Origin of the sequence: Bowmanella sp. JS7-9 (genome assembly GCF_004329715.1) — a bacterium.
Lineage (GTDB): Bacteria > Pseudomonadota > Gammaproteobacteria > Enterobacterales > Alteromonadaceae > Pseudobowmanella > Pseudobowmanella zhangzhouensis.
The window spans coordinates 230,126-287,796 of record NZ_JXSY01000002.1 but is presented as its reverse complement, the minus strand read 5'-3'; the positions used below and the strand labels follow the sequence as shown (position 1 = coordinate 287,796).

Here is a 57,671-nt window from a genome sequence, read left to right as displayed (position 1 = left end):
TGATAATGTGTTGCCAGCAACTGATTAAGCTGGGTAAAGGCGGTTACACGCTCCCTCTCATTACTGATACATTGCCAGCAAAATCGGTGACAATTGTTTTTCAGTACGTCGTATTCGCTGTAGGTGAACACCTTACTCAGCGCAATCGAGGCTGCGCGCTGATTTTCAATGGCGTTACCGGCCGCATCGCATAATACAAATATCCTTTCACCACTGCGGTTAGCCAAAAAACGTGACGGTGATACGGCGCGCACCAAGCCATTTCCTTTTAGTTCGATGATCTGGCCGTCCACCCAGATCCCAGTGTGGTCAAATACGCCATAGATCCCGCAGCACACTACGGCACCGTCGGTCGGGCTGACTTGCATAACCGATTCGCCAGGATAATGAATTACCTGCGAACCCTTTGGAGAGCGTCGCTCTTTATCTGCGATAGCCAGCGCGGCTAAGCCGGCGCCGAGCCAAATAAGGGGTGCTGCCATACTGCCTCCTGTTTGCCCCAGTGTGGCGTAATATTGACCACTTCGAAAGTCAGTGTTTGTAAGTAATTGTGAGCAATTTCCAATGCTTAGCCGCCAACCTCATGGCATACTGATGAACAAAATTAGTCCAACGTCATTGCGGCCGGCATTTCACCATTAATGTACCGCAGACAACCAGGGAGTAGCGCCATGCAATCTCAGTGGCAGGAAAGATTCCAGACTCAGGCCAGCAATCGGGAACGGGATCATCGTAACCCTTTCCAGCGTGACAAAGCGCGAGTGTTACACTCCGCCGCATTTCGCCGCCTGCAGGCAAAAACGCAGGTGCATGGCGTCGGTATGAGTGATTTCCACCGCACTCGCCTGACCCACTCGCTGGAAGCATCGCAAATTGGTCAGGGCATCGCGGCCCAATTGGCTATCAAGCAACCTGAACTGGCTGCACAATTGCACCTGGACGATACCCTTATCGAAACCCTGTGTTTGGCCCACGACATTGGCCATCCGCCGTTTGGCCATGGCGGGGAAATTGCCCTGCACTACATGATGCGTGAACACGGTGGCTTCGAAGGCAATGGCCAGACGTTTCGTATTGTGACGCGTCTGGAGCCTTACACGCCGGCAAATGGCATGAATCTTTGCCGTCGCACCGTATTGGGGTTAGTCAAGTATCCGGCGTTTATCAATCAGATGCTGGCGCCGGAACAACGCCGCAGTGTTGCCGATTTTCGCCAGCTTAAAGCCAGTGAATGGTATCCACCCAAAGGCCTGTTTGATTGCGACAAAGAAATGTACGACTGGGTAACGGCGCCACTGTCTGATTCCGATAAATCGCGTCTGGCTGAGCTGACTGCTGGTAAATATGGTCTGCGCACCTGCTACAAATCGCTGGATTGTTCGATTATGGAACTGGCTGATGATATCGCCTATGGCATCCATGACTTAGAAGACGCGATCACTATGGGGATTGTGCAGGCACACCACTTCGAGTCAATGCAGGCTGACCTAAAAGCCATGCAAGGCAGTTGGTTCGCTAATCACGCTGACAAACTGGCCGAACAATTATTCAGTCCACATCATTACAGCCGCAAAGATGCGATAGGCGCGCTGGTAAACCAACTTGTTACCTCTATTGAACTGCGCGCCCACAGTGAGCCGTTTGATAACCCTTTGCTCACTTACAATGCGGTGATGGATCCGGAAGCCAAAGCCGCACTGGATATGTTTAAAGGGTTTGTATACGAGCACGTAATCAATCAACCCTCTAAACAGCGTCATGAATACAAAGGCCAACAAATAATTATGCAATTGTTTGAAGCCTTTAGCTCAGATCCAGAGCGATTGTTGCCGGCTAATACGGCAGTTCGCTGGCAACGCGCTGACGGCGAGCATGCTAAAGCGCGGGTTATCAGTGATTATCTGTCAGGCATGACAGATGACTATGCAACGCGGATGTTTGCCAATCTCTTTTTACCCGGCACGCTGCATAACCATCATTCCTGAGATTGGGCCGGGTTAAGAATGATGAAACGCTCGGGATCAACCACAAAACCAGCTTGCTGGTAAGCTTTAAGGATTCTGCCCTGCTCACGCAGGGCTGCCAGACCGATTTGGATTGCATCAAATGCCGCATTACCATCAGGGTGATGTTTACTTATCACAAAATGGCGGCTGTCGTTTAACAGCACCACGACTCCAGGTACGGGTTGTAAACGAATATTTTCCAATTCATATATTTCGTGTCCGGAGCGATACAATGGCATCAGCATAAAATCTACCCAACCATTGCTAACCATCCGGGCCATACTGATCCATTCATCCTCACGCAGTACCTTGCTTAATCCAAGAGACTGGATGGTGCGCCAATCAGTGCGCCACAGGGGCGTCGAAATCGCCGAAAATTGTTGCAACTGCGCCAGGTTGTTGACCTTGAGGATGGCCTGATTCTGCATCCCGGTATAAATACCAGCAACATACTCGCCACGCCGGATCACCGAGTCAGATATATATACATCCTGCTGCAATTCCTCGGCATCAGCGAGCCAATAAGAGTCAAAACTAATCAGCAACTTACCTTGTTGCAGCAAACGCGTATTACGAAAATTTACTTTACCTGCGTGATATTGATAATCCCTTTTAAAGCCACCTATCGCCATTGCCTGCTGTGCAATGATCATATCGACAACATCTCGTCTTATGGTGCGACCACTGAACTCCCTGATATCCAGCACATCGCGGTTAGCGACAAAGGCCAGATAATCCTCAAGTACATCATCACGTATATACAGCTCCACAGCATTTTGGGCCACGGCAGCCTGTGACCACACCATAGCAGTACCGACCATCAAGACATTTATCCATCTGATCAGCCGAAGAGGTAAACGCCTGTCGTCAAAACCACTGCACATGAACATAAGGGACATCCAACACCACTGTATGATTAATTGTTTAAACAATGCAGAGAAAATACCAACACAGTTTATAAAAATTGCATAAAAAAAATACTTGCATGTTTTTTTATACAGTACTACTGTATACCCACACTGTATAAATGAACAGGTAATTTATGGCTACCGTTGAACGTCTTGAACAAGGCTTTGCAGAACACAAATTGATGACTATCGATATGGATCGTCAGCAGGCGTTAGCGCCATTGCTAGCTCAATTTCAGCAACAACGTCGCTGGTTGTATGTGTTGAGCGATAATTTGCAGGTTACGCACCCCCTGAACCATTGCATCATGATGCGTAAGCCTGGTCAGGATCTGTTACACGCCTGGTTAAAGAAGTTAATCAAGTGCGGTCAGGCAGGCTGTATCGTGGTACAGGATATGAATCTGCCGGAAAGTGATTACCGGGTCTTAAAAATGCTTTGCCTGCTATATAAGGTCACGGTAATTAATCTTCGCCATTCAGGGGATGCTAATTTAGTATACGGTCCCTGGTAATCTTAATGGCGTAAGGCATGCAATGTCCTTGTCGAAGCGGTCAGTTGTATTCCACCTGTTGTGGCCGCTTTATTCAACAATCTGAAATTCCCTCCTGCCCACAGTCCCTGATGCGTTCCCGATACACTGCGTTTGCATTGGCGGATGGCCAGTATTTGTTTCATAGCTGGCATGAAAGCACACGCCCTGACTTAGGCAGTTTAGATTTGACTGATGATCCTCAGCATTGGATAGGGTTGCAGATCCTCGGGCACAAACTATCGGACGAACAACACGGCGAAGTGGAATTTATCGCTTATTCCTGTGTGGGTGGGGCATTATATCAATTACGTGAACGTTCCGATTTTCTTTGTGAACAAGGCAAATGGTATTACGTGAGCGGTGATATTCACCCGCAAAGCGGCAAAATTAAAAACGCAGCAAACCTGCCCTGCCCCTGTTTGTCAGGTAAAAAATTCAAAAAATGCTGTGCGCGTCTGGATTAATTAAGCCGCCTGATGGAGTGCATCCAACACGTTAAGTAATTGCCGTGGGTCTTCATGCACAGCCTGTCGCCCAGTACCTGCTTGTAACCGCTGTTGCGTGTATAGCGCACAATTTGACACCACCTCGGCACTGAGATGTTTCGGATCATTTTTAACAGCTAGCGGCTGCGGATGCATGGCCTGCCATAATCTGGCACTGTCGATAAGGCCTTGTTGAATCAGGCTTGTCAGCGTAGCAGATGATACCCAGTCGTCTGCTGTGGCCGCGAGGTGGCTGGCCGGGTAGTCACTTACCGGTTTACTGACGTGGTGGTCGGTTGGCGCAGAAAAGACATACGGCTGCGCACTGGCATCCGGGTTTTGCATCGCCATATACAACGCAAATAATGCCGCGCCATCCGACTGGCTCAGTGCCGCGGCAACCGTTCCATTGAATTCCGGATGAAGTTCGAGGCCTTTTATGGGCAGCATGGGCAGATGAAACTTTCAGCAGACAAGGTTAATTGTATTCATCGGCATAAAATGTCGAAAGTTGAATACCTTAACGTGCTTGCGTTTGTTCCCGTTTTCTACAAGTATGAGAGGCAAAGACAACCTGCCGGAAGTAAATCACGTTGACTGATAATTCCCTGACCTATCACGATAAAAATATTCTGGTCGTTGAAGATCATGACGGCAACCTGATGTTACTGCGTAATGCGCTCAGCAAATTAGGCGCACAGCATGTGTCAGTGTGCCGACATGCCGCCGATGCTGCCGAGTTGTGTCGTCAGCAACAATTTGATTTTCTTATCAGCGACGTCAATTTGGGCAACCACGAGCAAAATGGCTTGCAGCTTGTGGAACAACTGCGTGCCACCAATGCCCTGCCATTAGCCTCTGTGTGTTTATTGATTAGCGGTCAAATGCAGCGCCCTGCACTGATGGGCAAAGCCGAATTACAACCCGATGATTACCTGTTGAAGCCTTTTAATCATGAAAATCTGCATCAGCGTCTGCAAAAAGCCAGCCTAAAACGACGGACATTGCTGCCTATCTATCAGCAACTGGAAGCGGGCAATATCAAAGGCGCGATCAATGCCTGTAAAACAGAATTATCCAAAACCAGCCGCTATCGGCAGTTTTGCTCATTGGTAATCACCGAACTGCTGTGGCGCAATGGCGACTTTAAGTCTGCGGCCAGTTTGTTAAATCAACTGATGAATGACACCCAGTTACCCTGGGTCGTCATTGCCATGGCGCGCACCCAACTGTATCTGCGCCAGTTTAACGAAGCATCAGAATTAGCCAGACGCATGCTGGAAAACCGCATGGTGGCTGACGATGCCCATGAAGTGCTGGCACAGTGTCTGTTGCGCACTGAAAAATTGCAGGAAGCCTGTGACGAGGTAAAAGAAGCGATCCGCATCGCCCCTCACTCCATTGAACGGCACTACCTGGGCTGCGAGATTGCTCAGGCAAATGGCGATTATGATTTTGCCAAGCAATGTTGTCTGTCGATCCTTGAACAAACCCGATTCTCGATTCATCGCAGCGTCAGCCATTTGTGCAACTATGTAAGAAGTCTGTTGGAGCAGGCTGCCAATACCAGCTCAGAGCAGGAAAAGCGTCAATTACAGAATCAGGCAGTCGATACTCTGCAACGGGAGGCATCGTCCGCATTGGTTAAGCAGGCCAAAGAGTTCGACTTTGATGCATATCGTTCACTGATTGCTGCGCGCGTCGAATTATTGCAGGGTAAGATGCAAAGCGCCCGTCAGGCGATGGCTGATGCCAATCAATATTTGGCTCGCCATGCACAGTTTCCTCTCGAATTGGCGGCGGACAGTGCTTATATGCTCAATGAGTTAGGGGATTACGAGCAGTTACATGCGCTAATGCAGGAACTGGATGCGCGTCAATATACGCCTAACCCGGTCACAGCCCACGCACTTGAGCAGATCAGGCATCAATCCGAAGGATCCATGCAGCAATATATGCTGCTGTTGGCTGATGCCGAAAACCACTTCATTCAGGGTAAGTTTCAACTTGCCTATGACACCCTTAAACGCGCCAAACGTTTAAGTCCCGGTAACCCGAACTTACTGTTAAAGCTGCTGCAATACGCGATTAAGTTACAGGGATTTTTTACCACGCCGGACGCGGATATTAGTGCCGATTGCCGCGATACGGTGCAGCAATTAAGGCGGATGTCGTTGGATGAAAAACAAAGCAAAGCACTGGCAATTTTGATCGCACAAGCGGAGCAATATTTACGATGAAAAATATCACCAAAACAGTTGGATGCGGGATAGTTGCGGTTTTATCGGGGTGTAGCAGTAAGCCACAGGATTGTGAACAATTGCTCGACGTATTATCACAGCAGCGGGAGTGTCAGATGCTGATTTACCAGATTCAGCATAATCAAAATCCACAGCAAGTCACCGAGGCCCGCCGCCGCTTCGATCAGGCCTGTACCGAGTTTCGCTATTACCGGGATGAATATGAAACCATCTGCCCCGGACATGATATGAAGATCGATGAGATGAAACAGCCAGATAACTCAGGTGACGGAGCGAACTAACCTGCCTTGCTGATAGTCCATTAACGCCTGACGGATTTCAGCCTCGCTGTTCATCACAAACGGGCCATATTGCACAATCGGCTCCTCAATCGGTCTTGCCGCGACGATGATGCAGGCACTGTCTGACTTCAATGCGATTTTCAGGGTATTGCCGGTATCCAGCACTGCCAGTTCGCCTTTTTGTAAAATCTTACCGGCCAACTCTGCCTGACCTTCAAAACAGTACACAAAAGCATTCAACATAGCCGGCAGCGGCATCGCCAGCGTCGCCGCGCCGACACTGCGCACATCTAAGAACAGTGGCTCCACCGCAACATTTTTTACCGGCCCGGCTACGCCCTCGAATTCACCGGCCAATACTTTGACCTGAAGTTCGCCTTTTTCCAGTACCGGCACATCTTCAGGCGCGATGTCCTGATAACCGGGTGAGGACATTTTTTCACTGGCGGGCAGATTCACCCAAAGCTGAAATCCACGTAACAGTCCCTCAGTCTGGCGCGGCATCTCCGAATGAATAATGCCACTACCGGCATTCATCCATTGAATCCCACCGCTTTCAATCAGGCCTTCATTACCCGCAGAGTCCGCATGGGCCATTTTACCCTGCAGCATATAGGTCACGGTCTGAAAGCCACGGTGAGGGTGATTCGGAAAACCAGCCAGATAATCGTCAGGTTGATCGGAGCCAAACTCATCCAACATCAAAAATGGATCCAGATTTCGTAACGCGGGTTGACCGATGATACGTTTAAGACTAACGCCCGCTCCGTCACTGGTTTGAATCCCGCTTACTTTTTGTTTAATTGCCCGATAATGCATGTGCCGCTCCGTTGCCCGATCAACTGCATGCAGTCTAACGAAAAATCCTCTTCGTTGGATCAGATTTTGACAACCTCGACGAACGCAGCAGCCATGATATACTTCGCGCCCGAAATTGAGGTAACAAGAATGCAGTTTGAACAACGCTTCGGCGGCACACAGCGTCTATATGGCAAACAGGCCACTACAGCCTTTGCAAAGGCGCATGTGGCAGTGATCGGTATAGGTGGTGTCGGTAGTTGGGTGGCAGAGGCACTGGCGCGTACCGCCATCGGCCAGATTACCCTGATTGATTTGGATGACATTTGCGTCACCAATACCAATCGGCAGATCCATGCGATGCACAGCACGGTTGGACAAGACAAAACCGAGGCGATGGCTGCCAGAATTGCTTTGATCAATCCGGATTGCCATGTGAACTGTATCGAGGATTTTGTCACGCCGGATAATGTCGCCTCGCACCTTTCTGTCAGTCAGGGGTTTGATTATGTGGTTGACGCAACAGACAGCATCAGCGCCAAAATTGCGATTATTCTGCACTGCAAACGTCACAAGATCCCCTTGATTACCATCGGCGGAGCCGGCGGACAAAAAGATCCTACACAAATTCAGGTCGCCGATCTGACCAAAACTATTCAGGATCCTCTGGCGGCAAAATTACGCAATCGCCTGCGTCAGCAACATGGGTTTAGTAAAAATCCCGCGCGTAAATTCGGAATTGATTGTGTGTTTTCAACCGAACAACTGACTTATCCGGCCGCTGATGGCGAAACCTGTAGTAGCAAAGCCGGACTCAGTGGCAGTACTAAGCTGGATTGCAACAGTGGGTTTGGCGCGGCGGTGGTGGTTACTGCCACTTTCGGTTTTGTCGCTGTTGCCCGCGTTCTGGAAAAGCTCCAGCGCCGCGCCTCAGCTCAGCCCGGATAAGGTTTTCAGGCGTTCGATAACGGCGCGCAGACCATTTTGTCGGCTTTGTGACAGAAAGTGTGCCACCCCGAGTTCATGCAGATAGGCATCGACGTCAAATTCATTGATCGCCTCGCGGGGCTGCTGTTGCAGGGGCAGTAAAATCACCATCAGCAAGCCCCGAATGATCTTGCTCGGCGAGTCAGCCTGAAACTGCCAACGGCCGCTGCGCTCTGCCGCCAGCAGGTATACCGGACTTTCACACCCTTCTATCAGGCTGTCAGGGCTTTGTTGCTCTGTGGGGATCTTGGGCAACTGCTTACCGAGTAACATAATCTGCCGGTATTTATTCTCCCACCCCTTGGCGCTGCGCAGTTCATCTAACTCTGGCAACTGTGCAGTGGGTAGCGCCATATCGTCGTCTTCGATAGTCAACGCCCTGTCCAGCGCACTGAAAAAGCGTTCAACGTCCTGACGGTTGTTATACGCAGCGACTGACAAGCGCACCAATCCATCGCTGTGTAACGCATCGTGCAGCACCATGGCGCAGTGTTTACCCGTCCTGACACAAATATTTTGCGCATCCAGCGCCAACGCCAGATCCTGCGGATGTAACTGAGCAGATTTGAACAATATCAGCGGCACACCGTCGGTATCTTCCCCTACCAGCTCAATGCCTGCTCGCGCACTTAATCCCTGACGCAAATCACGATAAATTTGCTGTTCATGGGCAAATATCGCGTCTGTTAAATTATCTCTGCACCAGGCAATCGCCGCGCCCAGGCCCAATACCGCACTGATATTCGGCGTGCCGGCCTCATATTTTAGTGGCATCGGTTGAAATTCACTGTGGGACTTAGCAACCTGCTGAACCATCTCACCGCCGCTGCGATATACAGCAGCATCGTCCAATAATCCCTCGCGAGCATACAACACGCCCACCCCGGTCGGTCCATACAACTTATGCCCACTGAACAGATAGGCGTCACAATCCATGGCCTGCACATCAACCTGACAATGGGCAATCGCCTGCGCGCCATCGACAATGCATAGCGCCCCCACTGCATGGATCTTTGCCACCAGCGTCTTTATCGGCGCATAGGCTCCCAACGTATTGGATGCATGGGCAAAACACACCAGTCGCGTGCGTTGGCTTAACAGCGAGTCCAGCTGTTGCCACTGAATAGCACCATGCTTATCAACCGGGATCCAGCGGAGCACCAATCCCAGCTTGTGTGCCAGTTGTTGCCAGGGAACCAAATTGGCGTGGTGTTCCGCTTCAGTCAGGATAATCTCATCACCCGCTTTGAGCCTGCTCGACAGCGCCTGTGCGAGTAAATTAAACCCGTCGGTGGTACCGTAGGTAAACACGATTTGACGCGCTGACGGCGCATTGATGTATGTCGCGACATCCGAGCGCACTTGTTCAAAACGATCGGTTAACTGACTCGCCAGGCGATAACCTGAACGATGCACATTGACCTTTGCGCGGATGTAATAGTCAGTGATCGCATCCACGACCGTCTGCGGCACCTGTGCGGTGGCTGCACTGTCAAAATACACCAGTTCGGGATGCTGGCGGAAAAACGGAAACTGAGTACGTAAATGAGACATAGTGGCGAAACAAAGCTTAACTGGGGTAGATCTTGCCATGTAAGCTATACAGGTTACAGCGCTTAATGTGCTGACCGACAGATAAATAGCCGTTAAAAGCGAATCCTAGTGACGTTACTACATTAATAGATGCCTGATTGTCCCGATCAATCATCGCCAGTAAATGCGGCTGCTGTAGGCGATTAATTGCGTAGTCGACAACCGCGCCGACCGCCTCGCTGGCCAACCCCATACCGCGCCATTCAGGCAGTAACGCATAACCCACATCCGGATAGCTCAGGTAAGGCCGCTGTAGTAATCCGGCCAGGCCGAGAACCTCGTCGCTCGCCTTATCCACCAACGCCCACAATCCAAAGCCATATTCTGCGTAGGACGCTTGCGGCCCGCTGTGAATATAGGCCAATGCATCCGCCTCGCAGGTAAAACCTTTATCACCAATAAACTGGATGCAGACCGGATCAGTGAACAGACGAAAAATGGCCGCGGCATCCTGATCACGCACATCGCGAACCTGCATACGCTCAGTCGTAAAATGCAACATAACTTTAATTTCCTGTTTCTGAGTCCGCTGCCAGGCGATCTGACAAACCCGAGGTGCGGGCACATTGCTGTTCAAGACACATACCCAGCGGCGCCTTAGCAGCGAATAAACTAAAACGCTGTTTAGCGCGCGTAACGCCTGTGTACAACATTTCACGGTTTAAGCCCTTAAACAGGGTTTGTTCATCGGCGCCCGGCAACACCATCAACACGTGGTCAAACTCTGACCCCTGACTTTTATGCACTGTCATCGCGTACAGACTTTCCACCGCCGGAATACGGCCAGGCAAAATACCTCTTAACTGATTGCCGGCATCCATAAACCACACTTTCAACAGGCCCTGATCTGTCGCATCTGGCCAGACAATACCGATATCACCGTTATACACGCCCACACTATGGTCATTTTGTGTCACCATTAACGCGCGCCCGGGGTAAAATCCATCAGTCCGGCCAATTAATCCCTGTTGCATCAGGCGCTGTTCAATCGCCTGGTTCAGTGCCTCCGTACCAAACCGGCCACGTCGTGTCGCGCACAGTAACTGGTTGGCAGACAAGACGCGAAATGCCCGGCAAATATCATCCTGCGCTAACGCATCAAAATAGCCTTGTAACGACGTACAGCATTGGCTGACCAGTTGTTCTGTTGTGGGGTTAGAATCCCAGCTCAATTGCTGTGGAAAATCCTCAAAACAGGCCAGGCTGGCGGGTAAATCCTGTGCCAGTACCTGACGGGCAAGACGCCCTACTCCGCCAGCTGCATCGAACCGGTGACTTTTCTGCAGGACCACCAGATTATTCTGAATGCGGGACAGTGTGCCGAAAGCGGGTAATTCAACCGCACAAATTGCTGATATCTGCGCAGCAAAATCCGCGTTAAAGCGGGTTTCTCCCTCGCTAAAGGCGCACAAATCGGCCAGTACTGAGCCTACTTCGACGGACGCTAATTGCTGCTGATCACCGAGTAAAATAACCTGTGCCTCGGCAGGCAACGCTTCAAACAACTTACTCATCAGTGGCAAGTCCACCATCGATGCTTCATCAACCACCAGCAGGTCGATATTCAGTGGGTTGTCGCTGTGGTGATTAAAACCAGTCCGACCCGGTATGGAGCCCAGCAAGCGGTGAATCGTGGTAGTTTTTGCATGCAGACCCGCGCGAAAATCTGCTGGCAATTTTTCCAGCGCCCCTGCAATGGACTCACTCAGGCGCGCCGCCGCTTTGCCGGTGGGTGCGGCCAGCGCAATATTCAGTGGCCGATTAACCGTGCCCGCCAACCGGCTAAGTAACGCCAGCAGGCGGGTAACCGTGGTCGTTTTGCCTGTACCGGGGCCACCGGTGATAATACTGAATTTATTTAACGCGGCACTGGCCACCGCGATTTTCTGCCAATCCAGTTCAACAGATGGCGCAAATAATTCATCCAATAATGGCTTAATTTGCTCTGCTGACCAGCCGGTTACCTGACCGGCACGTATACGAATCGCGTTACTCAACGACTGCTCATACTGCCAGTAACGGCGTAAATACAGACGGCCGTTATCCAATACCAGTGGCCTGGTCTGTGCTGGCAGACCAATCCAGTGGCTCTGTTCACAAATCCTGTCTGGCATCTGACTGAAGCTGAATAGCGGCGCAAACGGCTGGCCAATTTCCTGCAAAATCACGCAGGTTTGCTGGCGACTGACCTGATGGCTAACCCAGGCTGCCAAAAGCCCGGCATCCAATGATTCTCCGGCTTCCAGAAAATTACGTGCCAGTGCAGAATCCAAAGACGAAATCACGCCCTGCTCCAGCAGCGTTGCTATGATGGGGTGCTGAACTAACATGTCACCGCCTTACCACTGAATAAATGGTCCAGGCTTTCTATCAGCGCGTACGGCGGTTTGAAATGTACGATACCCTGCCCCTCTTGCGCCGGATGCATCCCGCGGATAAACAGATACAACGCACCACCATGGTGAGTCTGGTAATCATAATCGGCGAGATGCAAACGCAAATGGCGATGCAAAGCCACGCAGTACAACACCGCCTGCAGATAATAATCATGAGATTGCATTGCCTGATGGCAATGGCCTGCATCATAGTCCTCAAAACGCTCGCCAAGATGATTAGACTTATAATCCGCCACGTAATAACGTCCCTGATAGCAAAATGTCAGGTCAATAAACCCCTTTAACATGCCCTGTAATTGCTCAAACTGATATTGCGGAAAGGTAAGTTCCGTGTTGTCACGTAAACACTGATTAAATTGCCGCGCGGAAACACCTTTGAGTGGAATATGGAACTCCATTTCAGCCAGATAATCTGCCGCAGATAAGTGCTGAAGTGCGCAGCCAACGCCCAATGGTGTCGCCAGCACCTCAGCCAGCCACTGCGCCACGCCGGTTTGCTCGGTAATACCGAAAAACGTCGCCTGTTCAGCCACTACCGAGTCCAGTTGTTGAGGCTGATTAAACGGACAATGTTCAAATACCGCATGTAAAAATGATCCGGCCTGCGCCCCTTTGACAAAACGAAAGCGGGTAAGCTCACTTTGTGCAATCGCCGCTGGCAGATGCGATTGGGTTTGCCCTTCGTCCCACCCCGGCTGATCACCATGTAAGTCGGCATGGCTCGTTTGTCGCGCCAATGCAGAATAGCTGGTTAACATCCAACGGCGCTTTATTGGCGCGCTTAAGGTGGCACAGCGATAGGTTTGCTGCTGCGCTTGCGGCGGTACAAATACATCAGGAGGTTGTGGGATCGTGATGACGTCAATTTGTGCCGGGCATTGTTGATGCCAGGCAGCCAGTGCCTGACTTAGTCGGCTGGCCTGACTGGTATCGCCAATCAATTGTTCCATCTGCAACAAATAGCCAATTGCCGTGTCTTGCAGGCCACTTTGTTTACCACTGATTGCCATGTCCACCAGACCGATACACAGCAGATGCTCCGCACGGGTCAGACCGACATACAGCAAACGAATATCTTCTGCGAGGCGCTCCTGATCAGCCTGCACTTTGGCTTTTTCATCACTTGCGTCCTTATACACCAACTGCGTGTCCTGGTGATGTAGCCCATCTCTGGCTTTTTTAACCCGGGTTACGAAGGGCATAAACACCAATGGATATTGCAGACCTTTACTGCGGTGTATTGTCACGATTTGCACCAGATTCGCATCGCTTTCCAGCCGCAGTTGCTGTATTTCGTTATCAGGTTCGGGGTGATGAATTGCATCCAGCAGGTATTGCACTAATTGGTGCATCCCATGCAGTTGCTGAGACTTTTCCTGTAACAGTTCAGCAAGATGACGAAAATCGGTAATTACCCGCTCTGGCTGGGGATCAAAGCGAATAATCCGGCTATATAAGCCCAGCGCCTGCTCAATGTGCATCAGGGCATGCATAATCCCGTGGGATGCCCACAAGTGGTTCGCGTGCCAAAACGTATCGGCCATTCGCTGCCACGCCAGATCATTTAGAAGCAGGCCATCCAGTTCCTCTGCGCTATATCCCAGCCAGGGACTGGCCACCGCAGAACGTAAAAAGTAATCATTACCCGGCTCCAACAGCGCCTGAATCAACAGCAACATCTGCTCGGCGCTGACCGATGCAAACACGCTGTTTCGCCCCATAAATACGCTGCTGATATTCACGTCGGTTAGCGCCTTGCGAATACTGGCAGCCTCCGTGCGATCGCGAACCAGAACGCAGCAATCACCCGCCTGCAGTGCCCGACCGTCTATGAGTGCCTCTCCCTGCTGCCCCCAGTTTAACCAGCGCGCAATCCGCAAGGCACACTCCCTCGCCATTAACTCCCGCGCAGTGCCTTCTGGCTGGGTTTCAGCCTCATCGGCCAGCAAGACTTCCAGTGCAGTATCGGCATTTATCGGTGCCTGCCAGCGTGGCGTTTTACCGGCCTCGGCAGGCTGAAATGGGATCTGCTGTTGCATAAAACTGTTGTGACGCAGCGCAAACAACCCATTTACCACCTCTACAACCTGACGCCGCGAGCGATAGTTAGTTCCCAGAGTAAATTGGCGCTCGACCGGCACTAACTGCTTTACATGCAGATAGGTGAAAATATCCGCGCCACGGAATGCATAAATCGCCTGTTTGGGATCGCCGATCATAATTAACCCACCCGCATCCCGGTAAATCTGATTAAAAATCCCAAATTGCTGTGGATCGGTGTCCTGAAACTCATCAATCAGCGCCACAGGATATTGTTGCAATAATGCCGCACACAAGGCGGGATTTGCCTGAACCGCAGCATACACCTTAGCTAGCAAATCATCACTGGACTGCACCTGACGCACTTCCTTTTCCGCGGCGAGGCGCTGCTTTATGACCGCAACAGCCTGCTGCAAAATACCGTAGTACGCTTCCTGCTGGTACCGCTGCAAGGTACGATTCGCCGCTTCAAAACAGCCAAGACTAAAATCCTCAGGCAGCGTTGAACTTTTGGTTGTTGCCCCCGCCAACTTGTCATCGTTCAGGTTTTCAAATGCATTGATAAGCCAGGGGTCTTGCCACCGTCGCGCCTCCAATAGGGAGCTCAGTGTCGCAATATTTTCCGCCTTGCCGAGCCAACGGCCTTTGTGTAATCCGGCCTTTAATAACGTGCCCGCCATATCCATGTTTTGCCAACGCATAGCGGCCTGCAACATCGCGTCGGTATAGTCCTGCTCCGCCTCACTTAATCCGCCGGGCATTGCGGGGTAATCGATCAGCGCGGCACGGCTTAGAATCAGCCGCACTTCGCGCATTAATTTATCCAGCGAGCCCCAGACCTTACTCACCTGTTCAAATTGCCCTGCGGGTAAGGTCACGATGTGACAACGCCAGAAATCCTCGATGGCGCGCTGCAACAACGGCGTTTCGTCCAGAATCAAACTCAATCCAAAGCCGCTGTTGCTATCAAAGGCATACTCACTGAGTATCCGTTGACACAACCCGTGAATGGTAAAAATTGCCGCGTCATCCATACAGCGCAGCGCCAGATAAAGTCGGCGTATATCTGTGTCAATGTCTTCACTGGCGCTGATCAGTGCCTGAATAAAGTCATCATCTGACTCACCCAGTAAAAACGCCTGATGGGCGCTATAAATGCGCGCCCGAATACGTTGTCGCAGCTCAGCGGTGGCGGCATTGGTAAAAGTTACTAAAAGAATCTGTTCGGTAGTTAGTGGATCGCAGCCACGGCCAAGTAGCAGACGCAAATACAGGTTGGCAATGGTATAGGTTTTACCGGTACCGGCACTGGCTTCAATCAGTGACATGCCATTAAGCGGCAATTGATAACTGTTTAAGATCTGCATCAGTTACCCTCCATATTCGCCAGCACGGGTTGTAAAATTACCTCGGCATTAGTCACAAAGACGTCAAACTGGGTAGATAAATCCGGACAAATGCGACGATTATTGATGTCCTGTCCTTCTCCCCCGGATGCTTTGTCGGACGGCTCCCTGCTGTATTCAGCAATGCAACTCTCACGATCTCCTCTGCGCAAATACAGCTCAGCCGTATCCGGAAAAAACAGCAGCGGTTGACGTTGCGCATCCTGATAAAGTGTCAGTAAGTCAGCCAGATGTTGCTGCGCCTGGTCGGCGCTTAAACGGCGCAGTGTGACGGTATAAATCGGTTTATTGCCGTTTTTGGGGCGACACACCAGTCGAGCCTCTGAGAGTAACGCGTTACTCGCACAAAGAGCCAGCCATTCGACCCACAAGCCAAGTATATAGCGGGTTTTATACCTACCACTGTGCCAGTGCAGCAACACATTACCATAGACTCGATTGACCACCCCAGTCAGCTTCATTGGCTGAGTATTCACCGCGATATTATAGCGTTGTGGACGCTGTCCATTGACCCAATCTCGGATAGTGGTGGCCATATCACGACATTGTTGCCAAAGAGTATCGAACGTCACTCTGGCCCCGCTTCCTGTACTCAAATTTCCGCTGGCACGTAACAACTCAAACGTCTTATCTATGTCATCATCGCCACTGACATAGCGGCTGATGATGGCATCACGTAACTGGTATTTTTCCAATCCATCCAGATCAAATGGCTCAGTTTCTTTCAGCGCATCCCGTGACTGGGTAAAACGCACCATCCAACGCTGGCGTAAAAAATATCGCGCAGGCCGGGTTATAAAATCAATCAACTGGGCAAGGTCAATCTCACTCACCGGCTCAATCTGCGGCAAAGGTGACATACAAAAAGCATTGTCCTGCTGCCGCGGAACATCCAACAACTGTAAATAGCGGCTTTGAAAAGACTGCGGACGCTGAGCCTGAAAATACGCTGGATTAAACGGCTGTAGCGGGTGGCGGGTGTGCAAATGAGCCAACAGGTTTTGTTCCGTTGTCTTTGCTGCAAGTCCCAACTGGCCTTCAAGCGCGAAGGTTTGTAAACAATATTCCAGTAATTCACTTACCAGCGAGGAAGGATTCAACTCACTGTTATCACGCTGATGATTACCCACATAGCTGATATATAAACCCTGTCGTGCTGACAGCAGCGCCTCTAAGAACAGATATCTATCATCCACCCGCCTGTTACGATCACCTTTGCGGGCCGGCGATTTGGCCACAAGATCAAAGCCGATTGGCCGGGTTTGACGCGGATAGGCCTGATCATTCATGCCCAACAAACACACCTGCTTAAATGGCACACTGCGCATCGGCATCAGCGTACAGAAATTTACCGCGCCGGCTAAAAAGCGCTGGCCGACCCCTTTCGACTGCAGCTGTTCAGTCAGCGCACTGGCAAACACAAACTGCGATATATCGACACTGGCGTTTTCTGATTGCTGCGCCAGTTCACCCAATGCACGCTGCAGCTGTGCAACATAGGGTGCATCATCATCATCCAGCAGATAGAAACGGGCAAGCAGCTCCTGTGCCTGTAGAACGTGTCCGGCTAAATTTCGCGGCGTCTGTTGTAAAAGCAATAAATCGGTTAGCGCATCGATAAACTCCAGCAATTTACCCAGCGCCTGCACGCTTTGCCCTTCTAGCTCTGGATAAGGCGCTATGGGATTTTCAGCCTCAAACACCAGCTCATGGGCTCCTGTGCAATATCCCAGCAACAGACGTTTTAAACCAAACAACCAGGTATTTTGAGTTTCAGGCGGCAAATTAAAGCGTGCTTTATCGTCACCATCTAATCCCCAGCGCACACCGGCTTCAGCGCACCAGTGAACCAATTGCAGATGTTCCGCCGGGCTAAGTTGGAATTGGCGTAAAATTGCCGGTACCGCCAGCATGTCCATCACATCTGACAGGCTCAGGCGCTCTGGCAGCAAATTATTCAGTTGATTAAAACTTATCAGTAACGGTGACTCTTCCGCTGCATTCCGGTCTGCAATCGCATAGGGTATGCGCAAATGGCTATCTGCGGCACCAAAGATCGCGTCGATATAGGGCGCATAGGCTGCCACATCAGGCATCATAACGATCACATCGCCCGGCGTTAATTGCCCCTGTTCGAACAGACTCAACAGGCGATCCTGCAGAATCTCCAATTCGCGCACCGGCGAATGACAGGCATGCAGTTGCAGGGAAAGATCATCGCTGGCAATTTCAAGCTTTGGAGCCAGTTCACCATTGCCAAATAGTTCCTGCGCCGACAGATGGCCTCCCACATTACGTTGGGTTAACTGCAAAACGTCCTGTTGTAGCCTGACCAACAGGCTGGTAGCCGGCTCGCTGTAGAATAGGTCTGCTTGCTGTGGCTCTGCGGCTAACAGCATGCTGAGAAAGTCACGCCCAAGCTTGCCCATGCTGGCCAACAGTGGATTACCCACTTCAAATAATTCAGCATGCGCTGCCATTTCGGCTTTCAGTTGTAATTTCGCGGCTTGTTTTTGATCGACAATATCAGCCCAATATTCCTGACAGGGATTAAACCAGAAAAAATACACTTCGCTGTGCTGCGCGATGGCTTGCAGCAACTGTAATTGAGTAGGGGCAAGGGCCGAAATGCCAAATACAAACAGTTGTGCAGGCAGCCGTCCCGCAGCAGACTCGCTCTTCAGCGTCTCTAACAAGGCCAGATGCAACGTACTGCGGTGCAACGTACTTTGCCCCAACGCGGTGGTTTTATGCAGTAATTCGTTCCACAAACCAGCCTGCCACTGTTGCGTGTCCTTATCACTTATCTCCGCAACTGTTTCGCCTTGCTCCCAGGCATGCAGCCAATCAGGACGGTACATCAGGTAATGGTCAAAAACGTCGGCGATTTTCTGGCTCAGCTGGTAACACTTCAGGCCGGTGTGATCGTCCAGTAAATAGTCACCTAATTGCGGATAGCGGGATGCCCCGCCATCGGCACATAACATTTCCAGTAATTTCCAGTGCATGGCGCTTTTGTTCAGCGCGGTTTCTCTGGGTACATCGGGTAAAAACGTCTGATAGAGCCCCCAAATGTAAGATGACGGCAAAGGAAACGTCAGATTTGCGGCAATCCCCAAGGTGTCGGCCACCTGCAATTTTAACCACTGCGCCATGCCCGGGCTTTGTACCAGAATCGGTTGGCTCTGCAGGACAGGTAATTGGCTATTGCGCAACACCTCACATAAGGTTTGCGCCAGCACTTCCATTTTGTTTGACTGAATCAGGTGTAGCATTTTTTATCCCTGTACACCGATGAACCAAATCCACCGGGGTAAAAATGCTAACAATTTGCTACCATGCTGCCAAACAAAAAAGACGGACAATTCGATGAAGTTTATTTCTTTTAATATCAATGGTATCCGCGCCAGATTGCATCAACTGCAGGCATTGATTGATAAGCATCAACCTGACGTAATTGGGTTACAGGAAATCAAAGTACATGACGAGCAATTCCCGCTCGCCGATGTCGAAGCAATGGGCTATCACGTGGTGTACTTCGGCCAGAAAAGTCATTACGGGGTGGCGTTATTATCCAAACAGGCGCCGCAGGACGTGCATTATGGATTCCCAGGCGATGATGCAGAAGCCCAGCGCCGCATGATCATGGCAACCTATACATTGCCAGATGGCCAGTCAGTGCGGGTTCTCAATGGATATTTCCCACAGGGTGAAAGCCGCGATCATGCCACCAAATTTCCGGCCAAAGAAAAGTTTTATGCTGATCTGATGGGCTATCTGGCTGGCCACTCAGAGGACGACAACATTTTGGTGATGGGTGATATGAATATCTCACATCAGGATTGTGATATTGGCATCGGCGAGCCAAATCGCCTGCGCTGGCTGAAGACCGGCAAATGCAGTTTTCTACCCGAAGAGCGTGAATGGTTGAATACGCTGCTGGGCTGGGGATTACACGACAGCTGGCGCAGCTTAAATCCAGACAACAGCGAAACCTACAGCTGGTTTGACTATCGTTCCAAAGGATTTGATGACAATCGTGGTCTGCGTATTGACCTGATTCTTGCCAGTAGCGCCTTACATAGTCGCCTGCAGGATGCTGGCATTGATTACGAATTGCGTGGTATCGACAAACCCTCTGACCACGCGCCGATCTGGGCTACCTACCTGTAATACCCTATTGTGCGGCGTCAGCCGCACATTTTTTCTACAAATTGCTAAACCTTTGTGCAGATTTGTCGATAACTTGTGCAGAGGAGGAGAGGGTTATGAGCTTTTCAGTAAGTTACAATGCAGCAGATTCATACGCTTCAGCGCATGATTTAAGTGCGTTGCAGCCTACTATCAGTAAACCTTTGGCGGAGTCAGAGCTTAAGCCACAGGCCAATGCACAAGAGGCAAAGCAACTAACAAAAATCGATAAAGCTGAGGTCTCAACACCCGTTAGCAACAAATCTATGTCGCTGGATGTAAACAGTCCTGATTATAAGATTAAAGTGATGGTTGAACGGGAAATTGGCGATCACCGGCAACAAACGGTGCTGAATTTTTACAAACGCGGTACCGATCCCGAGTCGCACCAGGGACTCGCCATGGATACCAAGGCCTGAGCCACGCCAGTTTTTTAAAACCAGTGTTCGGTGAATGCCTTATCCATGTGGTTAAACGCCCGGTCCAATAACTGGGCAAGTTCACGATATCTCGGCTGACCGTTGTTGGCCGAGAACTCCCCCGCCCCGCGCATTTTCTGCTTAATCTGATAAAACCAGTTCCGAGTTGCCGGAGGCAGTGGTTGACGCGCACGCACACCGAGCCAAATCAGGCCTTGCACCGGCAGTGACAGCACAAACGCCGCAACAGCCAGCATAGGTACCAGCGCATCGATACCGGCAAACAGGTATTGCGCCACCAGTAAACTTACCGCGATAGGCGGAGCAATCTTAATAGAGAAGCGGGTTGCACTGATGATCCTACACTCAGGAAACATCGCATACAGCTCACGCCGTACCGGCCAGATGTCCATATAATCCTGTCCTTCACGAAGAATACTGGATTGTGGATGCGTCATAATTTACCTCTTATTCAGGCCTATAAGCCTACCTGCTCTGACACGGTTGCGCCAATACTCAGACAAATAAATTTGTCTTTACGTTCCTGTATCGGCAAACGAGCAGTTTTATTGTAAAGCCGCTTGAAAACTTTATAATCACGCCCATCTTACTGCGACAGCTTTATTTTTAACGGGGCGATTAACCCGTTTTTTTCGGAGATTTTCATGGCAGAAACCAGACATTGCCGCCTGCTGATTTTAGGCTCAGGCCCGGCAGGATATACCGCAGCAGTCTATGCAGCGCGTGCCAACCTTAATCCTGTATTGCTTACCGGTATTCAACAAGGTGGTCAGTTAACCACGACCACCGAAGTTGAAAACTGGCCGGGTGATCCTGAGGGCCTGACCGGTCCGGATTTAATGGTTCGCATGCAGCAACATGCAGAGAAATTTAATACAGAAATTATCTTTGACCATATCCACACCACAGATTTAATCCAGCGTCCTTTCACCCTGACAGGCGACAACGGTACTTACACGTGTGACGCGCTGATTATTGCCACGGGTGCATCGGCTAAATACCTGGGTATGGAAAGCGAACAAGCCTTTATGGGCAGAGGCGTTTCGGCCTGTGCTACCTGTGATGGATTCTTTTACCGTAATCAAAAAGTGGCGGTAATTGGTGGCGGCAATACTGCGGTAGAAGAAGCCTTATATCTGTCTAACATCGCTTCCGAAGTCCATGTTATTCACCGTCGCGACTCATTCCGTAGTGAAAAGATCCTGGCTGACCGCCTGCTTGCCAAAGCAGCTAATGGCAACGTAGTGCTGCATTTAAACAGCACGCTGGATGAAGTCCTTGGAGATGAAATGGGTGTCACTCAGGTCCGTATTAAAGATACCCAGACCGATGAAACCAAGGTGCTGGATGTGGCCGGTTTGTTCGTCGCCATTGGCCATAAGCCGAATACTGACATTTTTGCTGGTCAGTTAGATATGAAAGATGGCTATATCAAGATTCAGTCCGGCCTGGAAGGTAATGCAACGCAAACCTCTGTACCTGGTGTATTTGCGGCAGGCGACGTGTGCGATCATATTTATCGTCAGGCGATTACTTCTGCCGGTACCGGCTGTATGGCCGCCCTGGATGCAGAAAAATATCTGGACTCCCTGTAATCTGTCCTCTACAAAAGGCCTCATTGTGAGGCCTTTTTTGTTGCTATGCGCATAACTCTGCCACAACTTGCCCAAAACACACTGGACTTCCCCCCCTTGAGCTCAGCGCTGGCATCTCCGGATGGTTTGCTGGCGTTTGGCGGTGATCTGTCCCCTTCCCGACTCATGCGTGCGTATCAGTCCGGTATCTTTCCATGGTTTAGTCCGGGAGAGCCGATTTTATGGTGGTCACCATCCCGGCGCATGATATTACCGGCTAACGATTTCCATGTATCCAGATCCCTGCGCAAGCACCTGCGCCGAATGAACTGGCGCGTGACCCTCAACCAGGCTTTCGAACAAGTGATTGAGACGTGCGCGACCATCAACCGTCAGGATCAGGGAACCTGGATCACTGACGAGATGATTGACGCCTATAAAGCACTGCACCAGATGGGCGCCGCGCATAGCATCGAAGTGTGGGAGCAACAGCAACTGATTGGCGGGCTATACGGCGTCGCACCGGGCGCTGTATTTTGCGGTGAGTCCATGTTCCATTATCGCAGTAACGCGTCAAAAGTTGCTTTTTACGCGCTGACAACTCTGCTTCAGCGACTGCCCGATGCCTTTATCGATTGCCAGATGCATACCGACCATTTAGCCTCGTTAGGGGCGTTCGAAATATCACGCACGGACTTTGCACAGCGTTTACATGACGCATTAGTCGTACCTACCCCGGACAACTTTTGGCATCCAAGGACATTACTTCATCCATGAAATTTGGTATCACACAAGATTTTCCCTGCAGCTACCTGAATGAACAGCGTGAGCGGCTTTTGATGTTGATAGAGCCTGAACCAGATAACCAGCTGTACACGCAATTAATGCAGGTGGGTTTCCGCCGTAGCGGCGATCAATTATATCGCCCCCATTGCGATAATTGTTCGGCCTGTAAATCCCTGCGGGTGAACGTGAATCTGTTTGAGCCGGATAAACACCAGCGCAGGGTAATCAATAAAAACAACGATTTGAGCGTGGTAGTACAACGAACCGAACAAGCTGATTATTACCCGCTGTATGAAACCTACATTAACACCCGTCACCAACAAGGCAGTATGTATCCGGCCAACCGGGCGCAATTCGCATCATTTCTGGGTCACGGATTTGAAAATCAGTGTTTTATCGAACTGCGGTTAGAAGAACGACTCATTGCTGTGGCAATAACCGACGAATTACAAGATGGCTTATCAGCAGTGTATACCTTCTTCGACCCGGATATGACGGGCCGTTCACTAGGAAGCGCGAGTATCCTGTTCCAGATCCAGATTACCCGGGCATTGGGCCTGCCCTATTTGTATCTTGGCTACCAAATCGATGACTGCAGCAAAATGAATTACAAAGCAAAGTTTTTGCCACACGAGCAGTTTTTTAACGACAAATGGGTCGAATTTACAAAAAAACACGCGTAGCGCTTTACAGCGCGGCTCATATTGGGCAAAATCTGCGCGGCTTTTTGGCACCTTGAATCCGGTGCCCGATTTATTAAAGAATTCACACTACCGAGCACATTCAGAGGTTTTTTTACTAGATGGCGAAAGAAGATTGTATTGAAATGGAAGGCACAGTTTTGGATACCCTTCCAAATACTATGTTCCGTGTTGAGCTGGAAAATGGTCACGTTGTGATTGCACACATTTCTGGCAAAATGCGTAAAAACTATATCCGCATTTTGACTGGCGACAAAGTCACTGTGGAACTCACGCCATATGATTTGACCAAGGGTCGTATCATCTATCGCGCACGTTAATCCAGATTAACGTGGCACAAAAAAACCAACCTGAGGGTTGGTTTTTTTGTTTCTAAGGTTGGCCTGCTCAGGCTTTTTCGTGCTCAGCAACCTGCGTGTAATTGAATGTCAGGTTGTCATCCTGTTCATCCACTACAACGCTGCCCCCCTTAGTTAATTTGCCAAACAATAGTTCGTTGGCCAGTTCTTTTTTGACTTTTTCCTGAATCAGGCGCGACATGGGACGGGCACCCATGGCTTTGTCATAGCCTTTCTCTGCCAGCCACGCCCGCGCCGCTGGGGTGACTTCCAGAGACACGGATTTCGCATCCAGTTGCGCTTCCAGCTCAACAATAAACTTGTCCACCACCTGCAGAATAATTTGGGCATCCAAATGATTAAACCAGATGATCCCATCCAGACGATTACGAAATTCAGGTGAGAAAATCTTATTAATTTCCGACAGCGCATCATGACTATGATCCTGTTGTTGGAAGCCGATAGATTTACGCTGAGTTTGCTGTACGCCGGCATTGGTGGTCATCACCAGCACCACGTTACGAAAATCCACCTTACGACCATTGTTGTCAGTCAGGGTGCCATGATCCATCACCTGCAACAAAATGTTGTAGATATCAGAATGGGCTTTTTCAATTTCATCCAGCAGCACCACCGAATAGGGATGCTTAATCACAGCGTCAGTTAACAAACCGCCCTGATCGAATCCCACATAGCCCGGAGGCGCACCAATCAAACGGCTGACCGCATGGCGTTCCATATACTCGGACATATCCAGACGTGTTAACTCCACGCCCATAATTTTGGCCAGTTGCTGGGTAACCTCGGTTTTGCCTACACCGGTAGGACCGGCAAACAGGAAACAACCAACCGGCTTCTTCTCATTACCCAAACCAGAACGGGACAGACGAATGGCATCAGTTAACGATTCGATAGCCTTATCCTGACCGAATACCACCATCTTCAGATTGCGATCGAGATTTTTCAGCACTTCCTTATCGGAGGCTGACACCGATTTCTCCGGAATACGTGCAATCTTGGCAATGATCTGTTCAATATCGGTAACGCCAATGGTCTTCTTGCGTTTCGACACTGGCAACAGCCGCTGACTGGCTCCCGCTTCATCAATCACATCGATGGCTTTATCCGGAAGATGGCGCTCATTGATATACTTAGCGGCTAATTCGGCAGCGGCGCGCATAGCCTGCTTGGTAAACTTCACGTCATGATGTTTTTCATAACGGTCTTTGAGGCCCATCAGAATACGGGTAGTGTCTTCCACACTCGGCTCTGTCACATCAATTTTCTGGAAACGACGCGCCAACGCACGATCTTTTTCAAAAATGCCCTGATATTCCTGATAGGTAGTCGAGCCAATACAACGCAATTCGCCGCTGGATAACTTAGGTTTCAGCAGGTTACTGGCATCCATCACACCACCCGATGCCGCGCCGGCACCAATAATGGTATGAATTTCATCGATAAACAAAATCGCTTCCGGCTGCTTTTCCAGCTCTTTTAGAATCGCCTTTAAGCGTTTCTCAAAATCACCGCGATACTTTGTTCCAGCCAACAAACCGCCCAAGTCCAGGGAATAGACAGTGGCGTTAGCAATCACATCCGGCACCTGATTGTTTACAATGCGGTAAGCAAGCCCTTCTGCAATAGCTGTTTTGCCGACGCCGGCTTCGCCGACTAACAACGGGTTATTTTTGCGGCGGCGACACAGTATCTGTACCGTGCGTTCCAACTCTGCATCACGGCCGATGAGAGGATCGATTTTCCCTTTGGCGGCCAGTTCATTTAGGTTTGTGGAGAAGCGCTCCAGCATAGCTGAGCGATCTTCACCCTCGCCTGCTTCGGATTCGGTTTCATGTTGGGCTGGTCGTTCATCCTCAGACTTCGTCACGCCGTGAGAAATGAAATTAACCACATCCAGACGTGTCACATCGGATTTTTTCAGAATGTAAACAGCCTGAGACTCCTGCTCGGAGAAAATGGCCACCAGCACGTTGGCACCGGTTACTTCATCTTTGCCAGACGACTGCACGTGGAATACAGCACGCTGCAATACCCGCTGAAAACCGAGAGTTGGCTGGGTTTCACGTTCACCCGTCTCGTCTTCTAATAAGATTGGAGTGGTGTCTTTAACGAAATCTTCTAATTCTCGCTTGATCGCCGGAATATCCGCACCACAGGCGCGCAGTGCCTCGGCGGCAGAGGGGTTATTCAGTAATGCCAATAACAAATGCTCTACCGTCATAAACTCATGACGGTGTTCACGGGCAAAAATAAAGGCTTCGTTTAGGGTTCTCTCTAAATCTTTATTCAACATAACTGCTTGCCCTCTGTGTACTGACTAAATTTTTTATGCTCTTTCCATTGAACATAGCAAAGGATGCTGATGTTTTCGCGCGTACTGATTCACTTGCATCACTTTTGTTTCTGCTACTTCAGCACTGTATACCCCGCACACCGCTTTTCCTTCGTAATGCACGGTCAACATCAACTGGGTTGCCCGTTCATTATTCATATTAAAGAAACGTACCAGCACCTCAATAACGAAATCCATCGGTGTGTAATCGTCGTTATTGAGCATAACTTTATACATCGGAGGTGGTTCGGCCTTACGCCGCACCAACTCAATCTGTTTGTCGTGGCTTACGCCTGTATCAAACTGCCCCATTGGTCACGTATTTTTATTCAATTTTACTCTGGTGATGACTAAGTTATATCGCGATTAGCGTCTTTTGTTAACGCAAAGTGGAAAATGTTTAATTCCGACTTGACACAATCCGCTCAAAAAATCTACAGTTTTGCATGGGGTGTATTACGTCGTCGCCCCACCTTATCGGAAGATTGGGTTAAAAGGCGTTAAATCAAGGGACATAGAGGAAGTTATTGTAATGGCAGTCGGTAGAGTTAAATGGTTCAATAACGCGAAAGGATTTGGTTTTATCATTCCGGAAGATGGCGGAGAGGACGTATTCGCCCACTACTCCACTATTCAAATGGATGGTTACCGCTCTCTCAAAGCGGGTCAGGAAGTTCAATTTGAAATCGAAGAGGGTCCAAAAGGCCTGCATGCAGCCAATATCTCCATTGAACCAAAAATGTGATGCTGTGCATCGGAAATAAAAAAGCAGATGCGTTAAACATCTGCTTTTTTTATGTCTGAAGTTCGGTGAAGTCCATTAAGACCCCACCGCCACTCGCATCAGGACGCCAAAATCTGACGGAATGTCTGGCTCGGGAACATCGCCGCAGCCAATTTTTCTTCAGCTGGGAAATAATAGCCACCGATATCCTGTGGTTTACCCTGAGTCGCATCAATTTCAGCCACAATAGTATCAATATTCGCAGCCAGCTTGTCAGCCAGCGGCGCGAACATTTTCGCCATTTCCGCGTCATCTTGCTGGGCAGCTACGGCCTGCGCCCAATACATGGCCAAATATGCATGGCTGCCACGGTTATCCAGTTCACCGGCACGACGCAGAGGTGATTTATTGTTATTTAAAAGCTGTTCTGTCGCTTCATCCAGAGTTTTGGCTAAGACTTTGGCTCGGTTGTTATCATACTTGATCGCCACGTCTTCAATGGAGACGGCCAGCGCGAGGAATTCACCCAGTGAATCCCAGCGCAGGTGACCTTCTTCAACAAACTGCTGAACGTGTTTAGGCGCCGAACCACCCGCACCGGTTTCATATAAACCGCCACCGGCCATCAATGGCACAATAGACAGCATCTTGGCACTGGTACCCAGTTCAAGAATTGGGAATAAATCTGTCAGATAATCACGCAAAACGTTGCCGGTAACAGAAATAGTATCTTTACCGCGAATAGCACGTTCCATGCTGTAACGAATTGCCGCCACCGGTGACATGATCTGAATATCCAGACCGGTCAGGTCGTGCTGTTGCAGGTAATGCTGCACTTTTTTGATCAGTTGCGCATCGTGTGCACGCTCTTCATCCAACCAGAATACCGCCGGCATTCCAGACAGACGCGCACGGGTGACGGCCAGCTTAACCCAATCCTGGATAGGCAAATCTTTGGTCTGACACATACGCCAGATGTCACCGCTTTCAACCTGGTGTTCAATCAGTACGGTGCCGTCCTGATCGATAATCTGTACGGTACCGTCGGCGTCCAGTTCAAACGTTTTATCATGCGAACCGTACTCCTCGGCTTTTTGAGCCATTAAGCCCACATTTGGCACGGTACCCATGGTCGTTGGATCAAATGCGCCGTGGGTCTTACAGAAGTTAATGACTTCCTGATAGATGGTCGCATAGGTACTCTCCGGGATAACCGCTTTAGTATCGTAAGCGCGACCATCCGGGCCCCACATTTGGCCAGAGTTACGGATCATTGCAGGCATGGAGGCATCTACGATGACGTCGCTGGGTACGTGCAGGTTAGAAATGCCTTTATCAGAGTTAACCATGGCGATCATCGGACGGTTTTCATAAACCCGGTTAATGTCACGCTGGATTTCTGAACGTTGCGACTCTGGCAGTCCGGCGATTTTATCGTAAACGCTGCCCAGGCCGTTGTTTGGATTCACGCCCAACTCTTTGAACAAGTCACCCCATTTATCGAACAGCTCTTTATAAAACACCTTCACACAGTGACCAAACACAATAGGGTGAGAGACTTTCATCATGGTGGCTTTGACGTGTAGTGAGAACAAAATGCCGGTGTTTTTGGCATCTTCAATTTGTTCTTCAAAGAATTTACACAGTGCTTTTTTGCTCATATACATGCCGTCGATGACTTCGCCAGCGAGCAAATCAATACGTGGTTTAAGAACCTTTTTATTGCCGTTTTTGTCGGTGAACACAATGCTCACATGGCCTGCTTTTTCTACCGTGGTCGACTTCTCACTGGAGTAGAAATCCCCTTTTCCGGCCATTGATGCTACGTGTGAACGCGACGCCTGGCTCCATGCGCCCATTGAATGAGGATGCTTGCGAGCGTAATTTTTTACTGCTGCGGGGGCGCGACGATCAGAGTTACCCTCACGTAATACCGGGTTTACTGCACTGCCCAACACTTTGCCGTAACGCTCACGAATTGACTTTTCCTCGTCAGTATTGGCTTCTTCCGGATAAGCTGGTACGGCAAACCCGGCTTTGTTCAATTCCGCGATTGCGGCGCGCAATTGTGGGATCGACGCACTGATATTTGGCAGTTTAATGATGTTTGCATCTGGATCCTGAGTGAGATCGCCCAGGTGAGCTAACGCATCCTGTACCTGTTTATCTTCCGGCAGATAATCCGGGAAGGTCGCCAAAATTCGCGCAGCCAGTGATATATCACTCAGCTCAACGTTAATGCCTGCTGCCGACGCAAATTTTTCAATAATCGGCAGCAAAGAATAGGTTGCCAGCATCGGCGCTTCGTCGGTTTTTGTATATATGATTGTCGACTTGGCTGTGGTCATTAGATACCTCTGTTCATGGGCAGACTAGCTGCCTTATAAGTCCATGGAAGCCCGCGCAAAATAACTGCGCAGAGTCCTATAAAAAGGGCGATTAAGATGCGAAGCGCCGTAGTGCTATCGCGGGACAGGCTATGTCTGAGACAAAAAATCCAATCCGGTGTAGGGTCATCGCGACCAGTAGTATAGGGGCGAAAATTCCACTTACAAGTCATACCATGGTCGAAATCCGCTAGCAAAATGGCATCTCGCATTTACGCCAGCGCTTGAGTATGGGGAAAATCGCAAATCTGCTAACATATTGTTTTTTATGATACTGGAGCGAGTAATTGAACCCTGAACGCAAAATAGTGCTGTTTAACAAGCCCTATGACGTATTGTGTCAATTTACTGATGAGCAAGACCGCAGCGTGCTCAAGGATTTTATCGATATCCCCGGCGTATATGCCGCTGGCAGGTTAGACCGTGACAGTGAAGGATTATTAATTCTGACCAATGATGGCAAGCTACAGAGCAAACTCGCCGACCCCAGGCACAAAACCAGTAAAACCTATTGGGTGCAGGTCGATGGAGAGATCAGCGATGACGCAATTCTCCAATTAAGCCGGGGCGTTAAACTTAAAGATGGTTTGACCCGCCCGGCCAAAGCACAGCGCATGCAAGAGCCGACCGTATGGCCACGGAATCCGCCAGTGCGTTTTCGCAAAAACATTCCCACCAGTTGGCTCAGTCTGACCATCACCGAAGGGAAAAACCGTCAGGTACGCAGAATGACTGCAGCCGTCGGGTTCCCTACCCTACGATTAATCCGTTACCGGATTGGAGACTGGACTCTGGACGGTCTGGCGCCGGGAGAATATCGTTGTCTGTAGCACGCTTTCGTCCCAACGTTACCGTAGCTTGTATTGTTCGTTATCAGGACAAATTTTTGCTGGTGGAAGAAATCATCGATGGCGTAAAGAAACTCAATCAACCCGCTGGCCATCTGGAATGGGGTGAGTCACTGCCAGATGCAGCGAAACGCGAATTAAAAGAAGAAGCCGGCATTCAGGCTGAGCCTACCGGCCTGTGCGGTATCTATCTCAATCCCACCGCAGACAAACCATTGACCTACTTACGTTTTGGATTTGTTTTTGAATTAACCCATTTGCCAACCTGCACCAGCACTGAGGAAAATATAATCGCCTGGCATTGGCTAACGGCAGAACAAATTATCGAGCGTGCCGGGCAATTACGCAGCCCTGCAGCGATTCAATGCGTGCAGGATACTTTGCAAGGCAAGCTGTTACCGCTCAACATTTTACGCTTTACGCCTATTGCTACTGAAGACTAATTAATTTTCTTTCGCATAAACAATTATTCAGCCTATACCTTATATTTATACGAGCATGCGGAAATCGGCTATGTCAGAGTCCTTAGTTCAACTCGCTTATATAAGTACAGCTAAACATCCGATGTCATCAGAGGAATTGAATCAATTACTATCTGTGGCGAGACGCAACAACGCGCGAGCAGAAATAGGTGGTTATCTGACACTGACCGACACCACATTTTTTCAAATTATCGAGGGGCCATCTGAAAATGTCAGTGCTTTATACCGCCTGTTGTTAACAGACAACCGCCATTTCGGCCTCAATCGTGTGCTGTATCAAACCGTTCAACAACGCGCATTTGAAAACTGGGCAATGGCTTTCGAACACTACCCGAGTCCTACTGCGATGCCCGTATCTGGCTTTAGTGATTTTATCCATCCTTATCAAGGGATGGAAAAGAGCGCAATTGCATCAGATATGAACGCAAATGAAATGGTTGAACAGATTCAGAGAATGATCTCAACCTAAGCCATAACGTAGAATTTAGCGCGGTGATTTGGTACACTCCGCGCCCTCAAAATTCCTAACCGAGCACATAACGCTAACGCATGTCAGATAACAGTCGTACCAAAGTAATCGTCGGAATGTCCGGCGGTGTAGATTCTTCCGTTTCCGCCTATTTATTGTTGCAACAAGGCTATCAGGTCGAAGGCCTGTTTATGAAAAACTGGGAAGAAGATGATACGGATGAATATTGTGCCGCCGCACAGGATCTGGAAGACGCACAAGCGGTTGCCGACAAGTTAGGCATCGTATTGCACACCATCAATTTCGCCGCGGAATACTGGGACAATGTGTTCGAATATTTCCTCGCTGAGTACAAAGCCGGTCGCACACCGAATCCGGATATCATGTGCAACAAGGAAATCAAATTTAAAGCCTTCTTAGAATTCGCCGCAGAAGAACTCGGTGCCGATTACATCGCTACGGGTCATTACGTCAGACGTCGGTGTGTTAATGGCAAGTGGCAACTTTTGCGCGGATTGGATGGCAACAAAGACCAAAGTTACTTCTTATACACCTTAAGCCATGAACATGTCGCGCAAACTCTGTTCCCAGTAGGTGAACTGGAAAAACCAGAGGTGCGTCGCATCGCTGAAGAACAAGGACTAGTAACCGCAGATAAAAAAGACAGCACGGGTATCTGTTTTATTGGCGAGCGTAAGTTCAAAGATTTCTTGTCACAATACCTTCCCGCTCAACCCGGTGATATCGAAACGCCAGAGGGTCAGGTCATCGGACGTCATGAAGGTCTGATGTACCACACTCTCGGACAGCGAAAAGGCCTACATATCGGGGGATTGGCTGAATTTGGTGATGAACCCTGGTATGTGGTTGAAAAAGATATGCAACGCAATGTGTTAATCGTTGCCCAGGGCAGCGATCACAGTCTGTTGTACTCAGACGGATTAATTGCCAACCAAATGCATTGGGTCAGTCGCGAGAAACCAGCTACACCGCTGCGCTGCGCGGTAAAAACCCGTTATAGACAGGAAGACATTCCCTGTACCCTGACTTACCTTAATGATGACGAAATCGAAGTAATATTCGATCAACCACAAAAAGCGGTAACGCCAGGCCAATCTGCGGTATTTTACCTCGGGGAAGAATGCCTGGGTGGCGCCATAATCGGACGATACCTCAGACGATGAGTTATCAGCCTGCCCCCTCCACTTTAGCATTAGCGGCGGTTTGTCAAGCTGCTACGCTGGTTCAACAAACTGCCCGTGGGCGCACTACCGATACCGCAGATGTCGATACCATTCTTGGTGCGATTCTTGTCATCGATGCAGAATCGCCTGAAGTCATATTTGGCCGTTTGCAAAATTTGCACAGCGGCTTTCGTACTCTAGCCCATCAGTTGGGTGGAACACCGGTCGATAAAGACGCCGAGGTAACCCGCTACATCGCCGGATTGTTTGCCTTGGAACGTAAAATCAGCAACAACAAAACCGTGCTGAATCAGCTGGGTCAGCGCATTGGTCAGTTGCAGCGTCAAACTGGCTTATATGAGATAACCAGTTCGCAGATGATGGCGAATATGGCCAGTGTATACAGTGATGTAGTGAGTCCGGCAGGCCCCAAAATTCAAGTAGCGGGCAACACTGTGCTACTGCGTCAGCCTGCCATTCAGGACAAGGTCAGAGCCCTGTTACTGGGCGGCATTCGTGCCACGGTATTGTGGCGCCAGCTTGGCGGAAAACGCCGCCACATTTTATTTTCACGTAAACGAATCTTACAGGATGCTGCAGCAACGCTGCGCTATCTGGATAATTAATTTTAATCATCGGAGCAGGCAATGGAACTTTCAGCGTTAACCGCAATTTCCCCGGTTGATGGACGTTACGGTAATAAAACCAGCGAACTTCGCGACATTTTCAGTGAATTTGGTCTGACCAAATATCGCGTAGAGGTAGAGGTACGTTGGTTACAACTACTTGCCAGCATCGACGGAATCGATGAAGTGCCTGCTCTCAGTCAACAGGCCAATGAGCATCTGAACAACATTGTTAGTGGCTTCGCAGTAGAACACGCCCAACGTGTTAAAGACATTGAAGCGACGACAAATCACGATGTTAAAGCAGTCGAGTATTTTCTAAAAGAACAGGTTGCCGGCAACGCGGAACTGGCGGCTGTGAGCGAATTTATCCATTTCGCCTGTACCTCAGAAGATATCAATAATTTATCTCATGCACTGATGCTCAAATCTGCTCGTGAGCAGGTCATCCTGCCCTACTGCGACAAGCTTATCGGTGAAATTAAAACCCTTGCCAAGCGTTATCAATCTGTTCCTATGATGGCGCGCACTCACGGTCAACCAGCAACGCCGACCACTATGGGTAAGGAAATGGCCAACGTGGCAGTACGATTGCAGCGACAGCGTGAACAAATCGCCTCCGTGAGTCTGTTAGGTAAAATCAACGGTGCAGTGGGTAACTACAACGCACACCTGAGTGCCTATCCGGATGTAAACTGGCATGAGGTGTCAGAACGTTTCGTTAGCAGTCTGGGTATCAGCTGGAATCCATACACCACGCAAATTGAGCCACACGACTACATTGCAGAATTATTTGACGCGGTCGCACGCTTCAACACTATTTTGATCGATTTTAATCGCGATGTGTGGGGCTATATCGCCCTTGGCCATTTCAAGCAAAAAACCATTGCGGGCGAAATTGGCTCTTCGACCATGCCACACAAGGTCAATCCCATTGATTTTGAAAATTCAGAGGGCAATCTGGGGCTGGCCAACGCCATTTTCGGCCATTTAGCGCAAAAACTGCCGGTATCCCGCTGGCAGCGTGACCTGACTGACTCTACCGTATTACGTAATCTGGGTGTGGGTGTGGGCTATGCGGTCATTGCCTATCAGGCGACCCTTAAAGGCATCAGCAAACTGGAAGTTAACGAACAAAGCTTATTGGATGAACTGGACAGCAACTGGGAATTACTGGCTGAGCCTATTCAAACCGTTATGCGTCGTTATGGCATTGAAAAACCTTATGAAAAGCTAAAAGAACTGACGCGCGGTAAACGGGTAAATCAGGCCATTATGGCCGACTTTATTGATAATCTGGCGCTGCCTGAGCAGGTAAAAATCAGCCTGAAGCAAATGACACCGGCCAGTTATATTGGTCGTGCCATCGCGTTTGTAGATGAGTTGCAATAAGCCACATTTATCACTGGTGCATTAAGCAATTGTAGGGTGAATAAACTAATCTTTATTCACCCTTTTTGTTTAAATGGACTTAAACGATGCCAGGATGGATGCGAATCTGGCTCAGAGCAGGCCACCAACATTCCGATCGGGACAGTTTCTGTCCAATCCGCATCGCCAATGTTATTTCGCTGATAATGCTCCTCACCCTATTGTTGCAATTGCCAGCCAGTGTTGGTTATTGGACGCAAGGTGGCTCAGGGAAAGCTCTCCTTATCGGTATTTTTGCCTGTTTAACGATGCTTACACCGCTTTTTAATCATTGGCAACGACATAAACTGGCCGTTTATTGGCTGTCACTGATTTACTTTATCTATATCAGCGCCTCAACTTTGTATCTTGGCAATCAATCTCACGTGCAGATCTTTTTGCTGCTGGGCATTTTATTGCTGCCCACCCTATTCTCGCGCCAAACAAAATTGGAAATTTATCTCTTCCAAACGACTTATGCCCTGGCATTTATTGTACTGAACAGCATTGAAACCCAGGGGGTGAGTGCGGATTACCAGCACTTCTTGCGCCCGGCGAATTGGGTGTTTTTAGTCGCAAGTTTTGCAGTGTGCGCTTATTTTATTCAGCGTAATCTGGAAATAGATCGCAGACGGCTGGACGAGGAGAGAGCTCGCTCAGACGAGTTACTCAGCAATATTCTGCCTGATAGCATTGCCGAGAGAATGCGCGCCCATCAAGACACCATTGCCGATTTTTACGCGGAAATCACGGTAATCTTCGCCGATATTGAAGGCTTCACTCACCTATCCAGACAATTGACCGAACTGGGCTTAGTTCGCCTGCTGAATGAGCTTTACAGTGAAATGGATCAGCTGTTTTTAAGCTATGGCTTAGAAAAAATCAAAACCAATGGCGATGGCATCATGATCGTCTGTGGCGCACCTCTGGCACTTGCTGACCACGCCTGGCGTGCTTGTGAGGTTGCCTTGCGTATGCAACAGCTGTTCAGTGATTTTGCTCAGCGCCATCACTTACCTAACCGGCTCAGGATTGGCATTCACACTGGCTCTGCGGTAGGGGGTGTCGTCGGTTTGCATAAATTTTCCTATGACGTATGGGGCGACACAGTTAATTTGGCATCCCGCATGGAAAGCTATGGCGAAGCAGGCAAAATCCAGGTCAGTCTGGCCACCTACCAGCTGGTTCGCGAGCATTTTATTTTCGAACCCCGGGGCGATATTGATATTCGCGGTATTGGTTTGCAAACCACGTATTGGTTAGTCGGCCATAAACATAGCGAGCCTTGAGTAGTATCGATTGCTCTTCTACGCTTAATAGTCCCGTAACATTGAGACCTAACCCCATGCCGCTTCGCGTCAAGCACGTAAATTGGCAACACCATTGCCATGAAGTAAAAACACTGCGGGAAAAAGTGTTTGTAATTGAATGGAGGATCCCACAAAACATTGAATTCGACCGCAGCGACGATAGTGCTTATCACGTCGTAGTCGAGTCCGATGATAAGCAAGCCGTTGCCACCGGCCGCCTGACACCGGAGGGTGAGTTGGGCAGAATTGCCGTACGCCGTGAATGGCGCAAACGCGAAGTGTACGACACCCTCGTATCAGCGTTATTAGATATCGCCCGCAGCCAAAAAATCGAGTCGATTTGCGTGCAATGTGATATCGATGCTGTTCCCCGCTACCAGGAACTAGGCTTCACCCCTGTTGGGCCAGCCTATATGGACGCCGGCATTCCACGGCGCAAAATGGCATGCCCGGTACAGCAGTGCCAGCTTGCCCACATTGAATTTATGCACTGATCTTTGCGTTTAACAGTTGTAACGGATGGAGCGGCTTGAAGCCCTCTATCCGTTTGACCTGACTGCGACAGGAAAATCCGGTCACCAATACCTGCTGGTGCTGATGTTGCCGCAACGCCGGATACCAACTAAGTGCATAGATGTCTTTTGACTCATCCAGATGTGCGGCTTCATGACCAAACGTTCCCGCCATACCACAACAGCCGGTTTCTTCCAGGGTTAACCGTAATCCCATTTGCTTAAATATTTGCAGCCAGGCATTGCCCACGGTAGGTAACGCGGTTTTCTCAGTACAGTGAGTAAACAGCACATAGTCAGTCTCGTCAGCCAGGCTGACATTCAGCGGTTGGCTTACCAGCCACTCATGCAGCAATTGCACATGGAAATCACCCCTTGCATCGCCCAGTGCCTTACTGTATTCATCGCGATAACACAGCACCATGGACGCGTCTAACCCCAGCATGGGCAAATCCAGCGCAGCCAATTGCTGTAGAAACTCCGCTGCGTTTTTTGCCGTTGCAGCAAATTCCTGCAAATAGCCTTTTACGTGTTGAGGCTTGCCGTTGGGTTTAAACGGCAGAAGGACAGGTTGATAACCCAATTTTTCCAGCAAATTCAGGCAATCGGCGACAAGTTCAGCCTCATAGAAGCTGGTAAAGGGATCCTGCACAATCAGCACAGTTTTACTTTTCTGCCGAACATTCAACGAGGTCAGTTTTTGCAAATCAAACTGATAGTTGCCCCGAATGCGCGACTGCAATGTCGGGCTGGATAACAGTGGCGCATCCACATACCCCACGCGTTTGTGCAGATAATGTTTGACCGGTGCCAGAGTCATAATACGGTTTACCAGACGCGGAAATTTTGCCAGCCAAGGCGCCATTTTCTCTACGTTGGCGACCAGGCTGTCGCGCAGTGGACGCTGATAACGCTGGTAATACAAGTTTAAAAATCGCGCGCGGAAACCCGGTACATCCACATTAACAGGACACTGACTGGTACAGGCCTTACAAGCCAGACAGTGATCCATTACGTCTTTCACCTCATGGGAAAAGTCATGGGGATCATGGCTCATCGGCCGTTTTTTCCAGCGCGGAGTTGGCTGCGTAAAACTCTGCTGCTCGAGAGTCTGAATATCAACCTGCTGATTGGCTAACTGACGCAGCCATTCACGCACCATACCTGCCCTGCCTTTTGGACTGTGACGACGATCACCGGTTACCTTAAACGATGGGCACATAGGGGACTTAGTGTCGTAGTTAAAACACAGGCCATTGCCGTTACAATTCATCGCAGGAGCATAGCTGTCGCGCACTTCGATAGGGATTTGCCGGTCAAATGCACCGCGCTTTTCGTCACTCACCCGTACGAGAGATTCCTCTGATTCCAACGGCGTACAAATCTTGCCCGGATTCAGTTTATTCAGCGGATCGAAAGCGCGCTTTATCTTGCGTAATTCGGTAAATAGCTCATCACCAAAAAACGCAGGCCCATATTCGGAACGATAGCCTTTGCCATGCTCGCCCCACATTAAACCGCCATATTTGGCCACCAGCGCCACTACCTCATCAGACAAGGTTTGTAGTAAGGCTTCTTGTGTGGGATCACTTAAATCCAGAGCAGGACGAACATGCAACACGCCGGCATCCACGTGGCCAAACATGCCATATTGCAGGCCTTTTGCGTCAAGCAGTTCGCGAAACTCCAGAATAAAATCAGCCAGATTTTCGGGAGGTACGGCGGTGTCTTCGGCAAACGCGACTGGTTTTGCCCAGCCTTTAGCCTTACCCAACAAACCGACCGCTTTCTTACGCATAGCGTAAATTTTTGCGATTTGGCCGGTATCTTCAGTCACCTGATAACCGATAACACCATTGCGTCCCACCACCATATCCGCATCCAGACTGGCTAACAGTCCATCCAGCTTGGCACGGAAATTTGCCGGTTCTTCTGCGTTATATTCGACCATGTTCAGGCCTAACATGGATTTGCCCGGCACATCCTCAATCAGGTCTTTTACGCTGTGCCAAACAATGTCTTCACGGGCCAGATTAAGTACCTTGCTGTCCACAGTTTCCACTGAGGTCGCCTGTGCCGCCACCATTTGTGGCGCGTGACGCAGCGCTGACTCAAACGAGTCATACTTCACATTTACCAGAGCCTTAAATTTGGCAATAGGTGTAACATTCAGCCGGGCCTCAGTCACAAACGCCAACGTGCCTTCCGAGCCTGTTATGATCCGGCTCACATCCACATGCTGTTGGTCATTTGAAAGCACGTGTTCCAGATCATAACCGGTTAAAAAACGATTCAGGCGTGGAAATTTGGCAATAATTTCCTGACGTTTACCAATCGCTGTTTCCAGGATCTGCGCCATGATAGCGTTTAAAGGGTGGCATGCATCAGCCGCAACTTGTTGAGCCTGTGACAGCGGCATCGGCGAGGTTTCCACCACATCACCGTTGAATAACACCGACTTAAGGCCTAATACGTGATCGCTGGTTTTGCCATACACCAGACTCCCCTGACCCGATGCATCTGTATTGATCATGCCACCGATGGTTGCACGATTACTGGTGGATAAATCGGGGGCGAAGAAATAACCGTGGGGTTTGAGATATTCATTCAGCTGATCTTTTACCACGCCAGCTTGTACCCTGACCCAACCCTCGTCGGCATTAAATTCCAGGATCTTGTTCATATGGCGCGACATATCCACCACAATCCCAGCCGTCAGAGATTGACCATTAGTTCCGGTACCGCCGCCACGTGGACTGAAACGAATATCACTAAATTGCGCTTTGGCGCTGAGTTTGCCAAGAATAACCAAATCATCGGTATTTTTTGGTAACACCACCGCTTGCGGTAGCTTCTGATATACCGAATTATCCGTGCTGTAGGCAATACGGGTGGCATAACCTGACTGAATATCGCCTGCGAATCCGGCTTTTTTAAGCTGCTGAAGAAACTCGAGATATGATTGTTGCAATGACGCGTTCGGATCTAGAAGCGGGAGCATGGCCTGTACTGACGTGGCAAATGATACGCCATTATACTGATTCCCTTTGCTAATAACAGAATGTTACAAACGCCATTTTTACTCTTTTTACACGGCGGGATAGACTGGTTTCATGGTTGTATAAAAGAGGCAGTAATTTATGCGTAAGCTACGTGTCTTCATCGCGATAATTCTGATAACTATCGGCATTATTGGCTTTATTTTACCGGGTTCCATGTTCATTTTGCTCGGCGGGCTAATGCTGATGAGTATCGACTACCCACCCGCCAGACATTGGTTACGCAAAGTGCAAAGGGCCAGTGGTCGCGGTGCACGCAAACTGGACCAGGCACTGCTTAATCGCAAGATGCGCAATTAAAAAACAAGAAAGGCCGCAATATTGCGGCCTTTTTGCATTTACGCGTTGGCGTATTGTTTACCCAGATACAACCAGGTTTCTACCACGGTATCTGGATTGAGTGAGACACTGTCAATCCCCTGTTCCACCAACCAGGCAGCGAAGTCAGGATGATCGGATGGACCCTGGCCGCAGATCCCGACATATTTGCCACGCGCCTTAGCCGCCTTAATTGCCATGGCGAGCAGCGCTTTAACTGCCGCATTGCGCTCATCAAATAAATGGGCAATGACACCTGAGTCGCGATCCAAACCCAAAGTCAGCTGGGTCAAATCATTGGAGCCGATGGAGAATCCATCGAAGATATCCAAAAACTCATCGGCCAGTAGCGCATTGGATGGCAACTCACACATCATAATCACGCGTAAGCCGTCTTCGCCTTTCTTCAGTCCCTGCTCGGCTAACAGTTCAATGACCGCACGACCTTCATCCAGCGTGCGCACGAATGGGATCATAATTTCCACATTAGTGAGCCCCATTTCATTGCGCACCCGCTTGATTGCTTCACACTCCAATGCAAAACAATCACGGAACGACGGGTCGATATACCGGCTGGCACCGCGGAAGCCTAACATAGGATTTTCTTCATCCGGCTCATACTGATATCCACCCACCAGATTAAAGTACTCGTTAGACTTAAAGTCCGACATGCGTACGATAACCTTTTGCGGTGAAAACGCGGCCGCTATAGTTGAGATGCCCTCAGCCAGTCTGGCGATATAAAACTCACGCGGTGATGAATAACCGGCCATCATTAGATCGATGTCCTGTTTTACATCTTCTGGCTGCTGCTCGTAATTCAGCAAGGCTTTCGGATGCACACCAATCATACGATTGATAATAAATTCCAGACGAGCCAGACCAACACCCGCATGCGGCAAGCGGGCAAAGCCAAAGGCTGTATCCGGGTTACCCACGTTCATCATAATTTTTAACGGTAAATCCGGCATACTATCGATGCGCGACGTTGTGACATCAAAGTCCAGCTTATCGTCATAGATAAAACCGGTATCACCTTCTGCGCAGGATACGGTAATCGGTTGACCGTGTTTAATAGATGTTGTCGCATCACCGCATCCAACCACCGCTGGAATACCTAGCTCACGTGCGATGATGGCGGCGTGACAGGTGCGCCCGCCACGATTGGTCACGATAGCCGCTGCACGTTTCATAATCGGCTCCCAATCCGGATCTGTCATGTCTGTAACCAGTACATCACCGGGCTGGATCTTGTCCATTTCTTCAATCCCAGAGAGCACTTTAGCCGTACCCGCACCAATCTTGTGACCGATAGCACGCCCCTGACAGATTACGCCGGCTTTGCCTTTGAGGTTAAAACGTTCGATAACCTGCACGTCTTCCCGGCTGCGCACTGTTTCTGGACGCGCCTGAACAATATACAGTTTGCCGTCCAGGCCATCTTTGGCCCATTCGATATCCATCGGACGGCCATAATGTTTTTCAATGATCAGCGCCTGTTTGGCCAACTGTTGCACTTCATCATCGCTGATAGAAAAACTGTGACGCTCGGCAGGCTCAACATCCACGATTTCCACCTGTTTACCGTGAGATAAATCGCTGGAGTAGATCATTTTGGTCATCTTACTGCCAATATTGCGGCGCAAAATCGACTTTTTTCCTGACAGTAAGGTTGGTTTGTGCACATAAAATTCATCAGGGTTGACCGCGCCCTGTACCACCATTTCGCCCAGACCATAGGAACTGGTAATAAAAACGACTTGATCAAAACCCGACTCGGTATCAATGGAGAACATCACGCCTGATGCAGCGATATCACTGCGCACCATGCGTTGAACACCTGCCGACAATGCCACACCTTTGTGGTCATAGCCCTGGTGGACCCGATACGAGATGGCGCGATCATTAAACAAGGATGCGAACACATGCTTGATGGCGGTCATGACCGCATCATAGCCTTTCACATTCAGGAAAGTTTCCTGCTGACCTGCGAAGGAGGCATCCGGCATATCTTCGGCAGTAGCGGAAGAACGCACCGCGAACGACGCCTCATCACCCATTTCACCCTGTAACTGGCTAAATGCCTGTTGGATTTGCGTGGCCAGTTCTGGTTGGAAAGGGGTATCAATGATCCAGTCACGGATAGTTTTACCTGCGACGGCCAGTGCGTTAACGTCATCGACATCCAGTGTATCCAATAGTGCATGGATACGTGCATCCAATCCGCTTTGCTCCAGAAAATCATTGAAAGCGTCAGCAGTTGTGGCAAAGCCACCGGGGACTTCTACACCGGCGTTGGCCAGGTTAGAAATCATCTCACCCAAAGAGGCATTCTTGCCCCCAACCTTTTCAACATCGCCCATGCCAAGCTGTTGATACCATAAAACGTATTGGTGCACTGTAGGGTACTCCTGTTGTGGTGGTGTGGTGAATTTCACGGCCCTTTTTATTGTTTTTTTCGCCCTGAAAGCAGAAATTATTATCACGCCATCTTGTGGGTTTGCCGCACTCAACTCCTTGAATGCTGGCTATTTTTGCGCAGAATTTTATGATGTGCGGAATTAAAAAGTAAACTCTTATTTATTTTGGTAATTAAATTACAACATTGTTAAGGAGTTGTTTTGCGTAAGTCATTTTATATTTCCGACGGAACAGCAATTACCAGCGAAGTGTTTGGCCACGCATTGCTGTCTTTATTCCCTGTTCAGTTCAAACACGTAACGATTCCGTTTATTGAAACCGCCGAACAGGCACTGGAAGTGAATCAGAAAATTTCTGTAAGTTTTCAAGAAACGGGTGAGCGACCTTTGGTGTTTCACACCATCGTTAATCCCGAAGTGCGGCAAATTATTTGTCAATCGGAGGGAGTTAATTACGATTTTCTCAATCATTTTGTGCCGCAAATTGAAGAAGCCTTGGGTGTAAAAGCCAAACCAGAAAAACATCGCACCCATAGTATTCATGAAACGACTTATGATATTCGGATTGAAGCGGTTAATTTTGCGTTAGCCAATGATGACGGCTCAAATCTGAAAGACTATGGTGAGGCGGATATTATTCTGTGTGGGGTCTCCCGCTCAGGCAAAACCCCCACCAGTTTATATCTGGCATTACAATACGGGATTAAAGCGGCTAATTACCCGTTTACCGAAGATGATATGCGCGACACACTGAAACTTCCGGCTGTGTTAAAACGCTTCAAACACAAGCTGTTTGGCCTGACGATTGCTGCGCAACGTCTGCATGACATCCGCACTGAACGTCGCGCCAACAGCCGTTACGCATCTCTGCAGCAATGCCGTATTGAGTTGCGCGAAGTAGAAAACCTGTACCGTAAAGAAAAAATCCCGTTTCTTGATAGTACAGCTTTTTCCATCGAAGAAATCTCCGCCAAAATTCTCGCCATTACCGGGCTGGAACGGCGCAAGTACTGAGAACTGTATATGAGCTATTTTTCCGGGGAAACCCTGCGCTTTTTGCGCGAACTTAGCGTTAATAACGACAAACTTTGGTTTGCCGACAATAAACAGCGTTACGAACAGCACGTTCGGGAACCGGCTTTGGCGTTTATCAGCGATATGCAGAGCTGGATCAAGATGATTTCGCCTTACTATGAAGCCGTGCCGAAAAAAGTCGGTGGTTCATTGATGCGGGTATATCGGGATGTCCGTTTCAGTGCGGACAAATCGCCGTTTAAAACCAATATTGGCATTCAGTTTCGCCATGAATTAGGCAAAGACGTGCACGCCCCCGGGTTTTATTTCCATTTGCATCCCGAGCAGTGTTTTCTTGGTGTGGGCGTTTGGCATCCGGCGGCGGACGCCCTTAAGTCTATCCGCGACAAAATCGCCAATCAAAGCGCACAGTACCAGGATGCCATTACCCACCAACCATTTTGTGAGTCCTATCAGCTCAGCGGCGAATCCCTGCAGCGCCCGCCTCGAGGCTATGATGCGGCGCACCCACTGATCGAAGAAATTAAACGCAAAGATTTTATTGGCATTCAGGAGTTTGACTGGCAGCAGGCACAACAGGACGATTTATGTGAATGGGTGGCACGCCAGTATGGTCGTGCGCAACCCTTACAACGTTTTCTGTGTGACGCTCTCAACTTGAGATTTTAATGTCAAAAAATTTTACTAAAGTGCATGTTCTTTCATAGCTCCTTTTTGTAACTGTATAAAATGTATACAGTTATTTTTTTGGTTCAAAATATGCTTGTTTCTACTATGGACAATAAAATCGTTCATCCGAGCGAGGGTCCATATGGAGACGAAGCCAATGAAAATGTCATCCACACTGAAGTTAGTATTTGGTTTATCCATGTTGTTACTCGCGTCATTCACTCGCGCAGAATTAACCTGTTCAACAACAAATGCAGCCTTGCTTGGCGTAGCGGACGTTGTAGATCCTGGTACGAATTTACTCGCAAGTGGACCTATCAATCCGGGGTATTATGCAAATAGCTGCCTGATTTTCGAGGGTGAAAATGATGATGCTGGCGGATTGAGCGAACCTCACCCCAATATTGGTCAGCTCTATGACGGTTTGCTAAATGGCGAAGCATTCCAAAACGTCAATGGCGGGTCTCCATTATTTACCGGGCTTGAATTTATCGACCCAAATCAGCTACAGGATCTCGATGGGGACGGCAATTTCACTGATCCTGGATGGATCCATCTTGCCAATATTAATGATGGCAACATTAGTTACAGTAATGCTGGACCATCACCCTACATCGCGACTTCAGAGCAAATTAATATTGGTGATCTGATCAATATTACCTTCTCGTGCAACGCGGGAGACACATTTTGTAGTTGGACGCTTACACCACTGCCAGGCATTGTAGATAAAGTCCAAACCTTGCTAGGCGGCGCAACTTTTGACCATTTATTATTTTCGGTCAAAACTGGAGCCGGTCCATCTACAGGAGGGTTTGCGGTTTACGATTTCGACTTTAACCAAATCTTCGCGAACGAGTTGACTAATAATCCTCTTTCGCCCTTAACGCTGGACAACCCCTACTTGTTAAGCGGGACAATTTCTACCGGCGATTTCGTCAACGGTGAGAATAATCCGCGGGCATACTCGCACATTAATGTCTGGGCTAGAGATCCACAAAGTTCCGTGACGATTTTGATTTCTGAGCCCAAATCCTTAACGCTGCTTGTGTTAGCTTTAGGATTGCTAAGCGTTAGGCGTTTTGCCGGCAAAAAACATTAGCCGTAGGTTTTTTCAATCTGACGGAAAATATCCCGCCAGGACAGAATACCTACGCAATTACCACTGTCATTTACTACCGGTAAACAGGAAATAGTGTGGCGATTGAATAATTTAATCGCCGCCAACACGCCTGCTTCTTCATGAATGGTAATCACGTCTCGGGTCATAATCTGATGCACGCGTTTGTTCAGCGTCGCATCGTCATGAGGGTCGGCAAGCTTGGTGCCGACCCGTGGGCTTATGGCTTTGAGTAAATCCCGGTCGGACAAGATCCCCACCATCTTTTTCTCGGCCAGTACAATCAGGTGATGAAAGCGTACATTACGAAAAATGTCGTACACCACATGCAAGCGGTCATCCATTTCCACCGAGACGACCGGTGCGGTCATAATCTGTTTTACTTTCATCGGCGATTATTCCTGCTCTTCGGTTCCTGAATCGGCCTCTAACAATTTTTGGTCGAGCTTTTTACTGCTCTGCACCCCTAAGGTACGAAACTCTTCCGCGCGGCGCACCAGATTTCCCCGCCCTTCACTGAGTTTGTTCATGGCACCGTCATAACGCTTTTGTACCGTTTCCAGATTTCTGCCCAAGGTCAGCATATCTTCACTGAAGGCGACAAATTTGTCATATAAATCAGCAGCTTTCTTCGCGATTTGCTGAGCATTCTGATTCTGGTATTCATACTGCCAGATATTATTAATCGTACGCAGCGCCACCAGCAAGTTGGTCGGGCTGACCAACATAATATTATTATCCAGCGCCAATTTGACTAAATCCGGTTCTTTATCCAACGCCAGTAAAAACGCTGGCTCAATGGGGATAAACATCAGGATATAATCCAAGGTTTTTACCCCTTCCAGCTTCTGATAGTCCTTCTTACCCAACTCTTTGATATGGCTGCGAATCGAAGCCACGTGTTCGCTGAGATGCTTATCACGCAAACTATCGTCTTGCTCATTAAAGTAACGCTCATAAGCGGATAACGATACCTTGGAGTCGATGATCACCTGCTTTTGCTGAGGCAAGTCGACAATCACGTCAGGCTTAAACGCTTTACCCTCATCACTACGCAGGTGACTTTGGGTATGAAACTCATGGCCCTCACGTAAGCCGGATTGATCGAGGATTTTACTCAGCACCACCTCGCCCCAGTTCCCCTGCTGCTTGTTATCGCCTTTTAATGCTTTGGTCAGTGCGGCCGCATCTTCGGTAATGCGCTGATTTAACTCTTTAAGGGTCAGAATCTCGGTTTTTAAAGACGCCCGCTCCTGGCCTTCTTTTACATACTGGTCACTGACTTGTTTTTTAAAGCCATCAATCTGCTCTTTAAGTGGTGTCAGAATGGCATCCAGTCCCTGTTTATTGGCCTGACTGAATTTCTCGGTTTTTTGTTCAAAGATCTTATTGGCAAGGTTCTCAAATTGCTGAGTCAGGCGTTGTTCGGCCTGTTGCAACAGGGCAATTTTGTCTTCGTTAGACTGGTTGACCCCATCGAATCTGGCCTGATTGGCTTCCAGCTCTGTGCGTAACTGGGAGGCCCGTTGCTCGGCCTGTTGCCATTTACCCTGCCACTGTACCAACTCTTCACGCAACTGACTTACCTGAAGCTTTAACGGCGCTAGCTCGCCTGCCTGGCGCTCCAATTGACGCTGTTCTTCATACAGTTGATCAAGCTTTTGTTCTTTTTCCTGCAATACCGTTAGCTGTTGAGAAAGTTTATCCTGCAACTGTTGGTTATCCTGACTGAGCGCATTATTTTTACTGCGACCAATTGCAGCGCCGATACCATAACCGATCACGACTGCAAGCACGGCAGCCAGAATTGACAGTGTCGTTATATCCAGAGACATAGCGTTCCTTGTTGTTATTCTTAGAAAAAAGGGCCTGAATTCAGGCCCTTATAATTACTTAGCTTTCAGCACACTGTCCAGATCGGCAATTTTGGCTTTCCAAATCGCTGGCCCGGTCTGATGGGCATTGGCGCCCGTGCTATCTACCGCAACCGTGACAGGCATATCTTCGACTTCAAACTCATAAATCGCTTCCATACCTAAATCTTCGAACGCGACCACGCGGGACTTTTTAATTGCCTTGGATACCAGATACGCAGCACCACCTACAGCCATCAAATATACCGCATTGTGTTTGGCAATACTTTCTACCGCTGCCGGTCCACGCTCTGCTTTACCTATCATGCCGATTAAGCCGGTTTGCTCCAGCATCATATCGGTAAATTTATCCATGCGCGTCGCCGTCGTTGGACCGGCTGGGCCAACCACTTCGTTACCTACCGCATCAACCGGACCAACGTAATAAATAAAGCGGTTGGTCAGATCCACACCTTCTGGCAAACCTTCGCCACTGTCCAGCATGGTTTGAATACGTTTATGCGCAGCATCACGCCCTGTTAGCATCTTACCTGACAGTAAAATGGTCTCACCCACTTTCCAATCCTGAATATCGGCTTTGGTCAGGCCATCCATATTGACGCGGCGTGTGCCTTCTGCCACTTCCCAGGTCACTTCTGGCCAATCTTCCAGTTTGGGTGGCTTAAGCTCTGCCGGACCACTACCGTCAAGATAAAAATGCGCATGGCGGGTAGCAGCGCAGTTTGGGATCAATACCACAGGTTTGGATGCCGCATGAGTTGGCACAGATTTAATTTTTACATCGACCACTGTCGTCAAGCCGCCAAGGCCCTGGGCACCAATCCCCAATTTATTGACTTTGTCATAGATGTCGACACGCAATTTTTCTTCAGTAGTTTGCGGGCCACGGGCGATCAACTCCTGAATATCAACCGGATCCATTAACGACTCTTTGGCCAATACTGCAGCTTTTTCGGCAGTACCACCGATGCCCAGACCAATCATACCCGGCGGACACCAGCCCGCGCCCATAGTCGGCAGGGTTTTGACTACCCACTCAGCGATATCGTCACTAGGGTTTAACATCGCCATCTTGGATTTGTTTTCAGAGCCGCCGCCTTTGGCCGCAATCATCACTTCAATTTTATCGCCCGGCACCATATCGATATGCACCACGGCCGGAGTATTGTCTTTGGTATTTTTGCGCGCACCGGCAGGATCAGCCACAATTGAAGCACGCAGAGGGTTATCCGGATTGGTATAGGCACGACGGGTACCTTCATCAACCATTTGCTGTACCGTCAGGTCGTGCTTGTCCCACTGCACCTGCATACCGATTTTGACAAAACAGGTGACGATACCTGTGTCCTGACATAAAGGTCGGTGACCTTCGGCCGACATACGCGAATTAATCAGGATTTGCGCCATGGCATCTTTGGCGGCCTGGCTTTGTTCTTTGTTATACGCCTCTTCGACGGCCTTCACATAATCCAGTGGGTGATAATACGAAATGAACTGCAACGCATCTTCGATGCTATCAATGAAATCCTGTTGACGGATAACTGTCATGTTAATTCCCCGCATGGGCGGCATCCATTTATGCCAACCTGTCGTTAAAAAAGTGGCATTATGATAGCCTTGCGCCGCAGGCGTATCCAGCCTGCTAAACCAATTAACCGTAAAATTCAGACAAGAAATCAGCCAGTGCACGCCGTTCGATTAAATATTTCGCCTGACATAGAACTTTTTGAGCTATTTCAACAGATTAGTCAGCAGAGCTGGGCCATGTTGCTCGATAGTGGCAACAGTGACCATGTCAACGCCCGTTATGATCTGTTGGTGGCTGAACCGGTCAGCACTCTGGTGACCCAAGGAAATACCACCACCATTACCGATACGGCATCGAATAAAAGCATTACCTCAGATGATGATCCGCTGAACTTGCTACAGCGTGCATTAGGGCAGCATTTCAGTGGCAGTATCACGCCGGCAAACCTGCCGTTTTACGCCGGTGCGATGGGCCACTTTGGCTACGATCTGGGCAGACGCTTTGAAACATTGCCGGTTGCGGCCGAATCCCCATACATAACGCCGGATATGGCGGTGGGTATATATCGCTGGGCGATTATTAAGGAGCGCAGCAACGGCCACATATACCTGACCGGTTATTCGCAGCAGGATTTGGCACAAGCCAGTGAATGGGAAACCCTAGCCGCGAATCTGGTCGCTCGCAAAACAGCTTTCAGGTTGACCCGCCCGTGGCAGGCCAATATGAATGAAGCGCAGTACAGCCAGAAATTTAATCAGGTGCAGGATTATCTGCGCGCCGGCGACTGTTATCAGGTCAATCTGGCGCAGCGCTTTGATGCCAGCTACGAAGGCGATGAATGGCAGGCATTTTTGGCATTACGCCGAGCCAATAACGCGCCATTTTCGGCTTTTATCCGCTTGCCCGAGTCCGCAATCCTAAGCGCTTCGCCCGAGCGATTTTTACAGGTCGACAATAAACGAGTGGAAACCAAACCGATTAAAGGCACGCGCCCTAATCACCACGACGCGCATAAAGACGCGCAGGAAATTGCCCAATTGCAGGCATCAGAGAAAGATCGCGCCGAAAACCTGATGATTGTCGACCTGCTGCGCAATGATTTAAGCAAACACTGCAAACCCGGTAGCGTAAAGGTGCCGTCTCTTTTTGCGATTGAAACCTTTCCCGCGGTGCACCATCTGGTATCCACCGTAACAGGCGAATTGGCTGACAATAGCCACCCTCTAGATTTATTGCGCGGTGCGTTTCCCGGCGGTTCGATTACCGGTGCACCAAAAATCCGTGCGATGCAGGTCATTGAAGAATTAGAGCCACAACGGCGTAATATTTATTGTGGCAGTATTGGTTACGTCAGTTATCACGGCCATATGGATACCAGTATTACCATTCGTACCCTGCTGTGTGAACAAGGCAAAATTTATTGTTGGGCAGGTGGTGGACTGGTGTTGGACTCTGCAGCCGACAGCGAATATCAGGAGACCTATCATAAGGTGAATAAAATTCTGCCTGTACTGGAGAACATGGGTGGATAAAACGACGTTTTTTTCACGCTTTCACTGCCAAACCGCCCGGCATAGTGAACCAGACTATCCCCTGCGCCATAGTGCCCGCCAGGCGGCGGTTATGATGACACTTTTTGGCGAAGACGAGTTAGAAATGTTATTCACTGTACGCGCCTCACATTTACGTCACCATGGTGGGCAAATCAGCTTTCCCGGTGGCGGGCGTGAACCCGCAGATAGTGATTTACTGGCCACCGCGCTGAGAGAATGTGAGGAAGAAATCGCCCTGCCTGCCAGTCACATTACCCCGGTTGGGCAACTGAGCCCTTACAAAACAATCAGTGGGTTTGAAGTTACCCCGTTTATCGGCTGGACGGCGCAATTGCCGGCGTTAAACGCCGATCCCAGTGAAGTCGAGAGTATATTCAGCGTGCCGTTGGCCCATTTAATTCACCCGGCGAATCAGCACGTGCACTGGGTAAATCGTCACGGACGGGACTTTCCCATCTACTTTATTCCGTGGACCGACAAGTTAATTTGGGGTGCGACTGCTGCTTTTATCCGCAACCTAAGTCACTTACTCAGGGTATAATCACCCTGCATTGCCTCTGGCCTGCAACTAATCTTTACATTCCATTAACCAGCTTATCCTGCCGGTGTGCTTTTGTTGTAAGCAGACTTCATAGACAATCGGCACAATTTTAGAAAACGGAACCCTACATGATCAGCGTGTTTGATATGTTCAAGATAGGCATTGGCCCGTCGAGCTCCCATACTGTGGGCCCGATGCGCGCCGCCTGCACGTTTGTGAACGAATTAAAACAAGACGGCCTGCTGGCAAACGTCGATAGTATTGAAACAGAATTATTTGGCTCGTTAGGCCAGACCGGTAAAGGTCATGGTACCGGCAAAGCGGTGATCCTGGGCCTCGAAGGTGATGATCCGGAAACGGTCGATGTGGACAGCGTCGATGGACGCTTGGCCACCATCGAGCGCGAGCAAACCCTTAATGTGCTGGGAGAAAAGATCATTCGTTTCCCCCGTCAGGACGCAATTGTCTTCCACCGTCGCAAGTGTTTACCGCTGCACGCAAATGGCCTGACATTTCATGCTAAACAGGGTGACGTGGTACTGCGCTCGCAAAGTTATTACAGCATTGGTGGTGGCTTTATTCTTAAAGAAGAGGAATTCACCAGCCAAAAACAGGAAGCGATCATCAATGAAGTCGATGTCCCCTTCCCGTTTGACAGCGCCGCCGCGTTGTTGCAGCAATGCAAAGATAACGGTCTGAGTATCAGTTCACTGATGATGCGTAATGAACGCTCGTTACGCAGCGAAAAAGACATCAAGGATCAACTGTGGCATATCTGGCAGGTAATGCTGAGCTGTATTCAGCGCGGTATCGATACCGAAGGCGTATTACCCGGTGGCTTAAAAGTGATGCGTCGTGCACCGGGCCTTTACCGCCGTCTGGTCAGTGAACATAGTGCCGATCCGATGCAACCAATGGACTGGATCAACCTGTTTGCACTGGCAGTTAACGAAGAAAACGCAGCCGGTGGCCGCGTCGTCACCGCCCCGACCAACGGCGCGGCAGGAATTATTCCCGCAGTGTTACGCTACTTTGATCAGTTTGTCCGCCCGGTAGACCACAACACGGTCGCCCGTTATTTCCTGACCGCCGCCGCCATTGGTATCTTATACAAGAAAAATGCCTCGATTAGTGGCGCCGAAGTGGGCTGCCAGGGTGAAGTCGGCGTGGCTTGTTCTATGGCTGCCGGTGGTCTGTGCGAAATCTTAGGCGGTTCAATTTCCGCGGTAGAAAACGCAGCTGAAATTGGCATGGAGCACAACCTTGGCCTGACCTGTGATCCCGTCGGTGGCCTGGTACAGGTACCTTGTATCGAGCGTAATGCCATGGGCGCTATAAAGGCCATCAATGCGGCGCGTTTGGCGCTGCGCGGCAGCGGCGACCACAAAGTATCCCTGGATAAAGTGATTAAAACCATGTGGGATACAGGTAATGACATGAAGTCTAAATACAAAGAAACCGCCCGTGGTGGTCTCGCCGTCAATATCATTGAATGCTAATCAAAAAGGCCGCCAACGCGGCCTTTTTTAATTCACTTAAATCTATTATCAAAATCCAATCAATTCATTCGATTGAATATAGATGCGCCGTTATGCTTAGCTAAATCTTGATTGGAGAGCCCGGATGAAAACTCTTACCTTTGCCCTGACCCACTTTAGCGTCGCGTTTTGCGTGGCTTATTTGCTAACCGGAAGTATTTGGGTTGGTGGATTGTTGGCGCTGATTGAACCGGCGATCAACACGGTTGCCTATGCCATTCATGAAAAAATCTGGGAAAGCCGGGCGCAGCGCAATCGGCATGCGCCCTTATCAGCCTGACGCTTAACGAACCGGTAAGGTCAGCTTTTTAAACATGGCTTCAACATCGTCATTGTTTTTCAGCATGCAGGCACGCTCTACCACCTCTTTGGTCAGATGTGGGGCAAAACGCTCGATAAAATCGTACATATAGGTACGCAGGAAGGTTCCTTTGCGGAAACCAATTTTGGTGGTGCTGTAGTCAAACAAATGACTGGCATCAATGCGCACCAGATCCCCATCAATTTTTTCATCTACCGCCATGGATGCGATAACTCCAATCCCCAGGCCTAGACGCACATAGGTTTTAATCACATCCGCATCGGTGGCGGTAAAGGAAATTTTCGGCTCCAGTCCTGCCGCGCTAAATGCGCGATCCAGCTCACTACGGCCGGTGAAACCGAATACATAGGTGACCAACGGATACTGAGCTAAATCTTCAATACTGATGCTTTGCTTTTTCGCCAATGGATGGTCTCGATTCACTATCACGCTGCGATTCCAGTGATAACAGGGCAACATAATCAGATCGTGATACACATGCAGCGCTTCGGTGGCGATAACAAAATCCGCTTCACCCTTTGAGGCTAAGTCGGCAATTTGGCTAGGCGTGCCCTGGTGCATATGCAGGGATACGCGCGGGAATTTTTCCATAAATCCGCGGATCACTGGTGGCAGCGCATAGCGCGCCTGAGTGTGGGTGGTGGCAATGTTGAGTTTGCCCTGATCCGGCAACGTGTGCTCACGGGCTACCGACTTAATGCTCTCTACTTTCGCCAGGATCTGCTGCGCGATGTGAATCACTTCCTGCCCTGCGTCGGTGACATGGGTCAGGTGCTTACCGCTACGGCCAAAAATCTGGATCCCCAGTTCGTCTTCCAGCATGCGCACCTGTTTACTGATCCCAGGTTGCGAGGTAAATAAGCTTTCAGCAGTGGCGGATACATTGAGGTTGTTGTGTAAGACTTCTACGATGTATCGTAGTTGCTGAAGTTTCATAGTGCGCAGTGTTCCGTTTATTCAGTTTTCTTATGCACGATATATATACCGATGCACTGGTTAATTCCATAAAATTTTGTAAATCCTTATAAACTTAATCAAAATGGTTATAAGTAAAACGTTCCGTAATCGACTCGCCGGAGATTTAAATGGCTGATTTTTCGATGATTCTCGCAGCCGCAGTACATGATATGAAAAACTCCCTGAGTCTGATGATGGGGAGCATTGAAGAAATTGCTGAAGAACTGGAACATGCTACAGACGAACAAAAGCGGAAAATCAATTCACTGCACTATGAGGCTAACCGTCTTAACACCAGTATGGTGCACATCCTGTCCCTTTACCGTGCACAGGAACTCACACTGCCGATCAATCTGGATGAACACTATCTGATTGACCTATTTAACGATATCCAAACCGCCAACGCCCCGTATCTACGCATGCGAGGTATTACCCTTGAAATTGACGTCCCCTCTGATTTGAGTGCGTATTTGGATTATGACCTGACCTTTGTACTTCTGAACGATATGGTGATTAACGCCATGCGTTATTGTCGCAGCCGCATTCGTCTGCATGGCAGCATTGATGGCCAATATACCCTTATTCAGGTTGATGATGATGGACCAGGCTACCCACAGGCCATGCTCGATAGTGCAGAAATGGATATGCAGCAGGTCGAACTCAGTAGTGGTCGAACCGGGCTGGGAATTTATTTTGCACGCATGATCGCTGAGGCGCACGAAATCCATGGCCACAACGGGAAAATCGCCCTGCAAAACGCTGGTGATTTTAACGGCAGTCAGTTCAGCCTGTGGTTGCCGCGCTAGACTTAAGTGCTTGAGCGGATTAAATTAACGCCAGTAAATTAACATAAAGTTACGTACTGTTTGTGTCGATAAAAATAATATGAATAAATTTGTGCACACTGCGCCTTTCCCGGGAACCGCTCAGTAATGGGTATATCAATCGTTGTAGGCCTGACCCTGTTGCTGGTGTTGGTGGTCATATTTATCAATGCCTTACAGCAAAACAAAGAGCGCCTCGAAGCGGAGCGTCGTGCTGAATTGGCTAAACACAAAGCCGTTATTGATGAAACTGACGATGTATTGTCAGTGGCCGAACATCTGCCCGTCTCTAACCGCCTACGAGTTATCCTGCATAACCGGATTATCAATGCGCTGAAAAACAGCCTCGAACTACAAGCCAGCCCGGATATGCGCCGCCGCGTCAGTGAACTGGAGCAAACCAATAAATCGATTAATCTGGATGAGCCGTTAACCGTTGATGGTTTTACCCTGCCCGAGCATGAAAAGCAGATCATTGCGCTGATTCAGGGCATTAAGAAATTACGCATGATTCTGCGCAGCGAGTTAAATAAAGCGCGGATCGACAGTAACTTATACAGTTATGAAGACGGTATCCTGACCCGCTTCCAGTTAGTGGTGAATATCGATACCCTGATTCGCCGCGCCAAATCCGCCTTAGTGGCCGGTATGCAAGGTTCAGCCCGACAATATTTGGAAAAAGGTCTCGCCGCGCTGAACGCCCGCAAAGGCCAAGATCCTTACGTTGACACCAAAAAGACCGAGATTACCAAGTTACTGGCAGATATGGACGAAGCTACCCGCGCGGATCGTGCTGAGGATCTGCGTCGTCGAATCGAATCAGAAAAGAACGAACTGGATGAAATTTTTGCGCCCAAACGTAAGTGGTAACCCCTGCTGCAAATTTTCTTTACATCCTCATTGTAATTAAATCTAAAGCACTATACCCAACCCGGTTCAAATCCCTTAACCTCGCGCTAACTAATCGTTAACACAAGAGGAAGCTTCGTGGCTGGATTTGACAAAGTAGTCACAACCTATGAAGAGGCGATGGCAGGTCTGACAGATGATATGACCATTATTGCCGGAGGCTTTGGGTTGTGTGGGATCCCGGAAGGGTTGATTGCACAAATTAAAAAAATGGGTACTAAAGGCCTGACCGTAGTGTCCAACAACTGTGGCGTCGACGGTTTTGGTCTGGGCCTGCTGTTAGAAGATAAGCAAATCAAGAAGATGGTGTCATCCTACGTGGGTGAAAACGCCCTGTTTGAACGACAATTGCTCAATGGTGAGTTGGAAGTCGAACTCACACCACAAGGCACCCTGGCTGAAAAAATGCGTGCAGGTGGTGCAGGCATCCCAGCCTTTTTCACGGCCACCGGCTACGGCACCCCAGTGGGTGATGGCAAAGAAGTGCGCGAATTTCATGGTCGTCCTTATATTATGGAAGAGTCTATCACCGGTGACTTCGCCATCGTGAAAGCCTGGAAAGTCGATCGCTACGGTAACTGTGTGTATCGTCACACTGCGCAAAACTTCAACCCTATGGCGGCCACAGCAGGCAAAATTACCGTGGTGGAAGCAGAAGAGATCGTCGAACCCGGCGAACTGTCTCCCAGCGAAATTCATACCCCTGGCATCTATGTAAATCGTGTTATTCAGGGCACGTTTGAAAAACGCATTGAACGCCGCGTAACCCGTAATAAGGAGTAAATCATGGCATTAAGCAGAGACCAAATTGCCATGCGCGTGGCGCAGGAATTCAAGGATGGAAATTACGTCAATCTTGGCATTGGCATCCCTACTCTGGCGGCCAATTACGTACCAGATGGCATCAGTGTGATGCTGCAGTCCGAAAACGGTTTGCTTGGCATGGGGCCGTATCCCAGCGATGAGCAAGTCGATGCGGACATGATTAACGCCGGTAAAGAAACGGTAACGGCGATTACCGGCGCATCAATTTTCAGCTCAGCAGAAAGTTTTGCCATGATCCGCGGCGGTCATGTGGACGTTACGGTATTAGGCGCATTTGAGGTGGATGCCAATGGCAATATCGCCAGCTGGATGATCCCGGGCAAACTGGTCAAAGGCATGGGCGGCGCGATGGATCTGGTAGCAGGTGCAAAAAATATCATCGTTACCATGACTCATGCGGATAAGTACGGTAATTCTAAGCTATTGGAAAACTGTAGCCTGCCACTGACTGGGGTAAATTGCATTAACCGCATCATTACCGATCTGGCCATGCTAGAGGTCAAAGATGGCGCATTTTATCTGCGCGAGCGCGCACCCGGTGTCAGCGTCGAGGAAATTCAGCAAAAAACCGCCGGCAAGCTGATTATTGAGGGCGACGTCCCAGAGATGAATCTCCCCGCCTAATCCGCAGCGAAGCTATAACTGGCGCCCGTATCTGAGTTATACTGGCGTCAGTTTTATTTTTTCGCGGACTCACTTTTGTTATTTACCGACTTACCGCTGGATCATCGTATCCAACGCTTTATTCAAATCAATAATCTAACCGCCCCCACCGAGATACAGCAACAGGCGATCCCTCATGCCTTGCTGGGTAAGGACTTAATTGCCTCATCCAAAACCGGTTCGGGTAAAACCTTTGCGTTTTTATTTCCCGCATTGCACCGGATATTGAAAAATAAAGCCCTGTCGAAAAATGATCCGCGGGTGCTGATCCTCGCGCCGACCCGCGAACTGGCGAAACAAGTATTTAATGAACTGCGCAAACTGCTAAATGGCATGCCGGCCACCGCTGCACTGATTGTCGGTGGAGAGAACTTTAACGATCAGGTCAAAGCACTGAAACGTAATCCCATGTTTGTGGTGGGAACACCTGGACGGGTAGCTGACCACCTGACTGACCGCAGCCTCTTCCTCAACGGTCTTGAGTTACTGATAATGGATGAAGCTGACCGAATGCTGGATTTAGGTTTTAGCGCCCAGCTAAAACAAATCGATCAGGCAGCTGACCACCGTAAACGCCAGACTCTGATGTTCTCTGCCACGCTGGATAACGCTGAACTGCACTACTTAACCCAGAGCATGCTTAAAGGCCCAAAACGCATTAGCATCGGTAGCGCCACGGAAGAGCATCAGGACATACAGCAAACGTTCTACTTTGCCGATCATTTCGACCACAAAAAAGCCCTGTTACTGCACCTGCTAAAAGACTGTGGTAACAAACAGGCAATTGTATTTACCGCGACCCGTGAACACAGTGAATCATTGGCGGCTTTGTTAAGTGAAGAAGGCATGCTGGCCATCGGCCTCAGCGCAGGATTAACTCAGGGCCAGCGCAATCAGGTTATGCAGGAGTTTGGTCGTAACAAACATCAGGTTTTGGTGACCACCGATGTAGCATCGCGCGGTCTGGATATCCCTAATGTCGCTTTGGTGATTAACTTTGACCTGCCCAAATTGCCGGATGAGTATGTACACCGCATTGGTCGTACGGGCCGCGCCGGTAACAAAGGTCTGGCGTATTCACTGGTAGGTCCCAACGATTATAAATCGTTTGTGGCGCTTGAAGCATTCCTGCAGCAAACCTGCCAGTTTGGCAGTGTCGAAGGCCTCAAAGCCAAATTCAGAGGCTTTAATACTAAGATAAAAGAAGCCAAGGGCGACGGCAGCAAAGCCAAAGCTGCGGGGAAAGCAAAAGCAGCTGTTAAACCGGCCAAACGCGTGAAAACCATGACTGGCGTGGATATTGGTGATGCGCCGATGATGCGCAAACGCAAACCTATCGAAGAAGAAATCGAGTCCGATCCGGATGTGTACGAGTCTGACGACGAATAAGCATTAAAAAAGGCCGCAATTGCGGCCTTTTCAATTTTTACAACGCGTTTTCCAACTCTGGCAGGATAGTAAATAAATCCCCAACCAGACCATAATCG

54 protein-coding genes (2 of these 54 running past the window's edge) are annotated in these 57,671 nt (G+C 49.4%); 34 read left to right on the top strand and 20 right to left on the bottom strand.

Annotation, left to right across the window (positions count from 1 at the left end):
- Positions 1-482 carry the 5' portion of a hypothetical protein gene (locus TK45_RS01735; protein ID WP_131256895.1) on the bottom strand. It extends 37 nt beyond the left edge of the window, so 482 of the gene's 519 nt are visible here — the first part of the coding sequence; the start codon lies at positions 480-482; its stop codon lies off the left edge, out of view.
- 189 nt (positions 483-671) lie between these two features.
- Between TK45_RS01735 and TK45_RS01730 the strand changes: the two genes are divergently transcribed.
- Positions 672-1,985 carry an anti-phage deoxyguanosine triphosphatase gene (locus TK45_RS01730; RefSeq protein ID WP_131256894.1) on the top strand — a complete coding sequence of 438 codons (1,314 nt, stop codon included), beginning with the start codon at positions 672-674 and terminating at the stop codon, positions 1,983-1,985.
- On the opposite strand, the gene TK45_RS01725 is transcribed toward TK45_RS01730, so the two are convergent.
- A complete protein-coding gene (locus tag TK45_RS01725; RefSeq protein ID WP_254426511.1) occupies positions 1,976-2,827 on the bottom strand; it encodes a hypothetical protein in 852 nt (283 codons plus the stop codon). The two genes, TK45_RS01730 and TK45_RS01725, sit on opposite strands and share 10 nt — an antisense overlap.
- A 221-nt stretch (positions 2,828-3,048) precedes the next feature.
- Here TK45_RS01725 and TK45_RS01720 point away from each other — a divergent pair, with 221 nt between their 5' ends.
- Positions 3,049-3,429, top strand: coding sequence for a hypothetical protein (locus tag TK45_RS01720; RefSeq protein WP_131256892.1), 381 nt, complete (start codon positions 3,049-3,051; stop codon positions 3,427-3,429).
- A gap of 110 nt (positions 3,430-3,539) precedes the next feature.
- On the top strand, positions 3,540-3,914 hold the full coding sequence (locus TK45_RS01715; protein ID WP_165490674.1) for a YchJ family protein: 375 nt from the start codon (positions 3,540-3,542) through the stop codon (positions 3,912-3,914).
- Here the strand turns inward: TK45_RS01715 and TK45_RS01710 are convergent, their stop codons facing one another.
- On the bottom strand, positions 3,915-4,385 hold the full coding sequence (locus tag TK45_RS01710) for a VC2046/SO_2500 family protein (protein ID WP_131256890.1): 471 nt from the start codon (positions 4,383-4,385) through the stop codon (positions 3,915-3,917).
- Between the two features lie 143 nt (positions 4,386-4,528).
- Between TK45_RS01710 and TK45_RS01705 the strand changes: the two genes are divergently transcribed.
- Positions 4,529-6,175, top strand: coding sequence for a response regulator (locus tag TK45_RS01705; protein WP_131256889.1), 1,647 nt, complete (start codon positions 4,529-4,531; stop codon positions 6,173-6,175).
- Positions 6,172-6,477: a hypothetical protein gene (locus TK45_RS01700; protein ID WP_131256888.1), complete on the top strand. Its 306-nt coding sequence runs from the start codon at positions 6,172-6,174 to the stop codon at positions 6,475-6,477. Before TK45_RS01705 ends, TK45_RS01700 begins: the two co-directional genes overlap by 4 nt.
- Here the strand turns inward: TK45_RS01700 and TK45_RS01695 are convergent.
- A complete protein-coding gene (locus TK45_RS01695) occupies positions 6,457-7,296 on the bottom strand; it encodes a pirin family protein (protein WP_131256887.1) in 840 nt (279 codons plus the stop codon). The two genes, TK45_RS01700 and TK45_RS01695, sit on opposite strands and share 21 nt — an antisense overlap.
- 129 nt (positions 7,297-7,425) lie before the next feature.
- Between TK45_RS01695 and tcdA the strand changes: the two genes are divergently transcribed.
- Positions 7,426-8,223 (top strand): tRNA cyclic N6-threonylcarbamoyladenosine(37) synthase TcdA, encoded by a 798-nt coding sequence (tcdA, locus tag TK45_RS01690; RefSeq protein ID WP_131256886.1) that lies wholly within the window; start codon positions 7,426-7,428, stop codon positions 8,221-8,223.
- Here tcdA and TK45_RS01685 read toward each other — a convergent pair.
- From TK45_RS01685 to recC, 5 genes are read right to left on the bottom strand one after another with little or no spacing between them, the layout of a single operon-like run.
- On the bottom strand, positions 8,206-9,816 hold the full coding sequence (locus tag TK45_RS01685) for an aminotransferase class V-fold PLP-dependent enzyme (protein WP_165490673.1): 1,611 nt from the start codon (positions 9,814-9,816) through the stop codon (positions 8,206-8,208). The genes tcdA and TK45_RS01685 overlap by 18 nt on opposite strands.
- 16 nt (positions 9,817-9,832) lie before the next feature.
- Positions 9,833-10,357 carry a GNAT family N-acetyltransferase gene (locus TK45_RS01680; RefSeq protein ID WP_131256884.1) on the bottom strand — a complete coding sequence of 175 codons (525 nt, stop codon included), beginning with the start codon at positions 10,355-10,357 and terminating at the stop codon, positions 9,833-9,835.
- Between the two features lie 4 nt (positions 10,358-10,361).
- On the bottom strand, positions 10,362-12,185 hold the full coding sequence (recD, locus tag TK45_RS01675; protein ID WP_131256883.1) for an exodeoxyribonuclease V subunit alpha: 1,824 nt from the start codon (positions 12,183-12,185) through the stop codon (positions 10,362-10,364).
- Positions 12,179-15,658 carry an exodeoxyribonuclease V subunit beta gene (gene recB, locus TK45_RS01670; RefSeq protein WP_131256882.1) on the bottom strand — a complete coding sequence of 1,160 codons (3,480 nt, stop codon included), beginning with the start codon at positions 15,656-15,658 and terminating at the stop codon, positions 12,179-12,181. The genes recD and recB overlap by 7 nt, the downstream gene beginning before the upstream one ends.
- Positions 15,658-18,972 (bottom strand): exodeoxyribonuclease V subunit gamma, encoded by a 3,315-nt coding sequence (recC, locus tag TK45_RS01665; RefSeq protein ID WP_131256881.1) that lies wholly within the window; start codon positions 18,970-18,972, stop codon positions 15,658-15,660. Before recC ends, recB begins: the two co-directional genes overlap by 1 nt.
- A 94-nt stretch (positions 18,973-19,066) precedes the next feature.
- Between recC and xthA the strand changes: the two genes are divergently transcribed.
- Positions 19,067-19,870: an exodeoxyribonuclease III gene (xthA, locus tag TK45_RS01660; RefSeq protein ID WP_131256880.1), complete on the top strand. Its 804-nt coding sequence runs from the start codon at positions 19,067-19,069 to the stop codon at positions 19,868-19,870.
- A gap of 95 nt (positions 19,871-19,965) precedes the next feature.
- Positions 19,966-20,307, top strand: coding sequence for a hypothetical protein (locus tag TK45_RS01655; RefSeq protein ID WP_131256879.1), 342 nt, complete (start codon positions 19,966-19,968; stop codon positions 20,305-20,307).
- Positions 20,308-20,321: 14 nt separating this feature from the next.
- On the opposite strand, the gene yfbV is transcribed toward TK45_RS01655, so the two are convergent.
- A complete protein-coding gene (gene yfbV, locus TK45_RS01650) occupies positions 20,322-20,765 on the bottom strand; it encodes a terminus macrodomain insulation protein YfbV (RefSeq protein WP_131256878.1) in 444 nt (147 codons plus the stop codon).
- 207 nt (positions 20,766-20,972) lie between these two features.
- Here yfbV and trxB point away from each other — a divergent pair, with 207 nt between their 5' ends.
- The 4 genes from trxB to infA all read left to right on the top strand — a co-directional run bounded on the left by trxB (position 20,973) and on the right by infA (position 23,709).
- The gene (trxB, locus tag TK45_RS01645) at positions 20,973-21,923 is read left to right on the top strand and encodes a thioredoxin-disulfide reductase (RefSeq protein WP_131256877.1); all 951 of its coding nucleotides are present in this window, start codon (positions 20,973-20,975) and stop codon (positions 21,921-21,923) included.
- A gap of 45 nt (positions 21,924-21,968) precedes the next feature.
- Positions 21,969-22,679, top strand: coding sequence for a leucyl/phenylalanyl-tRNA--protein transferase (aat, locus tag TK45_RS01640; protein WP_131256876.1), 711 nt, complete (start codon positions 21,969-21,971; stop codon positions 22,677-22,679).
- Complete coding sequence (locus TK45_RS01635) at positions 22,676-23,371, top strand: arginyltransferase (protein ID WP_131256875.1); 696 nt, start codon at positions 22,676-22,678, stop codon at positions 23,369-23,371. Before aat ends, TK45_RS01635 begins: the two co-directional genes overlap by 4 nt.
- A gap of 119 nt (positions 23,372-23,490) precedes the next feature.
- Positions 23,491-23,709 (top strand): translation initiation factor IF-1, encoded by a 219-nt coding sequence (infA, locus tag TK45_RS01630; RefSeq protein WP_131256874.1) that lies wholly within the window; start codon positions 23,491-23,493, stop codon positions 23,707-23,709.
- 67 nt (positions 23,710-23,776) lie between these two features.
- Here the strand turns inward: infA and clpA are convergent, their stop codons facing one another.
- Both clpA and clpS read right to left on the bottom strand, forming a co-directional pair.
- Positions 23,777-26,041 (bottom strand): ATP-dependent Clp protease ATP-binding subunit ClpA, encoded by a 2,265-nt coding sequence (gene clpA / locus TK45_RS01625; RefSeq protein ID WP_131256873.1) that lies wholly within the window; start codon positions 26,039-26,041, stop codon positions 23,777-23,779.
- A 33-nt stretch (positions 26,042-26,074) separates the two neighbouring features.
- A complete protein-coding gene (gene clpS, locus TK45_RS01620; RefSeq protein WP_131256872.1) occupies positions 26,075-26,392 on the bottom strand; it encodes an ATP-dependent Clp protease adapter ClpS in 318 nt (105 codons plus the stop codon).
- 220 nt (positions 26,393-26,612) lie between these two features.
- Between clpS and cspD the strand changes: the two genes are divergently transcribed.
- Complete coding sequence (gene cspD, locus TK45_RS01615) at positions 26,613-26,825, top strand: cold shock domain-containing protein CspD (RefSeq protein ID WP_131256871.1); 213 nt, start codon at positions 26,613-26,615, stop codon at positions 26,823-26,825.
- 98 nt (positions 26,826-26,923) lie between these two features.
- Here the strand turns inward: cspD and TK45_RS01610 are convergent, their stop codons facing one another.
- Entirely contained in the window at positions 26,924-29,152 is a 2,229-nt protein-coding gene (locus TK45_RS01610; RefSeq protein WP_131256870.1) for an NADP-dependent isocitrate dehydrogenase, read from the bottom strand.
- A gap of 326 nt (positions 29,153-29,478) precedes the next feature.
- On the opposite strand from TK45_RS01610, the gene TK45_RS01605 reads away from it, so the two are divergent.
- From TK45_RS01605 to TK45_RS01570, 8 genes are all read left to right on the top strand, one after another.
- Positions 29,479-30,021, top strand: a complete 543-nt coding sequence (locus TK45_RS01605) for an rRNA large subunit pseudouridine synthase E (protein ID WP_131256869.1) — start codon at positions 29,479-29,481, stop codon at positions 30,019-30,021.
- Positions 30,012-30,482 carry an NUDIX domain-containing protein gene (locus tag TK45_RS01600; protein ID WP_131256868.1) on the top strand — a complete coding sequence of 157 codons (471 nt, stop codon included), beginning with the start codon at positions 30,012-30,014 and terminating at the stop codon, positions 30,480-30,482. The genes TK45_RS01605 and TK45_RS01600 overlap by 10 nt, the downstream gene beginning before the upstream one ends.
- Positions 30,483-30,552: 70 nt before the next feature.
- Entirely contained in the window at positions 30,553-30,990 is a 438-nt protein-coding gene (locus TK45_RS01595; RefSeq protein ID WP_165490672.1) for a BLUF domain-containing protein, read from the top strand.
- Between the two features lie 80 nt (positions 30,991-31,070).
- Complete coding sequence (gene mnmA, locus TK45_RS01590) at positions 31,071-32,174, top strand: tRNA 2-thiouridine(34) synthase MnmA (protein WP_131256866.1); 1,104 nt, start codon at positions 31,071-31,073, stop codon at positions 32,172-32,174.
- Entirely contained in the window at positions 32,171-32,800 is a 630-nt protein-coding gene (gene hflD / locus TK45_RS01585) for a high frequency lysogenization protein HflD (RefSeq protein WP_131256865.1), read from the top strand. Before mnmA ends, hflD begins: the two co-directional genes overlap by 4 nt.
- Positions 32,801-32,821: 21 nt before the next feature.
- Positions 32,822-34,192 carry an adenylosuccinate lyase gene (purB, locus tag TK45_RS01580; protein ID WP_131256864.1) on the top strand — a complete coding sequence of 457 codons (1,371 nt, stop codon included), beginning with the start codon at positions 32,822-32,824 and terminating at the stop codon, positions 34,190-34,192.
- Between the two features lie 86 nt (positions 34,193-34,278).
- Complete coding sequence (locus TK45_RS01575) at positions 34,279-35,499, top strand: adenylate/guanylate cyclase domain-containing protein (RefSeq protein WP_131256863.1); 1,221 nt, start codon at positions 34,279-34,281, stop codon at positions 35,497-35,499.
- Between the two features lie 56 nt (positions 35,500-35,555).
- The gene (locus tag TK45_RS01570) at positions 35,556-36,014 is read left to right on the top strand and encodes a GNAT family N-acetyltransferase (RefSeq protein ID WP_131256862.1); all 459 of its coding nucleotides are present in this window, start codon (positions 35,556-35,558) and stop codon (positions 36,012-36,014) included.
- Here TK45_RS01570 and TK45_RS01565 read toward each other — a convergent pair.
- The gene (locus TK45_RS01565; protein WP_131256861.1) at positions 36,004-39,033 is read right to left on the bottom strand and encodes an FAD-binding and (Fe-S)-binding domain-containing protein; all 3,030 of its coding nucleotides are present in this window, start codon (positions 39,031-39,033) and stop codon (positions 36,004-36,006) included. The genes TK45_RS01570 and TK45_RS01565 overlap by 11 nt on opposite strands.
- A 139-nt stretch (positions 39,034-39,172) precedes the next feature.
- Here TK45_RS01565 and TK45_RS01560 point away from each other — a divergent pair, with 139 nt between their 5' ends.
- Entirely contained in the window at positions 39,173-39,391 is a 219-nt protein-coding gene (locus tag TK45_RS01560; protein ID WP_131256860.1) for a tellurium resistance protein TerC, read from the top strand.
- A 38-nt stretch (positions 39,392-39,429) separates the two neighbouring features.
- Here the strand turns inward: TK45_RS01560 and ppsA are convergent, their stop codons facing one another.
- Positions 39,430-41,808 (bottom strand): phosphoenolpyruvate synthase, encoded by a 2,379-nt coding sequence (gene ppsA, locus TK45_RS01555; protein ID WP_131256859.1) that lies wholly within the window; start codon positions 41,806-41,808, stop codon positions 39,430-39,432.
- A gap of 222 nt (positions 41,809-42,030) precedes the next feature.
- Here ppsA and TK45_RS01550 point away from each other — a divergent pair, with 222 nt between their 5' ends.
- From TK45_RS01550 to TK45_RS01540, 3 genes are all read left to right on the top strand, one after another.
- Positions 42,031-42,843 carry a pyruvate, water dikinase regulatory protein gene (locus TK45_RS01550; RefSeq protein WP_131256858.1) on the top strand — a complete coding sequence of 271 codons (813 nt, stop codon included), beginning with the start codon at positions 42,031-42,033 and terminating at the stop codon, positions 42,841-42,843.
- A 9-nt stretch (positions 42,844-42,852) separates the two neighbouring features.
- Entirely contained in the window at positions 42,853-43,533 is a 681-nt protein-coding gene (locus TK45_RS01545) for a DUF2461 domain-containing protein (RefSeq protein ID WP_131256857.1), read from the top strand.
- 157 nt (positions 43,534-43,690) lie between these two features.
- Positions 43,691-44,632, top strand: coding sequence for a hypothetical protein (locus TK45_RS01540; protein WP_131256856.1), 942 nt, complete (start codon positions 43,691-43,693; stop codon positions 44,630-44,632).
- On the opposite strand, the gene TK45_RS01535 is transcribed toward TK45_RS01540, so the two are convergent.
- From TK45_RS01535 to TK45_RS01525, 3 genes are read right to left on the bottom strand one after another with little or no spacing between them, the layout of a single operon-like run.
- Positions 44,629-45,039 (bottom strand): CBS domain-containing protein, encoded by a 411-nt coding sequence (locus tag TK45_RS01535; RefSeq protein WP_131256855.1) that lies wholly within the window; start codon positions 45,037-45,039, stop codon positions 44,629-44,631. The two genes, TK45_RS01540 and TK45_RS01535, sit on opposite strands and share 4 nt — an antisense overlap.
- A 6-nt stretch (positions 45,040-45,045) precedes the next feature.
- Positions 45,046-46,485: a DNA recombination protein RmuC gene (rmuC, locus tag TK45_RS01530; protein ID WP_131256854.1), complete on the bottom strand. Its 1,440-nt coding sequence runs from the start codon at positions 46,483-46,485 to the stop codon at positions 45,046-45,048.
- 54 nt (positions 46,486-46,539) lie between these two features.
- A complete protein-coding gene (locus TK45_RS01525) occupies positions 46,540-48,072 on the bottom strand; it encodes a fumarate hydratase (protein WP_131256853.1) in 1,533 nt (510 codons plus the stop codon).
- Between the two features lie 135 nt (positions 48,073-48,207).
- On the opposite strand from TK45_RS01525, the gene pabB reads away from it, so the two are divergent.
- The 4 genes from pabB (at position 48,208) to TK45_RS01505 (ending at position 51,964) form a co-directional block, all read left to right on the top strand.
- Positions 48,208-49,584, top strand: coding sequence for an aminodeoxychorismate synthase component I (gene pabB, locus TK45_RS01520; protein ID WP_256372523.1), 1,377 nt, complete (start codon positions 48,208-48,210; stop codon positions 49,582-49,584).
- Entirely contained in the window at positions 49,577-50,146 is a 570-nt protein-coding gene (locus TK45_RS01515) for a CoA pyrophosphatase (protein WP_131256851.1), read from the top strand. The genes pabB and TK45_RS01515 overlap by 8 nt, the downstream gene beginning before the upstream one ends.
- Before the next feature lie 128 nt (positions 50,147-50,274).
- Positions 50,275-51,645, top strand: coding sequence for an L-serine ammonia-lyase (locus TK45_RS01510; protein WP_131256850.1), 1,371 nt, complete (start codon positions 50,275-50,277; stop codon positions 51,643-51,645).
- Between the two features lie 124 nt (positions 51,646-51,769).
- Positions 51,770-51,964 carry a DUF2061 domain-containing protein gene (locus tag TK45_RS01505; protein WP_131256849.1) on the top strand — a complete coding sequence of 65 codons (195 nt, stop codon included), beginning with the start codon at positions 51,770-51,772 and terminating at the stop codon, positions 51,962-51,964.
- A 3-nt stretch (positions 51,965-51,967) separates the two neighbouring features.
- Here the strand turns inward: TK45_RS01505 and cysB are convergent, their stop codons facing one another.
- Positions 51,968-52,942 carry an HTH-type transcriptional regulator CysB gene (gene cysB / locus TK45_RS01500; protein ID WP_131256848.1) on the bottom strand — a complete coding sequence of 325 codons (975 nt, stop codon included), beginning with the start codon at positions 52,940-52,942 and terminating at the stop codon, positions 51,968-51,970.
- Between the two features lie 149 nt (positions 52,943-53,091).
- Here cysB and TK45_RS01495 point away from each other — a divergent pair, with 149 nt between their 5' ends.
- From TK45_RS01495 to TK45_RS01475, 5 genes are all read left to right on the top strand, one after another.
- Positions 53,092-53,769 carry a sensor histidine kinase KdpD gene (locus TK45_RS01495; protein ID WP_131256847.1) on the top strand — a complete coding sequence of 226 codons (678 nt, stop codon included), beginning with the start codon at positions 53,092-53,094 and terminating at the stop codon, positions 53,767-53,769.
- A 126-nt stretch (positions 53,770-53,895) separates the two neighbouring features.
- Positions 53,896-54,657: a hypothetical protein gene (locus TK45_RS01490; RefSeq protein ID WP_131256846.1), complete on the top strand. Its 762-nt coding sequence runs from the start codon at positions 53,896-53,898 to the stop codon at positions 54,655-54,657.
- Between the two features lie 117 nt (positions 54,658-54,774).
- The gene (locus tag TK45_RS01485; RefSeq protein WP_131256845.1) at positions 54,775-55,479 is read left to right on the top strand and encodes a CoA transferase subunit A; all 705 of its coding nucleotides are present in this window, start codon (positions 54,775-54,777) and stop codon (positions 55,477-55,479) included.
- A 3-nt stretch (positions 55,480-55,482) separates the two neighbouring features.
- Complete coding sequence (locus TK45_RS01480; protein ID WP_131256844.1) at positions 55,483-56,145, top strand: CoA transferase subunit B; 663 nt, start codon at positions 55,483-55,485, stop codon at positions 56,143-56,145.
- A 75-nt stretch (positions 56,146-56,220) separates the two neighbouring features.
- Positions 56,221-57,573, top strand: coding sequence for a DEAD/DEAH box helicase (locus TK45_RS01475; protein ID WP_131256843.1), 1,353 nt, complete (start codon positions 56,221-56,223; stop codon positions 57,571-57,573).
- Between the two features lie 37 nt (positions 57,574-57,610).
- On the opposite strand, the gene TK45_RS01470 is transcribed toward TK45_RS01475, so the two are convergent.
- Positions 57,611-57,671, bottom strand: partial view of an electron transfer flavoprotein subunit alpha/FixB family protein gene (locus tag TK45_RS01470; RefSeq protein ID WP_131256842.1) — the final stretch only. 866 nt of this gene lie beyond the right edge of the window; 61 of the gene's 927 nt are visible here — the last part of the coding sequence; its start codon lies beyond the right edge, outside the window — the gene reads right to left on this strand; the stop codon is at positions 57,611-57,613.

Coding starts and splice junctions, on each gene's coding strand:
- TK45_RS01730 (WP_131256894.1), top strand. CDS start 672: ATGCAATCTCAGTGGCAGGAAAGATTCCAGACTCAGGCCAGCAATCGG.
- TK45_RS01725 (WP_254426511.1), bottom strand. CDS start 2,827: ATGGTCGGTACTGCTATGGTGTGGTCACAGGCTGCCGTGGCCCAAAAT.
- TK45_RS01720 (WP_131256892.1), top strand. CDS start 3,049: ATGGCTACCGTTGAACGTCTTGAACAAGGCTTTGCAGAACACAAATTG.
- TK45_RS01715 (WP_165490674.1), top strand. CDS start 3,540: ATGCGTTCCCGATACACTGCGTTTGCATTGGCGGATGGCCAGTATTTG.
- TK45_RS01710 (WP_131256890.1), bottom strand. CDS start 4,385: ATGCTGCCCATAAAAGGCCTCGAACTTCATCCGGAATTCAATGGAACG.
- TK45_RS01700 (WP_131256888.1), top strand. CDS start 6,172: ATGAAAAATATCACCAAAACAGTTGGATGCGGGATAGTTGCGGTTTTA.
- TK45_RS01695 (WP_131256887.1), bottom strand. CDS start 7,296: ATGCATTATCGGGCAATTAAACAAAAAGTAAGCGGGATTCAAACCAGT.
- tcdA (WP_131256886.1), top strand. CDS start 7,426: ATGCAGTTTGAACAACGCTTCGGCGGCACACAGCGTCTATATGGCAAA.
- TK45_RS01685 (WP_165490673.1), bottom strand. CDS start 9,816: ATGTCTCATTTACGTACTCAGTTTCCGTTTTTCCGCCAGCATCCCGAA.
- TK45_RS01680 (WP_131256884.1), bottom strand. CDS start 10,357: ATGTTGCATTTTACGACTGAGCGTATGCAGGTTCGCGATGTGCGTGAT.
- recD (WP_131256883.1), bottom strand. CDS start 12,185: ATGTTAGTTCAGCACCCCATCATAGCAACGCTGCTGGAGCAGGGCGTG.
- recB (WP_131256882.1), bottom strand. CDS start 15,658: ATGCAGATCTTAAACAGTTATCAATTGCCGCTTAATGGCATGTCACTG.
- recC (WP_131256881.1), bottom strand. CDS start 18,972: ATGCTACACCTGATTCAGTCAAACAAAATGGAAGTGCTGGCGCAAACC.
- xthA (WP_131256880.1), top strand. CDS start 19,067: ATGAAGTTTATTTCTTTTAATATCAATGGTATCCGCGCCAGATTGCAT.
- TK45_RS01655 (WP_131256879.1), top strand. CDS start 19,966: ATGAGCTTTTCAGTAAGTTACAATGCAGCAGATTCATACGCTTCAGCG.
- yfbV (WP_131256878.1), bottom strand. CDS start 20,765: ATGACGCATCCACAATCCAGTATTCTTCGTGAAGGACAGGATTATATG.
- trxB (WP_131256877.1), top strand. CDS start 20,973: ATGGCAGAAACCAGACATTGCCGCCTGCTGATTTTAGGCTCAGGCCCG.
- aat (WP_131256876.1), top strand. CDS start 21,969: ATGCGCATAACTCTGCCACAACTTGCCCAAAACACACTGGACTTCCCC.
- TK45_RS01635 (WP_131256875.1), top strand. CDS start 22,676: ATGAAATTTGGTATCACACAAGATTTTCCCTGCAGCTACCTGAATGAA.
- infA (WP_131256874.1), top strand. CDS start 23,491: ATGGCGAAAGAAGATTGTATTGAAATGGAAGGCACAGTTTTGGATACC.
- clpA (WP_131256873.1), bottom strand. CDS start 26,041: ATGTTGAATAAAGATTTAGAGAGAACCCTAAACGAAGCCTTTATTTTT.
- clpS (WP_131256872.1), bottom strand. CDS start 26,392: ATGGGGCAGTTTGATACAGGCGTAAGCCACGACAAACAGATTGAGTTG.
- cspD (WP_131256871.1), top strand. CDS start 26,613: ATGGCAGTCGGTAGAGTTAAATGGTTCAATAACGCGAAAGGATTTGGT.
- TK45_RS01610 (WP_131256870.1), bottom strand. CDS start 29,152: ATGACCACAGCCAAGTCGACAATCATATATACAAAAACCGACGAAGCG.
- TK45_RS01595 (WP_165490672.1), top strand. CDS start 30,553: ATGTCAGAGTCCTTAGTTCAACTCGCTTATATAAGTACAGCTAAACAT.
- mnmA (WP_131256866.1), top strand. CDS start 31,071: ATGTCAGATAACAGTCGTACCAAAGTAATCGTCGGAATGTCCGGCGGT.
- hflD (WP_131256865.1), top strand. CDS start 32,171: ATGAGTTATCAGCCTGCCCCCTCCACTTTAGCATTAGCGGCGGTTTGT.
- purB (WP_131256864.1), top strand. CDS start 32,822: ATGGAACTTTCAGCGTTAACCGCAATTTCCCCGGTTGATGGACGTTAC.
- TK45_RS01575 (WP_131256863.1), top strand. CDS start 34,279: ATGCCAGGATGGATGCGAATCTGGCTCAGAGCAGGCCACCAACATTCC.
- TK45_RS01570 (WP_131256862.1), top strand. CDS start 35,556: ATGCCGCTTCGCGTCAAGCACGTAAATTGGCAACACCATTGCCATGAA.
- TK45_RS01565 (WP_131256861.1), bottom strand. CDS start 39,033: ATGCTCCCGCTTCTAGATCCGAACGCGTCATTGCAACAATCATATCTC.
- TK45_RS01560 (WP_131256860.1), top strand. CDS start 39,173: ATGCGTAAGCTACGTGTCTTCATCGCGATAATTCTGATAACTATCGGC.
- TK45_RS01545 (WP_131256857.1), top strand. CDS start 42,853: ATGAGCTATTTTTCCGGGGAAACCCTGCGCTTTTTGCGCGAACTTAGC.
- TK45_RS01540 (WP_131256856.1), top strand. CDS start 43,691: ATGAAAATGTCATCCACACTGAAGTTAGTATTTGGTTTATCCATGTTG.
- TK45_RS01535 (WP_131256855.1), bottom strand. CDS start 45,039: ATGAAAGTAAAACAGATTATGACCGCACCGGTCGTCTCGGTGGAAATG.
- rmuC (WP_131256854.1), bottom strand. CDS start 46,485: ATGTCTCTGGATATAACGACACTGTCAATTCTGGCTGCCGTGCTTGCA.
- TK45_RS01525 (WP_131256853.1), bottom strand. CDS start 48,072: ATGACAGTTATCCGTCAACAGGATTTCATTGATAGCATCGAAGATGCG.
- TK45_RS01510 (WP_131256850.1), top strand. CDS start 50,275: ATGATCAGCGTGTTTGATATGTTCAAGATAGGCATTGGCCCGTCGAGC.
- TK45_RS01505 (WP_131256849.1), top strand. CDS start 51,770: ATGAAAACTCTTACCTTTGCCCTGACCCACTTTAGCGTCGCGTTTTGC.
- cysB (WP_131256848.1), bottom strand. CDS start 52,942: ATGAAACTTCAGCAACTACGATACATCGTAGAAGTCTTACACAACAAC.
- TK45_RS01495 (WP_131256847.1), top strand. CDS start 53,092: ATGGCTGATTTTTCGATGATTCTCGCAGCCGCAGTACATGATATGAAA.
- TK45_RS01490 (WP_131256846.1), top strand. CDS start 53,896: ATGGGTATATCAATCGTTGTAGGCCTGACCCTGTTGCTGGTGTTGGTG.
- TK45_RS01480 (WP_131256844.1), top strand. CDS start 55,483: ATGGCATTAAGCAGAGACCAAATTGCCATGCGCGTGGCGCAGGAATTC.